Annotated in this window: 75 protein-coding genes (1 of these 75 only partly in view); 54 read left to right on the top strand and 21 right to left on the bottom strand. The window is 51.0% G+C overall.

The window, feature by feature from the left end:
* Window positions 1-535: the 5' portion of a LysR family transcriptional regulator gene (locus tag ACVXHP_RS16010; RefSeq protein WP_316128567.1), read on the bottom strand. It extends 398 nt beyond the left edge of the window; only the first 535 of its 933 coding nucleotides appear in the window; it begins with the start codon at window positions 533-535; the stop codon falls past the left edge of the window.
* Between the two features lie 16 nt (window positions 536-551).
* Window positions 552-2,453 (bottom strand): ABC transporter ATP-binding protein, encoded by a 1,902-nt coding sequence (locus ACVXHP_RS16005; protein ID WP_316128560.1) that lies wholly within the window; start codon window positions 2,451-2,453, stop codon window positions 552-554.
* A 132-nt stretch (window positions 2,454-2,585) separates the two neighbouring features.
* Here ACVXHP_RS16005 and kefG point away from each other — a divergent pair, with 132 nt between their 5' ends.
* The 4 genes from kefG (at window position 2,586) to slyD (ending at window position 5,852) form a co-directional block, all read left to right on the top strand.
* Window positions 2,586-3,137, top strand: a complete 552-nt coding sequence (kefG, locus tag ACVXHP_RS16000; protein WP_003023629.1) for a glutathione-regulated potassium-efflux system ancillary protein KefG — start codon at window positions 2,586-2,588, stop codon at window positions 3,135-3,137.
* Entirely contained in the window at window positions 3,137-4,942 is a 1,806-nt protein-coding gene (kefB, locus tag ACVXHP_RS15995) for a glutathione-regulated potassium-efflux system protein KefB (protein ID WP_262798551.1), read from the top strand. Before kefG ends, kefB begins: the two co-directional genes overlap by 1 nt.
* 9 nt (window positions 4,943-4,951) lie before the next feature.
* Window positions 4,952-5,152, top strand: coding sequence for a YheV family putative zinc ribbon protein (locus tag ACVXHP_RS15990; protein WP_005121675.1), 201 nt, complete (start codon window positions 4,952-4,954; stop codon window positions 5,150-5,152).
* 94 nt (window positions 5,153-5,246) lie between these two features.
* Window positions 5,247-5,852, top strand: a complete 606-nt coding sequence (gene slyD, locus ACVXHP_RS15985) for a peptidylprolyl isomerase (RefSeq protein WP_003023634.1) — start codon at window positions 5,247-5,249, stop codon at window positions 5,850-5,852.
* A 112-nt stretch (window positions 5,853-5,964) separates the two neighbouring features.
* Here slyD and ACVXHP_RS15980 read toward each other — a convergent pair whose 3' ends face one another.
* Window positions 5,965-6,183 (bottom strand): protein SlyX, encoded by a 219-nt coding sequence (locus tag ACVXHP_RS15980; RefSeq protein ID WP_038634770.1) that lies wholly within the window; start codon window positions 6,181-6,183, stop codon window positions 5,965-5,967.
* A gap of 232 nt (window positions 6,184-6,415) precedes the next feature.
* Between ACVXHP_RS15980 and fkpA the strand changes: the two genes are divergently transcribed.
* The 11 genes from fkpA (at window position 6,416) to bfr (ending at window position 14,622) form a co-directional block, all read left to right on the top strand.
* On the top strand, window positions 6,416-7,234 hold the full coding sequence (fkpA, locus tag ACVXHP_RS15975; RefSeq protein ID WP_042312080.1) for an FKBP-type peptidyl-prolyl cis-trans isomerase: 819 nt from the start codon (window positions 6,416-6,418) through the stop codon (window positions 7,232-7,234).
* A gap of 167 nt (window positions 7,235-7,401) precedes the next feature.
* Complete coding sequence (locus ACVXHP_RS15970; protein WP_003023643.1) at window positions 7,402-8,124, top strand: helix-turn-helix transcriptional regulator; 723 nt, start codon at window positions 7,402-7,404, stop codon at window positions 8,122-8,124.
* Window positions 8,124-8,510, top strand: a complete 387-nt coding sequence (tusD, locus tag ACVXHP_RS15965) for a sulfurtransferase complex subunit TusD (RefSeq protein ID WP_200008679.1) — start codon at window positions 8,124-8,126, stop codon at window positions 8,508-8,510. The genes ACVXHP_RS15970 and tusD overlap by 1 nt, the downstream gene beginning before the upstream one ends.
* A complete protein-coding gene (gene tusC, locus ACVXHP_RS15960; RefSeq protein WP_042312086.1) occupies window positions 8,510-8,869 on the top strand; it encodes a sulfurtransferase complex subunit TusC in 360 nt (119 codons plus the stop codon). Before tusD ends, tusC begins: the two co-directional genes overlap by 1 nt.
* A gap of 7 nt (window positions 8,870-8,876) precedes the next feature.
* On the top strand, window positions 8,877-9,164 hold the full coding sequence (gene tusB, locus ACVXHP_RS15955; protein WP_038634759.1) for a sulfurtransferase complex subunit TusB: 288 nt from the start codon (window positions 8,877-8,879) through the stop codon (window positions 9,162-9,164).
* Window positions 9,165-9,289: 125 nt separating this feature from the next.
* Window positions 9,290-9,664, top strand: a complete 375-nt coding sequence (rpsL, locus tag ACVXHP_RS15950; RefSeq protein ID WP_003023654.1) for a 30S ribosomal protein S12 — start codon at window positions 9,290-9,292, stop codon at window positions 9,662-9,664.
* Window positions 9,665-9,759: 95 nt separating this feature from the next.
* Window positions 9,760-10,230 (top strand): 30S ribosomal protein S7, encoded by a 471-nt coding sequence (gene rpsG, locus ACVXHP_RS15945; protein WP_003023657.1) that lies wholly within the window; start codon window positions 9,760-9,762, stop codon window positions 10,228-10,230.
* Between the two features lie 96 nt (window positions 10,231-10,326).
* Complete coding sequence (fusA, locus tag ACVXHP_RS15940; RefSeq protein WP_003023659.1) at window positions 10,327-12,441, top strand: elongation factor G; 2,115 nt, start codon at window positions 10,327-10,329, stop codon at window positions 12,439-12,441.
* A gap of 69 nt (window positions 12,442-12,510) precedes the next feature.
* Entirely contained in the window at window positions 12,511-13,695 is a 1,185-nt protein-coding gene (gene tuf, locus ACVXHP_RS15935; RefSeq protein ID WP_003031109.1) for an elongation factor Tu, read from the top strand.
* A 184-nt stretch (window positions 13,696-13,879) separates the two neighbouring features.
* On the top strand, window positions 13,880-14,074 hold the full coding sequence (gene bfd, locus ACVXHP_RS15930; RefSeq protein ID WP_006687360.1) for a bacterioferritin-associated ferredoxin: 195 nt from the start codon (window positions 13,880-13,882) through the stop codon (window positions 14,072-14,074).
* Window positions 14,075-14,145: 71 nt separating this feature from the next.
* Complete coding sequence (bfr, locus tag ACVXHP_RS15925) at window positions 14,146-14,622, top strand: bacterioferritin (RefSeq protein ID WP_316130525.1); 477 nt, start codon at window positions 14,146-14,148, stop codon at window positions 14,620-14,622.
* A gap of 34 nt (window positions 14,623-14,656) precedes the next feature.
* On the opposite strand, the gene ACVXHP_RS15920 is transcribed toward bfr, so the two are convergent.
* Genes ACVXHP_RS15920 through gspC form a run of 12 tightly spaced genes read right to left on the bottom strand, consistent with a single transcriptional unit; the run spans window position 14,657 to window position 25,323 of the window.
* Window positions 14,657-15,442: a prepilin peptidase gene (locus tag ACVXHP_RS15920; protein ID WP_316130524.1), complete on the bottom strand. Its 786-nt coding sequence runs from the start codon at window positions 15,440-15,442 to the stop codon at window positions 14,657-14,659.
* The gene (gspM, locus tag ACVXHP_RS15915) at window positions 15,429-15,917 is read right to left on the bottom strand and encodes a type II secretion system protein GspM (RefSeq protein WP_316130523.1); all 489 of its coding nucleotides are present in this window, start codon (window positions 15,915-15,917) and stop codon (window positions 15,429-15,431) included. Before gspM ends, ACVXHP_RS15920 begins: the two co-directional genes overlap by 14 nt.
* Entirely contained in the window at window positions 15,910-17,034 is a 1,125-nt protein-coding gene (gspL, locus tag ACVXHP_RS15910) for a type II secretion system protein GspL (RefSeq protein ID WP_447571802.1), read from the bottom strand. Before gspL ends, gspM begins: the two co-directional genes overlap by 8 nt.
* Window positions 17,035-17,046: 12 nt before the next feature.
* Window positions 17,047-18,012, bottom strand: coding sequence for a type II secretion system minor pseudopilin GspK (gene gspK / locus ACVXHP_RS15905; protein ID WP_447571801.1), 966 nt, complete (start codon window positions 18,010-18,012; stop codon window positions 17,047-17,049).
* Window positions 18,009-18,590, bottom strand: a complete 582-nt coding sequence (locus tag ACVXHP_RS15900) for a PulJ/GspJ family protein (RefSeq protein ID WP_316130520.1) — start codon at window positions 18,588-18,590, stop codon at window positions 18,009-18,011. Before ACVXHP_RS15900 ends, gspK begins: the two co-directional genes overlap by 4 nt.
* The gene (gene gspI, locus ACVXHP_RS15895; protein WP_447571800.1) at window positions 18,587-18,955 is read right to left on the bottom strand and encodes a type II secretion system minor pseudopilin GspI; all 369 of its coding nucleotides are present in this window, start codon (window positions 18,953-18,955) and stop codon (window positions 18,587-18,589) included. The genes ACVXHP_RS15900 and gspI overlap by 4 nt, the downstream gene beginning before the upstream one ends.
* Window positions 18,952-19,452, bottom strand: coding sequence for a type II secretion system minor pseudopilin GspH (gene gspH, locus ACVXHP_RS15890; protein ID WP_316130518.1), 501 nt, complete (start codon window positions 19,450-19,452; stop codon window positions 18,952-18,954). Before gspH ends, gspI begins: the two co-directional genes overlap by 4 nt.
* Before the next feature lie 2 nt (window positions 19,453-19,454).
* Complete coding sequence (gene gspG / locus ACVXHP_RS15885) at window positions 19,455-19,898, bottom strand: type II secretion system major pseudopilin GspG (RefSeq protein ID WP_316130517.1); 444 nt, start codon at window positions 19,896-19,898, stop codon at window positions 19,455-19,457.
* Between the two features lie 9 nt (window positions 19,899-19,907).
* On the bottom strand, window positions 19,908-21,107 hold the full coding sequence (gene gspF, locus ACVXHP_RS15880; protein ID WP_316130515.1) for a type II secretion system inner membrane protein GspF: 1,200 nt from the start codon (window positions 21,105-21,107) through the stop codon (window positions 19,908-19,910).
* Window positions 21,104-22,579, bottom strand: a complete 1,476-nt coding sequence (gene gspE / locus ACVXHP_RS15875) for a type II secretion system ATPase GspE (protein ID WP_447571799.1) — start codon at window positions 22,577-22,579, stop codon at window positions 21,104-21,106. The genes gspF and gspE overlap by 4 nt, the downstream gene beginning before the upstream one ends.
* Window positions 22,576-24,516: a type II secretion system secretin GspD gene (gene gspD / locus ACVXHP_RS15870; protein WP_447571798.1), complete on the bottom strand. Its 1,941-nt coding sequence runs from the start codon at window positions 24,514-24,516 to the stop codon at window positions 22,576-22,578. Before gspD ends, gspE begins: the two co-directional genes overlap by 4 nt.
* A complete protein-coding gene (gene gspC / locus ACVXHP_RS15865) occupies window positions 24,517-25,323 on the bottom strand; it encodes a type II secretion system protein GspC (RefSeq protein WP_447571797.1) in 807 nt (268 codons plus the stop codon).
* 160 nt (window positions 25,324-25,483) lie between these two features.
* Between gspC and ACVXHP_RS15860 the strand changes: the two genes are divergently transcribed.
* From ACVXHP_RS15860 to arfA, 33 genes are all read left to right on the top strand, one after another.
* A complete protein-coding gene (locus ACVXHP_RS15860) occupies window positions 25,484-26,956 on the top strand; it encodes a peptidoglycan-binding domain-containing protein (RefSeq protein WP_447571796.1) in 1,473 nt (490 codons plus the stop codon).
* 176 nt (window positions 26,957-27,132) lie between these two features.
* The gene (locus ACVXHP_RS15855; protein WP_316130511.1) at window positions 27,133-27,357 is read left to right on the top strand and encodes a hypothetical protein; all 225 of its coding nucleotides are present in this window, start codon (window positions 27,133-27,135) and stop codon (window positions 27,355-27,357) included.
* A 245-nt stretch (window positions 27,358-27,602) separates the two neighbouring features.
* Window positions 27,603-27,914 (top strand): 30S ribosomal protein S10, encoded by a 312-nt coding sequence (gene rpsJ / locus ACVXHP_RS15850; protein ID WP_001181005.1) that lies wholly within the window; start codon window positions 27,603-27,605, stop codon window positions 27,912-27,914.
* A 32-nt stretch (window positions 27,915-27,946) separates the two neighbouring features.
* Window positions 27,947-28,576 (top strand): 50S ribosomal protein L3, encoded by a 630-nt coding sequence (gene rplC, locus ACVXHP_RS15845; RefSeq protein ID WP_003031117.1) that lies wholly within the window; start codon window positions 27,947-27,949, stop codon window positions 28,574-28,576.
* A gap of 10 nt (window positions 28,577-28,586) precedes the next feature.
* A complete protein-coding gene (gene rplD, locus ACVXHP_RS15840) occupies window positions 28,587-29,192 on the top strand; it encodes a 50S ribosomal protein L4 (protein WP_003031119.1) in 606 nt (201 codons plus the stop codon).
* Window positions 29,189-29,491 (top strand): 50S ribosomal protein L23, encoded by a 303-nt coding sequence (rplW, locus tag ACVXHP_RS15835; protein ID WP_000617546.1) that lies wholly within the window; start codon window positions 29,189-29,191, stop codon window positions 29,489-29,491. The genes rplD and rplW overlap by 4 nt, the downstream gene beginning before the upstream one ends.
* Window positions 29,492-29,508: 17 nt before the next feature.
* Complete coding sequence (rplB, locus tag ACVXHP_RS15830; protein WP_000301869.1) at window positions 29,509-30,330, top strand: 50S ribosomal protein L2; 822 nt, start codon at window positions 29,509-29,511, stop codon at window positions 30,328-30,330.
* A gap of 16 nt (window positions 30,331-30,346) precedes the next feature.
* Entirely contained in the window at window positions 30,347-30,625 is a 279-nt protein-coding gene (gene rpsS, locus ACVXHP_RS15825) for a 30S ribosomal protein S19 (RefSeq protein WP_001138115.1), read from the top strand.
* 14 nt (window positions 30,626-30,639) lie between these two features.
* Window positions 30,640-30,972, top strand: a complete 333-nt coding sequence (gene rplV / locus ACVXHP_RS15820; RefSeq protein ID WP_000448832.1) for a 50S ribosomal protein L22 — start codon at window positions 30,640-30,642, stop codon at window positions 30,970-30,972.
* Between the two features lie 17 nt (window positions 30,973-30,989).
* Window positions 30,990-31,691: a 30S ribosomal protein S3 gene (gene rpsC / locus ACVXHP_RS15815; protein ID WP_000529945.1), complete on the top strand. Its 702-nt coding sequence runs from the start codon at window positions 30,990-30,992 to the stop codon at window positions 31,689-31,691.
* 12 nt (window positions 31,692-31,703) lie between these two features.
* The gene (rplP, locus tag ACVXHP_RS15810) at window positions 31,704-32,114 is read left to right on the top strand and encodes a 50S ribosomal protein L16 (protein WP_000941208.1); all 411 of its coding nucleotides are present in this window, start codon (window positions 31,704-31,706) and stop codon (window positions 32,112-32,114) included.
* Window positions 32,114-32,305: a 50S ribosomal protein L29 gene (gene rpmC / locus ACVXHP_RS15805; RefSeq protein ID WP_000644742.1), complete on the top strand. Its 192-nt coding sequence runs from the start codon at window positions 32,114-32,116 to the stop codon at window positions 32,303-32,305. Before rplP ends, rpmC begins: the two co-directional genes overlap by 1 nt.
* A complete protein-coding gene (gene rpsQ / locus ACVXHP_RS15800) occupies window positions 32,305-32,559 on the top strand; it encodes a 30S ribosomal protein S17 (RefSeq protein ID WP_003031120.1) in 255 nt (84 codons plus the stop codon). The genes rpmC and rpsQ overlap by 1 nt, the downstream gene beginning before the upstream one ends.
* A 163-nt stretch (window positions 32,560-32,722) precedes the next feature.
* Window positions 32,723-33,094: a 50S ribosomal protein L14 gene (gene rplN / locus ACVXHP_RS15795; RefSeq protein WP_000613954.1), complete on the top strand. Its 372-nt coding sequence runs from the start codon at window positions 32,723-32,725 to the stop codon at window positions 33,092-33,094.
* Between the two features lie 10 nt (window positions 33,095-33,104).
* Window positions 33,105-33,419: a 50S ribosomal protein L24 gene (gene rplX / locus ACVXHP_RS15790; RefSeq protein WP_003031122.1), complete on the top strand. Its 315-nt coding sequence runs from the start codon at window positions 33,105-33,107 to the stop codon at window positions 33,417-33,419.
* Between the two features lie 14 nt (window positions 33,420-33,433).
* Window positions 33,434-33,973, top strand: coding sequence for a 50S ribosomal protein L5 (gene rplE, locus ACVXHP_RS15785; protein WP_003031123.1), 540 nt, complete (start codon window positions 33,434-33,436; stop codon window positions 33,971-33,973).
* Window positions 33,974-33,987: 14 nt separating this feature from the next.
* Window positions 33,988-34,293 carry a 30S ribosomal protein S14 gene (rpsN, locus tag ACVXHP_RS15780; RefSeq protein ID WP_003031125.1) on the top strand — a complete coding sequence of 102 codons (306 nt, stop codon included), beginning with the start codon at window positions 33,988-33,990 and terminating at the stop codon, window positions 34,291-34,293.
* 30 nt (window positions 34,294-34,323) lie between these two features.
* The gene (gene rpsH / locus ACVXHP_RS15775; protein ID WP_003031127.1) at window positions 34,324-34,716 is read left to right on the top strand and encodes a 30S ribosomal protein S8; all 393 of its coding nucleotides are present in this window, start codon (window positions 34,324-34,326) and stop codon (window positions 34,714-34,716) included.
* A gap of 12 nt (window positions 34,717-34,728) precedes the next feature.
* Window positions 34,729-35,262: a 50S ribosomal protein L6 gene (gene rplF / locus ACVXHP_RS15770; protein ID WP_006687355.1), complete on the top strand. Its 534-nt coding sequence runs from the start codon at window positions 34,729-34,731 to the stop codon at window positions 35,260-35,262.
* A gap of 9 nt (window positions 35,263-35,271) precedes the next feature.
* Window positions 35,272-35,625: a 50S ribosomal protein L18 gene (gene rplR / locus ACVXHP_RS15765; protein ID WP_000358956.1), complete on the top strand. Its 354-nt coding sequence runs from the start codon at window positions 35,272-35,274 to the stop codon at window positions 35,623-35,625.
* Window positions 35,626-35,639: 14 nt separating this feature from the next.
* Window positions 35,640-36,143, top strand: coding sequence for a 30S ribosomal protein S5 (rpsE, locus tag ACVXHP_RS15760; protein ID WP_003031131.1), 504 nt, complete (start codon window positions 35,640-35,642; stop codon window positions 36,141-36,143).
* A 3-nt stretch (window positions 36,144-36,146) separates the two neighbouring features.
* Window positions 36,147-36,326, top strand: coding sequence for a 50S ribosomal protein L30 (gene rpmD, locus ACVXHP_RS15755; protein WP_001140434.1), 180 nt, complete (start codon window positions 36,147-36,149; stop codon window positions 36,324-36,326).
* 3 nt (window positions 36,327-36,329) lie between these two features.
* Window positions 36,330-36,764, top strand: coding sequence for a 50S ribosomal protein L15 (gene rplO, locus ACVXHP_RS15750; protein WP_003031132.1), 435 nt, complete (start codon window positions 36,330-36,332; stop codon window positions 36,762-36,764).
* 7 nt (window positions 36,765-36,771) lie between these two features.
* A complete protein-coding gene (secY, locus tag ACVXHP_RS15745; RefSeq protein WP_001118864.1) occupies window positions 36,772-38,103 on the top strand; it encodes a preprotein translocase subunit SecY in 1,332 nt (443 codons plus the stop codon).
* A 30-nt stretch (window positions 38,104-38,133) separates the two neighbouring features.
* The gene (gene rpmJ, locus ACVXHP_RS15740; protein WP_000868187.1) at window positions 38,134-38,250 is read left to right on the top strand and encodes a 50S ribosomal protein L36; all 117 of its coding nucleotides are present in this window, start codon (window positions 38,134-38,136) and stop codon (window positions 38,248-38,250) included.
* A 146-nt stretch (window positions 38,251-38,396) separates the two neighbouring features.
* The gene (rpsM, locus tag ACVXHP_RS15735) at window positions 38,397-38,753 is read left to right on the top strand and encodes a 30S ribosomal protein S13 (RefSeq protein WP_003031135.1); all 357 of its coding nucleotides are present in this window, start codon (window positions 38,397-38,399) and stop codon (window positions 38,751-38,753) included.
* Between the two features lie 16 nt (window positions 38,754-38,769).
* Window positions 38,770-39,159, top strand: coding sequence for a 30S ribosomal protein S11 (gene rpsK, locus ACVXHP_RS15730; RefSeq protein ID WP_003031137.1), 390 nt, complete (start codon window positions 38,770-38,772; stop codon window positions 39,157-39,159).
* Between the two features lie 33 nt (window positions 39,160-39,192).
* The gene (rpsD, locus tag ACVXHP_RS15725; RefSeq protein ID WP_003031138.1) at window positions 39,193-39,813 is read left to right on the top strand and encodes a 30S ribosomal protein S4; all 621 of its coding nucleotides are present in this window, start codon (window positions 39,193-39,195) and stop codon (window positions 39,811-39,813) included.
* A gap of 25 nt (window positions 39,814-39,838) precedes the next feature.
* Window positions 39,839-40,828, top strand: coding sequence for a DNA-directed RNA polymerase subunit alpha (locus tag ACVXHP_RS15720; protein ID WP_003031139.1), 990 nt, complete (start codon window positions 39,839-39,841; stop codon window positions 40,826-40,828).
* A 40-nt stretch (window positions 40,829-40,868) separates the two neighbouring features.
* A complete protein-coding gene (rplQ, locus tag ACVXHP_RS15715) occupies window positions 40,869-41,252 on the top strand; it encodes a 50S ribosomal protein L17 (protein ID WP_001216370.1) in 384 nt (127 codons plus the stop codon).
* Between the two features lie 107 nt (window positions 41,253-41,359).
* Window positions 41,360-41,728: a DnaJ family domain-containing protein gene (locus tag ACVXHP_RS15710; protein WP_038634662.1), complete on the top strand. Its 369-nt coding sequence runs from the start codon at window positions 41,360-41,362 to the stop codon at window positions 41,726-41,728.
* 10 nt (window positions 41,729-41,738) lie between these two features.
* Entirely contained in the window at window positions 41,739-42,164 is a 426-nt protein-coding gene (zntR, locus tag ACVXHP_RS15705; RefSeq protein WP_042312097.1) for a Zn(2+)-responsive transcriptional regulator, read from the top strand.
* A gap of 60 nt (window positions 42,165-42,224) precedes the next feature.
* On the top strand, window positions 42,225-42,443 hold the full coding sequence (gene arfA / locus ACVXHP_RS15700) for an alternative ribosome-rescue factor ArfA (RefSeq protein WP_200009553.1): 219 nt from the start codon (window positions 42,225-42,227) through the stop codon (window positions 42,441-42,443).
* Here arfA and mscL read toward each other — a convergent pair.
* The 5 genes from mscL to def form a co-directional block, all read right to left on the bottom strand.
* A complete protein-coding gene (gene mscL, locus ACVXHP_RS15695) occupies window positions 42,440-42,853 on the bottom strand; it encodes a large-conductance mechanosensitive channel protein MscL (RefSeq protein ID WP_003031152.1) in 414 nt (137 codons plus the stop codon). The genes arfA and mscL overlap by 4 nt on opposite strands.
* Before the next feature lie 141 nt (window positions 42,854-42,994).
* Window positions 42,995-44,371: a Trk system potassium transporter TrkA gene (gene trkA / locus ACVXHP_RS15690; RefSeq protein ID WP_447571795.1), complete on the bottom strand. Its 1,377-nt coding sequence runs from the start codon at window positions 44,369-44,371 to the stop codon at window positions 42,995-42,997.
* Between the two features lie 21 nt (window positions 44,372-44,392).
* On the bottom strand, window positions 44,393-45,682 hold the full coding sequence (gene rsmB / locus ACVXHP_RS15685; RefSeq protein ID WP_316130706.1) for a 16S rRNA (cytosine(967)-C(5))-methyltransferase RsmB: 1,290 nt from the start codon (window positions 45,680-45,682) through the stop codon (window positions 44,393-44,395).
* Window positions 45,683-45,733: 51 nt separating this feature from the next.
* Window positions 45,734-46,681, bottom strand: coding sequence for a methionyl-tRNA formyltransferase (gene fmt, locus ACVXHP_RS15680; RefSeq protein WP_042312102.1), 948 nt, complete (start codon window positions 46,679-46,681; stop codon window positions 45,734-45,736).
* 14 nt (window positions 46,682-46,695) lie between these two features.
* Complete coding sequence (def, locus tag ACVXHP_RS15675; RefSeq protein ID WP_038634641.1) at window positions 46,696-47,205, bottom strand: peptide deformylase; 510 nt, start codon at window positions 47,203-47,205, stop codon at window positions 46,696-46,698.
* 129 nt (window positions 47,206-47,334) lie between these two features.
* On the opposite strand from def, the gene dprA reads away from it, so the two are divergent.
* From dprA to ACVXHP_RS15645, 6 genes are read left to right on the top strand one after another with little or no spacing between them, the layout of a single operon-like run.
* Window positions 47,335-48,459 (top strand): DNA-protecting protein DprA, encoded by a 1,125-nt coding sequence (gene dprA / locus ACVXHP_RS15670; RefSeq protein WP_447571794.1) that lies wholly within the window; start codon window positions 47,335-47,337, stop codon window positions 48,457-48,459.
* The gene (smg, locus tag ACVXHP_RS15665) at window positions 48,431-48,904 is read left to right on the top strand and encodes a DUF494 family protein Smg (protein WP_038634635.1); all 474 of its coding nucleotides are present in this window, start codon (window positions 48,431-48,433) and stop codon (window positions 48,902-48,904) included. Before dprA ends, smg begins: the two co-directional genes overlap by 29 nt.
* Window positions 48,905-48,930: 26 nt before the next feature.
* The gene (locus ACVXHP_RS15660; protein WP_079940097.1) at window positions 48,931-49,473 is read left to right on the top strand and encodes a DNA topoisomerase family protein; all 543 of its coding nucleotides are present in this window, start codon (window positions 48,931-48,933) and stop codon (window positions 49,471-49,473) included.
* Window positions 49,474-49,477: 4 nt separating this feature from the next.
* Complete coding sequence (gene tsaC / locus ACVXHP_RS15655; protein WP_200009548.1) at window positions 49,478-50,050, top strand: L-threonylcarbamoyladenylate synthase type 1 TsaC; 573 nt, start codon at window positions 49,478-49,480, stop codon at window positions 50,048-50,050.
* 1 nt (window position 50,051) lies between these two features.
* Window positions 50,052-50,873, top strand: coding sequence for a shikimate dehydrogenase (gene aroE / locus ACVXHP_RS15650; protein WP_447571793.1), 822 nt, complete (start codon window positions 50,052-50,054; stop codon window positions 50,871-50,873).
* Entirely contained in the window at window positions 50,870-51,127 is a 258-nt protein-coding gene (locus ACVXHP_RS15645) for a DUF1488 family protein (RefSeq protein WP_042312114.1), read from the top strand. Before aroE ends, ACVXHP_RS15645 begins: the two co-directional genes overlap by 4 nt.
* Here the strand turns inward: ACVXHP_RS15645 and ACVXHP_RS15640 are convergent.
* Window positions 51,103-51,657 (bottom strand): gamma carbonic anhydrase family protein, encoded by a 555-nt coding sequence (locus tag ACVXHP_RS15640; protein WP_447571792.1) that lies wholly within the window; start codon window positions 51,655-51,657, stop codon window positions 51,103-51,105. The genes ACVXHP_RS15645 and ACVXHP_RS15640 overlap by 25 nt on opposite strands.
* Window positions 51,658-51,954: the final 297 nt, after the last annotated feature.

Here is a 51,954-nt window from a genome sequence, read left to right as displayed (position 1 = left end):
CAAGGTAGATATCGTCGTGGAACAGCGGCAGCACTTCCAGGCTGTTGCGGTCGATTTCGCTTTCTGAAATGGAGATGAGGATGGCGTCCAGCACACCATCTTCCAGCATCTTCAGCAGCGCTTCGTTGGAGCCCATGGTGAGATCCAGCTCCAGGTCAGGTCGGCGCAGCTTCATGCCCATAATCAGGTGCGGCACCGTCTCCAGCGTCAGTGAGTATAGCGTGCCAACCCGCAGGCGGCCCTGGCCGACGCCCGCCGTTTTGCGGGCCTCTTCCAGCCCGCGTTCCATCAGTTGGGTGACTTCCTGGCAGTACTCCAGTAGCGTCCACGCCGCCGGTTGGGCAATCAGATTGCGGCCTTTGTGGACGAACAGCGGGCAGCGGACGTTCTCTTCCAGGGTGTGCAGCGCCCGATGCACGCTAACGCCGCTGATGTTCAGCGCCTCGGCGGTACGGGCGATGTTGCCCTTCTCCATAAAGGTCATGAAGATGCTCAGCTTGCGGAAGGTTATGTCGTTGGTCGTCAGCTGATTCATCATCGTCTTCCCAAAGTTAGTCGGCCAGCATCTGTTCGAGTTGTTCCTGCGCATCCAGCCAGGCCATTTCACACTCTTCCAGCCCGGATTTGGCGTTCGCTTGCTGTTGCAAACAGGCCGTGAGTTCGGCTTTGCGACTTTGATCGTACAGTTCGCTATCACCGAGTTTCTCTTCCGCCTGCGCCAACTGCGCCTGTAGTTTCTCCATCTCTTTTTCCAGACGGATGATCTCTTTGCGTAGCGGCTGCGTCAGGGTGCGGAGTTCAGCTTCGCGACGCTTCTGATCCTTACGCGCCTGGGCGCTGTTCACGCTCTCCTTCGCCGGTTCGTCGCTCTGGTTTTCCTGTTTCTGCACATCGCTCAGCCACTGCTGATAATCTTCCAGATCGCCGTCAAACGGCTCGACTTTCTTATCGTGTACCAGATAGAGGTCGTCGGTGGTGGAGCGAATCAGATGACGGTCGTGCGAAACCACAACCAGCGCGCCTTCGAAGTCGATCAGCGCTTCGGTCAGCGCCTGACGCATATCCAAATCCAGGTGGTTGGTCGGTTCATCGAGCAGCAGCAGGTTCGGGCGCTGCCAGACGATCAATGCCAGCACCAGACGCGCCTTTTCACCGCCGGAGAAGCGGCGAGTCTCTTCGCTGACTTTATCGCCCTGGAAGCCGAATCCGCCGAGGTAGTCGCGCAGTTTCTGCTCCAGCTCCTGCGGCGCCATGCGCGCCAGATGCTGGATGGGCGATTCATCGGCACGTAAAAACTCCAGCTGATGCTGCGCGAAGTAACCCAGTTTAATGCCTTTCGCGAGACCGATTTCACCGCTAATGGGGGCCAGTTCGCCCGCCAGCAGCTTAATCAGCGTCGATTTACCCGCGCCGTTACGACCGAGCAGGCCGATGCGTGAACCCGGCACCAGATTCAGTTTGATCGAATCGAGAATGACGCGATCGCCATAGCCCGCGCTGACCTTTTCCATCTTCAGCAGCGGGTTTGGCAGGCTTTCCGGTTGACGGAAGCTGAAGTGGAACGGGTTGTCCACGTGCGCCGGGGCAATGAGCTCCATGCGTTCCAGCATTTTGATACGGCTCTGCGCCTGCTTCGCTTTGGTTGCTTTAGCGCGGAAACGATCGATATAGCTTTGCAGGTGCGCCACACGCTCCTGCTGACTTTCGTACATCGCTTGTTGCTGCGCGAGGCGGGTCGCTCGTTGGATTTCAAACGCGCTGTAGTTGCCGGTGTATTCGAACATCGTTTGCTGTTCGATATGAATAATTTTATCTACCACCGGATCGAGGAAGTCGCGGTCGTGGGAAATCAGAATCAGCGTACCCTGATAGCTTTTCAGCCATCTTTCCAGCCAGATCACCGCGTCAAGATCGAGGTGGTTGGTCGGTTCATCAAGCAGCAGCAGGTCGGAACGGCAAATCAGCGCCTGGGCCAGGTTAAGACGCATACGCCAGCCGCCGGAAAAATCGCTGACCGGACGTTCAAGCTGTTCGTTGGAGAAGCCGAGGCCATGCAGCAGGCTTGCCGCGCGTGAGCGTACGGTCCAGGCGTCAATGGCATCCAACTTGCCGTGGACGGTGGCAATAGCGTGTCCATCGTTACGTTCGTTGGCATCGTTCAACTGCGCTTCCAACTGACGATACTCGCGGTCGCCGTCAATCACGTACTCCAGTGCGGGCTGTGGCAACGCTGGCGTTTCCTGATTAACCCAGGCGAGCTGCCAGTTTCCTGGATAGGTAAATCCTCCGGCGTCGGCGCTGAGTTCATTTTTCAGCAATGCCAGCAGAGTAGATTTACCGCAGCCATTTTTGCCCACCAGACCAACTTTCTGCCCTGGATTAATGGTGGCCGTGGCATTGTCCAGCAAGACGCGCACGCCGCGACGAATTTGTAACGATGAGAAAACAATCATAAGGCGCCGTATGTTCAGACTATGTTAATTTATCATTATGATAATGTAATGTGTGGGCCGTTTGCCGCACCGAGGCGCCATGGTAGCCCAAAACGTCGAAAATAGACAAAAGACAAAACCGGGAGGGGGATGATGTTCCAGCCAGCGAAAGTCTTGCTGCTGTATGCCCATCCGGAATCTCAGGACTCGGTCGCGAACCGGGTTCTGCTTAAACCGGCCATGCAGCTCAGTAATGTTACCGTGCACGATCTTTACGCGCACTATCCTGATTTTTTTATCGACATTCCGCATGAGCAGGCGCTGCTGCGTGAGCATGATGTGATTGTTTTTCAACATCCTCTCTACACCTATAGCTGCCCGGCGCTGTTAAAGGAGTGGCTTGACCGTGTATTGAGCCGCGGATTTGCCAGCGGTCCCGGAGGGAATCAACTGGCGGGAAAGTACTGGCGAAGCGTCATCACCACCGGTGAGCCGGAAAGCGCGTACCGTTATGACGCGCTGAACCGTTATCCAATGAGTGATGTACTGCGCCCTTTTGAGCTAACGGCCGGTATGTGTCGCATGCACTGGATGAGCCCAATCATCGTTTACTGGGCAAGGCGGCAAACGAAGCAGGAGCTGGACAGCCATGCTAAAGCGTACGGTGACTGGCTGGCGAATCCGATTCCTGTGGGAGGCCGCTGATGGAAGGTTCTGATTTATTGACAGCGGGAGTGTTGTTCCTCTTCGCGGCGGTCGCTGCGGTGCCGCTGGCATCGCGGCTGGGTATTGGTCCGGTATTAGGATACTTGCTGGCGGGGATCGCTATCGGCCCGTGGGGATTAGGATTCATTAGCGATGTGGATGAAATCCTGCACTTTTCCGAACTGGGCGTCGTCTTTTTGATGTTCATCATTGGGCTGGAACTTAACCCGGCCAAGTTATGGCAATTGCGGCGTTCAATTTTTGGCGTCGGCGCCGCGCAGGTGATGTTGAGCGCAGTGGCGCTGGCTGGCTTGCTGATGCTCACCGCGTTCTCCTGGCAAGCGGCAGTGGTCGGCGGCATTGGTCTGGCGATGTCATCGACCGCCATGGCGCTACAGTTGATGCGCGAAAAAGGCATGAACCGCAGCGAATCCGGGCAACTGGGTTTTTCGGTGCTGCTGTTCCAGGATTTGGCAGTGATCCCCGCTCTGGCGCTGGTTCCACTGCTGGCGGGATCTGCCGATGAGCATTTTGACTGGATTAAAGTCGGGATGAAGGTGCTGGCTTTCGCCGGCATGTTAATTGGCGGACGCTATTTGCTGCGCCCTGTTTTCCGCTTCATTGCGGGTTCTGGCGTGCGGGAAGTGTTTACCGCCGCCACGCTGCTGCTGGTACTGGGTTCCGCGCTATTTATGGATGCGCTGGGATTGTCGATGGCGCTGGGAACGTTTATCGCGGGCGTACTGCTGGCGGAAAGCGAATACCGACATGAGCTGGAAACGGCAATCGATCCCTTTAAGGGCCTGTTGCTCGGACTGTTTTTTATCTCCGTAGGGATGTCGCTCAATCTCGGCGTACTCTATACCCATATTCTGTGGGTAGCGGCGAGCGTAATCGTGCTGGTGGTCGTAAAAATGCTGGTGTTGTATGTGCTGGCGCGACTGAATGGCATGAGAAGCTCTGAACGAATGCAGTTTGCCGGCGTGTTAAGCCAGGGCGGTGAATTCGCTTTCGTGCTGTTTTCAACGGCATCCTCGCAACGGCTGTTTCAGGGCGACCAAATGGCGCTACTGCTGGTGACCGTCACATTGTCGATGATGACCACGCCGTTGGTGATGAAGCTGATTGATAAATGGCTTTCCCGCCAGTTTAACGGCCCGGATGAAGAAGATGAAAAACCCTGGGTGGAGGATGATAAACCGCAGGTCATTGTCGTGGGATTTGGGCGTTTTGGTCAGGTTATCGGCCGCTTACTGATGGCCAATAAAATGCGTATTACCGTCCTGGAGCGAGATATCAGCGCGGTGAATCTGATGCGCAAATATGGCTATAAGGTCTATTACGGTGATGCCACCCAGGTGGATCTGCTGCGTTCCGCGGGGGCAGAGGCGGCACAATCCATCGTCATTACCTGTAATGAACCCGAAGACACCATGAAACTGGTGGAACTTTGCCAACAGTACTTTCCGCATTTGCATATTCTTGCGCGAGCGCGCGGACGTGTAGAGGCGCATGAGTTATTACAGGCTGGTGTGACGCAGTTTTCCCGCGAAACCTTCTCCAGTGCGCTGGAGCTGGGGCGTAAAACGCTGGTTACGTTGGGCATGCATCCGCACCAGGCTCAGCGTGCTCAGTTGCATTTTCGGCGGCTCGATATGCGCATGTTGCGTGAACTGATCCCCATGCATACCGACACGGTACAAATTTCGCGAGCCAGGGAAGCCCGGCGTGAACTGGAGGAGATCTTCCAGCGTGAGATGCAGCAAGAGCGACGTCAGTTGGATGGCTGGGATGAATTTGAGTAGAGGATAACTATGGCAATTCGTAAACGTTTTATTGCAGGCGCAAAATGTCCGTCCTGCCAGGCACAGGATTCGCTGGCGATGTGGCGCGAAAATAATATCGATATTGTTGAGTGTGTTAAGTGCGGTCATCAGATGCGTGAAGCCGATAAAGAGGCACGCGAACACGTTCGCAAAGAAGAGCAAGTGATCGGGATTTTTCATCCGGACTAGCGATATGGCGCAGCTTTTTTTAAGCTAGAGGGTACACGGGTGCAGAATTCCGCTACAATCTGCGCCACTATTCTTTCCATGCTCAGGAGATATCATGAAAGTAGCAAAGGACCTGGTGGTCAGCCTGGCCTATCAGGTACGTACAGAAGACGGTGTGTTGGTTGATGAGTCTCCGGTGAGTGCACCGCTGGACTACCTGCATGGTCACGGTTCCCTGATTTCTGGCCTGGAAACAGCGCTGGACGGTCATGAAGTTGGCGACAAATTCGACGTTGCTGTTGGCGCAAACGACGCGTACGGTCAGTACGACGAAAACCTGGTGCAGCGCGTTCCTAAAGACGTCTTCATGGGCGTTGACGAACTGCAGGTTGGCATGCGTTTCCTGGCTGAAACTGACCAGGGTCCAGTACCGGTAGAAATTACCGAAGTGGAAGACGACCACGTTGTGGTTGACGGTAACCACATGCTGGCTGGCCAGAACCTGAAATTCAACGTAGAAGTTGTTGCGATTCGTGAAGCTACCGAAGAAGAGCTGGCTCATGGCCACGTTCACGGTGCGCACGGTCACGACCACGATCATGACCACGGTCACGATGGTTGCTGCGGTGGTCACGGCCACGACCATGGTCACGAGCACGGTGGCGAAGGCTGCTGCGGCGGTGGCGGTAAAGGTAACGGCGGCGGCTGCGGTTGCCACTAATCGGTATGATTGCCTGATGGCGCTACGCTTATCAGGTTTACCGTAGGCCGGATAAGACGTTCACGTCGTCATCGGGCACAAAAAAGCGGGAATATCCCGCTTTTTTTACGTCTTAATAATGTGGCGGCGGGGTCTCTTCGGATTGCGACGCGATGTGGGACGGCTGTGTGGCTTTCAGCTTCTCAGTCAGCAGACGCAGATGATCGCGTAGTTTAGCCATTTCCAGTTCATGCGCTGTTACCGTCACGTTGAGCTCTTCAATGGTGATTTCCTGAAATGCCAGGCGGCTTTCCAGCTCGGCCAGGCGAGTTTCCAATGTTGTATCCTGCATGATTCACCTCTTTCTTTTTTCTCCGGCAGATCGCGGACTGCGGCGAATTCTACTTAACTTTGCCTGTTTGCACAGCACTCAATCTTCAGCAACGAAACTAATTTAAACAAAAAGAGTCTGAAAAGTGGTGATAATAGGGCGTGCCTGTATGTTGATTTGTTCTGCAACGCTTTATAGTACATTTTTATGTTAGATAACCCTGGGGTGAGATGCCCCGGCCCTGGAGATATGGATGAAATCACTGTTTAAAGTAACGCTGCTGGCGACCACAATGGCTGTTGCTCTGCATGCCCCGATCACCTTCGCTGCTGATGCTGCGAAACCAGCCGCTACTGCTGACAGCAAAGCAGCATTCAAGAATGACGACCAAAAAGCCGCTTACGCGCTGGGCGCGTCCCTGGGTCGTTATATGGAAAACTCCCTGAAAGAGCAGGAAAAGCTGGGTATCAAACTGGATAAAGATCAGCTGATCGCTGGCGTTCAGGATGCGTTTGCTGACAAGAGCAAACTGTCCGACCAGGAAATCGAACAAACTCTGCAGGCGTTTGAAGCGCGTGTGAAGAGCTCCGCTCAGGCGAAAATGGAAAAAGACGCGGCTGACAATGAAGCCAAAGGTAAAGTTTACCGCGAGAAATTTGCTAAAGAGAAGGGCGTTAAAACCTCTTCTACTGGCCTGATCTACAAAGTAGAGAAAGAAGGTACTGGCGCTGCGCCGAAAGACAGCGATACCGTAGTTGTAAACTACAAAGGTACGCTGATTGATGGTAAAGAGTTTGACAACTCCTACACCCGTGGCGAGCCGCTCTCTTTCCGTCTTGATGGTGTTATCCCAGGCTGGACTGAAGGCCTGAAAAACATCAAGAAAGGCGGTAAAATTCAGCTGGTTATCCCACCGGATCTGGCTTACGGCAAAACCGGCGTTCCGGGTATTCCGGCCAACTCCACGCTGGTCTTTGATGTAGAACTGTTAGACATCAAACCGGCACCGAAAGCCGAGGCGCAGCCAGATGCTGCACCGGCCGATAAAGCTGCAGACAGCAGCAAAAAGTAAGCGAACAGTAACCGCCGCCCACAGGGCGGCGGTTTTTTATTATCGACAGGATATAATTAATACTGGAAAGCGCCTTGTGCGCTGTATTACTTTAGATGCCCCTATAATAGTGATGAGCCTGCCCTGACAACATAACGACAGGCTCCTGAAAAGGAGTGCTTTTTTTCATGTCCAGGTCGCTTTTAACCAACGAAACCAGTGAGCTAGATTTACTGGATCAACGTCCTTTCGATCAAACTGACTTCGATATCCTTAAATCCTATGAAGCGGTTGTGGACGGGTTGGCGATGCTCATTGGTTCCCATTGTGAAATCGTATTGCACTCTTTGCAGGATTTGAAATGCTCGGCTATCCGCATTGCGAACGGTGAACACACGGGCCGTAAAATTGGCTCACCGATAACCGACCTTGCTTTGCGTATGCTGCATGATATGACGGGTGCGGATAGCAGCGTGTCGAAGTGTTACTTCACACGTGCGAAAAGCGGTGTCTTGATGAAGTCGGTGACGATTGCCATTCGTAACCGAGAGCATCGCGTGATTGGTCTGCTGTGCATCAACATGAACCTTGATGTGCCATTCTCGCAGATAATGAATACCTTTATCCCACCGGAAACCCCGGAAGTGGGTTCTGCCGTGAACTTTGCTTCTTCAGTAGAAGATCTGGTCACCCAGACGCTGGAATTCACGATCGAAGAAGTGAATGCCGATCGCAATGTATCCAACAATGCGAAAAACCGCCAGATTGTCCTGAATCTGTATGAGAAAGGTATCTTCGACATTAAAGATGCGATTAACCAGGTCGCCGATCGGTTGAATATCTCCAAGCACACGGTCTACCTCTATATTCGCCAGTTCAAAAGCGGCGATTTCCAGGGGCAAGACAAGTAATGCGCTTTACCATCATGGTAACGGGACCTGCTTATGGTACACAGCAGGCGAGTAGCGCGTTGCAATTTGCCCACGCGCTACTTAAAGAAGGGCATGAGTTATGCAGCGTCTTTTTCTATCGTGAAGGTGTGTATAACGCTAACTTCCTGACTTCGCCCGCCAGCGATGAGTATGATCTGGTACGGGCCTGGCAACAGTTGAACCAACAACATGGCGTGACGCTAAATATCTGCGTTGCAGCGGCGTTGCGTCGTGGTGTTGTTGATGAGGCTGAAGCAAAGCGGCTTGGACTGGCAGGTGCTAATCTACAATCAGGTTTCAATCTCAGCGGGCTGGGCTCGCTGGCTGAGGCGTCCTTGACCTGCGATCGCGTGGTGCAGTTTTAATGAAACGTGTTGCTTTTGTCTTTTCTACCGTGCCGCACGGCAGCGCATCCGGCCGTGAAGGGTTAGATGCATTACTGGCGACATCTGCGCTCACGGAAGATCTCGGCGTGTTTTTTATCGGCGATGGCGTCTTCCAAATCCTCCAGGGTCAACAACCGGACGTCGTTCTGGCACGAGACTATATCGCAACGTTTAAGCTGTTGGGGTTGTACGATATCGATCAATGTTGGCTTTGCGCCGCCTCATTACGTGAGCGGGGTCTTCAGCAGGGTGTTAATTTTGTGGTTGATGCCACGGCGCTGGAACCTGAAGATTTACGCCGTGAGCTAGGCAATTATGACGTCATTTTAAGGTTTTGAGACTCTCATGCTGCACACACTACACCGCTCCGCATGGCTTACCGATTTCTCCTCTCTTCTTCGCCTGATTGAAAAAGACGATGAACTTTTATTGCTCCAGGATGGCGTGACTGCCGCAATAGAAGGAAGCCGTTTCCTTGAAAGTCTGCAAAATGCCTCCATTAAGGTCTCTGTACTGGAAGAAGACATTAAAGCTCGCGGGTTAGATGGTCAAATTTCAGACAGTGTCGTCAGGGTTAGCTATACTGACTTCGTCAGACTTACGGTGAAGCATCCCAACCAGATGTCCTGGTAATTGTGGGATCGTTGTATATTTCTTGACACCTTTTCGACACCGACCTAAAATTCTGCGTCCTCATATTGTATGAGGTCGTTTTATTACGTGTTTACGAAGCAAAAGCTAAAACCAGGAGCTATTTAATGGCAACAGTTAACCAGCTGGTACGCAAACCACGTGCACGCAAAGTTGCAAAAAGCAACGTGCCTGCGCTGGAAGCATGCCCGCAGAAACGTGGCGTATGTACTCGTGTATATACTACCACCCCTAAAAAACCGAACTCCGCACTGCGTAAAGTTTGCCGTGTTCGTTTGACTAACGGTTTTGAAGTGACTTCCTACATCGGTGGTGAAGGTCACAACCTGCAGGAGCACTCCGTGATCCTGATCCGTGGCGGTCGTGTAAAAGACCTCCCGGGTGTTCGTTACCACACCGTTCGTGGTGCGCTTGACTGCTCCGGCGTTAAAGACCGTAAGCAATCACGCTCCAAGTATGGCGTGAAACGTCCTAAGGCTTAATGGTTCTCCGTTAAGTAAGGCCAAACGTTTTATATTAATGTCAAACTAAACTCTTAGAGTTTTGGACAATCCTGAATTAACAACGGAGTATTTCCATGCCACGTCGTCGCGTCATTGGTCAGCGTAAAATTCTGCCGGATCCGAAGTTCGGATCAGAACTGCTGGCTAAATTTGTAAATATCCTGATGGTAGATGGTAAAAAATCTACTGCCGAAACTATCGTATACAGCGCGCTGGAGACCCTGGCTCAGCGTTCTGGTAAAAACGAACTGGAAGCTTTCGAAGTAGCTCTCGAAAACGTGCGCCCGACTGTCGAAGTTAAGTCTCGCCGCGTTGGTGGTTCTACTTATCAGGTACCAGTTGAAGTCCGTCCGGTCCGTCGTAATGCCCTGGCAATGCGTTGGATCGTTGAAGCTGCTCGTAAACGCGGTGATAAATCCATGGCTCTGCGCCTGGCGAACGAACTTTCTGATGCTGCAGAAAACAAAGGTACTGCAGTTAAGAAACGTGAAGACGTTCACCGTATGGCAGAAGCCAACAAGGCGTTCGCACACTACCGTTGGTAATCCCTTCGGAGTTTTAGTCACCAGGCGGGCGCTTCTAGTAAGCAGCCCGCTTTGGGCTACTTAAATTGAACGCCTAAAAGATAAACGAGGAATCAAATGGCTCGTACAACACCCATCGCGCGCTACCGTAACATCGGTATCAGTGCGCACATCGACGCCGGTAAAACCACTACTACCGAACGTATTCTGTTCTACACCGGTGTAAACCATAAAATCGGTGAAGTTCATGACGGCGCAGCCACCATGGACTGGATGGAGCAGGAGCAGGAGCGTGGTATTACTATCACCTCCGCAGCGACTACTGCATTCTGGTCTGGTATGGCTAAGCAGTATGAACCGCATCGCGTAAACATCATCGACACCCCGGGGCACGTTGACTTCACTATCGAAGTAGAACGTTCCATGCGTGTGCTTGATGGTGCAGTAATGGTTTACTGCGCAGTTGGTGGTGTTCAGCCTCAGTCTGAAACCGTATGGCGTCAGGCAAACAAATATAAAGTTCCGCGCATTGCGTTCGTTAACAAAATGGACCGTATGGGTGCGAACTTCCTGAAAGTTGTTGGTCAGATCAAAACCCGTCTGGGCGCGAACCCTGTTCCGCTGCAGCTGGCGATTGGCGCTGAAGAAGCGTTCACCGGTGTTGTTGACCTGGTGAAAATGAAAGCCATCAACTGGAACGAAGAAGATGCAGGCGTAACCTTCACTTATGAAGATATCCCGGCTGACATGCAGGAACTGGCTGAAGAATGGCACCAGAACCTGATCGAGTCCGCTGCAGAAGCTTCAGAAGAGCTGATGGAGAAATACCTGGGTGGTGAAGAACTGACTGAAGAAGAGATCAAAAAAGCTCTGCGTCAGCGCGTTCTGAACAACGAAATCATCCTGGTAACCTGTGGTTCTGCGTTTAAGAACAAAGGTGTTCAGGCGATGCTGGATGCGGTAATTGATTACCTGCCATCCCCAGTCGACGTACCTGCGATCAACGGTATTCTGGACGACGGTAAAGATACTCCGGCTGAGCGTCACGCTAGCGATGATGAGCCGTTTGCGGCTCTGGCATTCAAAATCGCTACCGACCCGTTCGTGGGTAACCTGACCTTCTTCCGCGTGTACTCTGGTGTGGTTAACTCCGGTGACACCATCCTGAACTCCGTGAAAACTGCACGTGAGCGTTTTGGCCGTATCGTTCAGATGCACGCCAACAAACGTGAAGAGATCAAAGAAGTTCGCGCGGGCGATATCGCTGCTGCAATCGGTCTGAAAGACGTGACCACTGGTGACACTCTGTGTGACCCGGATCACCCGATCATTCTGGAACGTATGGAATTCCCTGAGCCGGTAATCTCCATCGCGGTAGAACCGAAAACCAAAGCTGACCAGGAAAAAATGGGTCTGGCTCTGGGCCGTCTGGCTAAAGAAGACCCGTCTTTCCGCGTATGGACTGACGAAGAATCTAACCAGACTATTATCGCTGGTATGGGTGAACTGCACCTCGACATCATCGTTGACCGTATGAAGCGTGAATTCAACGTTGAAGCGAACGTCGGTAAACCTCAGGTTGCTTACCGCGAAGCGATTCGCGCGAAAGTTACCGATATCGAAGGTAAACACGCTAAGCAGTCTGGTGGTCGCGGTCAGTACGGTCATGTTGTTATCGACATGTACCCGCTGGAGCCGGGTTCAAACCCGAAAGGCTACGAGTTCATCAACGACATCAAAGGTGGTGTAATTCCTGGCGAATACATCCCGGCCGTTGATAAAGGCATCCAGGAACAGCTGAAATCTGGCCCGCTGGCAGGTTACCCGGTTGTTGATCTGGGCGTGCGTCTGCACTTCGGTTCTTACCATGACGTTGACTCCTCTGAGCTGGCGTTTAAACTGGCCGCTTCTATCGCCTTCAAAGATGGCTTTAAGAAAGCGAAACCAGTTCTGCTTGAGCCTATCATGAAGGTTGAAGTAGAGACTCCGGAAGAGAACACCGGTGACGTTATCGGTGACTTGAGCCGCCGTCGTGGTATGCTTCGTGGACAGGAATCCAACGTCACTGGCGTTGTTATCCATGCTGAAGTTCCGCTGTCTGAAATGTTCGGATATGCAACCCAGCTGCGTTCTCTGACCAAAGGCCGTGCTTCTTACTCCATGGAGTTCCTGAAGTACGACGATGCGCCGAACAACGTTGCTCAGGCCGTTATTGAAGCCCGTGGTAAATAAGCCACAGGATTAAAACCTAAGTCCCGTGCTCTCTCCATAGGGGAGAGCACTATAGTAAGGAATATAGCCGTGTCTAAAGAAAAATTTGAACGTACAAAACCGCACGTTAACGTCGGCACCATCGGCCACGTTGACCACGGTAAAACTACCCTGACCGCTGCAATCACCACCGTACTGGCTAAAACCTACGGCGGTGCTGCTCGTGCATTCGACCAGATCGATAACGCGCCGGAAGAAAAAGCTCGTGGTATCACCATCAACACTTCTCACGTTGAATATGACACCCCGACTCGCCACTACGCACACGTAGACTGCCCGGGCCACGCCGACTATGTTAAAAACATGATCACCGGTGCTGCGCAGATGGACGGCGCGATCCTGGTTGTTGCTGCGACTGACGGCCCGATGCCGCAGACTCGTGAGCACATCCTGCTGGGTCGTCAGGTAGGCGTTCCGTACATCATCGTGTTCCTGAACAAATGCGACATGGTTGATGACGAAGAGCTGCTGGAACTGGTAGAAATGGAAGTTCGTGAACTTCTGTCTCAGTACGATTTCCCGGGCGACGACACTCCGATCGTTCGTGGTTCTGCTCTGAAAGCGCTGGAAGGCGAAGCAGAGTGGGAAGCGAAAATCATCGAACTGGCTGGCTTCCTGGATTCTTACATCCCGGAACCAGAGCGTGCGATTGACAAGCCGTTCCTGCTGCCTATCGAAGACGTATTCTCCATCTCCGGTCGTGGTACCGTTGTTACCGGTCGTGTAGAGCGCGGTATCATCAAAGTTGGTGAAGAAGTTGAAATCGTTGGTATCAAAGAGACTGCTAAGTCTACCTGTACTGGCGTTGAAATGTTCCGCAAACTGCTGGACGAAGGCCGTGCTGGTGAGAACGTTGGTGTTCTGCTGCGTGGTATCAAACGTGAAGAAATCGAACGTGGTCAGGTACTGGCTAAGCCGGGTTCTATCAAGCCGCACACCAAGTTCGAATCTGAAGTGTACATCCTGTCCAAAGATGAAGGCGGCCGTCATACTCCGTTCTTCAAAGGCTACCGTCCGCAGTTCTACTTCCGTACTACTGACGTGACTGGTACCATCGAACTGCCGGAAGGCGTAGAGATGGTAATGCCGGGCGACAACATCAAAATGGTTGTTACCCTGATCCACCCGATCGCGATGGACGACGGTCTGCGTTTCGCAATCCGTGAAGGCGGCCGTACTGTAGGTGCGGGCGTTGTTGCTAAAGTAATGAGCTAATTATTGATTAATTAGCTTTGAGCTTAAAAGGGCGCTTCGGCGCCCTTTTTGCTGCCTGCTGTTTTGTTGCTGTCATATTTATTCGCATTTTTTATTCATTCTCCCGCCGCGTAAATAGCGTTGTGCTATTGTAATCATAACTATTCTCATTTACACTTTGCGCAGAAATTGAACGGGAGCGATCATGTACGTTTGTTTGTGTAATGCGATAAGTGATAAAAAAATTCGTCAGGCTGTTCGCCAGTTTCAACCTCAGTCCTTTCAGCAATTACGTAAATTTATTCCTGTGGGAAATCAATGTGGTAAGTGCATTCGCGCTGCCCGTGAAGTCATGCAGGATGAATTAACTCAAATGCCAGAATTTAAAGAGATCGCCTAAGTCACACTCTTTTTTTTGACATCCCGGTAGCCCCATCTACGCTCTAAGAGTGGAAGCGGAGGGACTATAAAATGAAAGGTGATGTTAAAATCATAAATTATCTCAATAAACTATTGGGAAATGAGCTTGTCGCAATCAACCAATACTTTCTCCACGCGAGAATGTTCAAAAACTGGGGGCTGATGCGCCTCAATGATGTCGAGTACCATGAATCTATAGACGAGATGAAACACGCCGATAAATACATCGAGCGTATTTTATTCTTAGAAGGGATCCCAAACCTACAGGATCTTGGCAAGTTAGGCATAGGCGAAGACGTTGAAGAGATGCTGCAATCCGATCTTCGACTCGAACTGGATGGCGCGAAAGACTTACGGGAAGCCATTGCCTATGCTGATAGCGTTCATGACTACGTCAGCCGGGACATGATGATTGAGATCCTGACTGAAGAAGAAGGGCATATTGACTGGCTCGAAACGGAGCTGGACCTGATTACTAAACTCGGGATCCAGAACTATCTTCAGACGCAAATCCGCGAAAAAAATTAAAGCTCTTAAGGAAGGACGTCGGTCCTTCCTGTATCTACGATCCGGACATCCAGCAGAAGTATCCCCATCCACTCAAGGCCAGTGCGGGCCCAAAGGGGATGATGGAGACCCTGCGTCGGGCACGAAGCATCGCCAGCAAGCCGTAAATGATGCCTGCAATGGCTGCGATGTACAAAATATAGGGCAGACTTTGCCAGCCGCTCCAGGCTCCGGTCGCCGCGAAAAGTTTGAAATCGCCATAACCAATCCCCTCTTTTCTATACGCTAACCTGACTATTTGGTTAACCAACCAGAGTGTGGCATATCCTGCGACTGCGCCGAGTATGGCATCGTGACAGTCGATGAATCCGGTGCAAGCATTGAAGACCAGACCGCACCATATCAGCGGCAGGGTGAGTTTATCGGGTAATAGCAAATGGCGTAAATCGATAATACACAAGGCCAGCGCAAACCAGAAATAGAGGAACAGTGCCAGAGCCAATCCGATATCATTAGGGTGGAGCAGGTAACAAAGTGGAGCGATAATGGCGCAAATTAGCTCCGACAGCAGATAACGAAGTGAAACCGTTTTTCCGCAATAGCGGCACCTCCCACGTAGCCAGAGCCAGCTCAACAATGGGATATTGTCGAACCAGCGCAAAGGTTGTCGGCAGTGACAGCAGTGTGACCCGGGAAACCATAAGTTCAGCGTAGTGCCAGCTTTAGCTGGATTTTCTTCATGCGTAATCATCAACGGTAGACGATAAGTGAGCATTCCCATCGTACTTCCTGCAATCAGGCCGATCGCCACAAAGAACATACCTGTTTCAGCGCTTATCATTAGCGGTCGCCTTTAACGTCATTTTGTTCAGTGTAATATTGCCGGCACTGGCTGGACTGGCGTGAAATTCGAGAATCTCAACGCCCAGGCTATGCTCTCTTTGCAGGCGATTGAGCCACTCAGCAAAGGCTCCAGCGTTAATACTGTCAGCGGTAACGTCCAGTCCGCCACTCTGGTTTTGCGTGAGCGTGATGGTGAGCCCCGATTGTTCAGCCTCCTTTTTAATCACATTGGCGACTGGCGCTGAGGGTGAACGTTGCGGTAGCACCCCCCGGATTCGGGCCTGTTTATCCAGCCAGATCAGGTCCTGTTGCAGCTTATCGCAGCGGGCCTGGAGGACATCCACGGTGCGGCTGAGGGGAAGATATAACCCGCACCCGTAAAATGTGGCGACACAGAGGAAGAACAGCATAATAGCGACTCGCCGTTCGGTTGGGTTTTTCTGTTGTAGCCACTCCCTGATACGTTTATTCATAGCGTAATGTCCACAGTCCCTGATCTTGCTTCTCAATCTGTAAGGGCAGCCCCGTTGCGTTGGCGGTGATAAACTGCTCAATCTGATTTTTATCGCTGGCATACATAAAAATCTGCAGAGATTTGCGTTGTTGATCGTAATTTATGCCTTTCAGCGCCAGTTGCGGAAAACTGTCCATCCCTTTTTGCAGGCGCTGCAGGAGAATGGCAGGGGCGGGAAAGCGCTGTTGCAACTGTTTTGGCAGATACGTTCGCAGATTTGCGCTGTGCCTGTTTTCGGGAATATAGCTGTGCCAATTCTGGGTAAGAGCGGTCGTCAATTGTTGCTCAAGCCAGTGTAATTGGGTGTAGAGGAGTATTTGCGAGATCAGCGGCATTATAGTCAGCGCCAGCACACATCCCAACGCCAGACGTTTAAGGCGCATGGTTCCTGGTTGGGAAACCATGGGCAAACGTAGATGACCGTGTAGCAGGTTGATTGTTGTCGCCGGGGTGTATACCGACAGAATGGACTGCTCCGGGTAGGTATTACCTCGGGTATTCGAGTCTGGCAGGCTACCGTAACAGGTCAGGTGCTTCGGCGCGTAGTGAGCAAGCAGATGAGTGAGCCAGTGTTCATTAAGTCGCGAACCGCGGCCTGCATGAGGGCGTACTAACCAACCCTCTTCATCTTTTAGCACCGTCCATCCCTCGTCTGTTATTGGCAGGCACAGGGCATCCAGTGTGGCGTGGGTGATTTTTATCCCTGCGGTAGTGAACGGTAGAAGTTGAGCTTCAAGCTGACATGGCTCAATGCCAGCGACCCATACATCGCTGTCCTGCTGCTGGATAATTGTCCAGTGCAGGGCAGTTGATGATTCATCCAGCGTTTCATCGGCCAGCCATTGTAACTTTTGTGGTGTTAACACATATCCTGATGAGGGGATCTCCAGCTTTCTGAAGATGGCCATCTCCACGGGCAAAAGAAGATGGGTCTGCTGAATAGCCGGTTGGCGCGGCAGTGCGGACAGCGACTCTCCTGCGGGGATTCGCTGTATTTCGCCGCAGCCGCGCTCATCATGAATTGACCATTCCAGCGAGCCTGAGATGGGATGTATTACCAACGTCGAGAATGCCATTAAAATTCCTTTTTATTCCTCTTCGCCAGCGGTTAACTGGCGCAGGTAAGTCCTGAGTGTTTTGTTTTTCTCGTTATAAAAGAGCCAGCTATTCATGCCGATGCTGAGATCGCCCTGATGGACCGTGGCGCTGATACGGTAATACTGGCTGCTAACGGCAAGCATCTTTTTGAGTGAATCCACTAATTCTTTCGTCGCGGAATAGTCTTGCTGCGCCTGATATATAAACGCGTCGACGGTCGCCCAGCCGTCCGTTGGTCGTTTACGTAATAACGTTTTTGCGTCGTTATCACTAATTTCATTCAGGAAAAGCGCTGACAGCAGTGGAGCATCCTGCTCCGTTAGGGTATTGATATTGATGGATATCACGTTGCTAAATTGCGCACAGATAAATGGCGACAGATTCTGAAAAATTGTCTCCGTCATGCCGTGTACCTGACGTACCTCGCTGGCGCTCAGCAATAGCTGGTTGGCGGCAAGTCCTTTGTCTTCACTTCGCTGATAATACTCATCCTCTGCGCCGTGCACACGTTTGGTACTATCGTCGTCGATGTAATCTGCCAACGACTGGATAATCTCTTCCGCCTGTGCACCTTCGACGTTGTTTTTTTCCAGTAATGCGGAGAATACCTGAATTACATAGGGCGCTGTGGCGAGCGGTTCCGTTGGCGCGTTGAGCAGCGCGTTAAGATTAAAGCAATGTTGCTGGTCTTCTGCTCGCCAGAAAACCGTTGTATCTTCACTAAGCTCAGTGCTTCCATCCGACCCCTTTCCTGGGGTGAGCAACTCGGATTGCAGGCCAGCAGCGGCCTGCGCTTCTGCATAAAGCAGGGCGAATTTTGCCTGCAGACTGGCGTTGACCCGACGGCTTCTTTGCAACTGCGTCTGAAAGCTGAGGGTTAATTCGGCCGCCAGTGCGGCCATTAGCGCCAGGATTAATAATGTGATCAGTAATGCCGAACCGCGTTCATTTTTCATTTTGCCGCTCCGGCGGTTTCGCTGGCCTGCTGACGCGTAGGGAACCAGTCCGGCAAAACGTAATCACGACGTACTTGTTCGCTGGACTTGAACTCAAGTATTACTCTTGCTTGCGCAGGGATGCTGCCATCCTCTGAATTCTGTATTCTGGCCGTGAAGTGGGTAACACCTTCCAGCATTGGCCTCGGCGCTCGTTCTTCTTTGCTGTCCGGTGCGGTGCGGACTGCACGGAATAAAACGCCGTCCTGCAGATACCAGTGGACGGTAATCAGCCTGGATTGCGGCCGTGTCGCCGCGTCGATGCCCAACGACTGCGTGCTGAAGATCATACCGTCAGTTTCAGACTGGAAGACCTGGTTGGTCTGGCGGTTTTTTCTGGGTACCAGTTGCATTAAATCATTGCCAAGTAGCAGATCCGTTCGTTGTAGCGCATTGAATTTTTGCGTCAGGTTTTGTGCCCGTTGATACTGTTCCATTGCCTGGGAAAAAACGCTGGCGGCCAGAAAACTCAGGGTTGAAAGAATCACGATGGCGAGCATTACCTCCAGCAGAGTAAACCCGCACTGAGCACGCTTCACTTACTACCCTCCTGATCTTGCTCTACAGGAGACCATCCTGAAAGGGATGAGATCCGGCCATCCGGTTGGGTCACGACAACCTGTTGCTGCCGAATTTGCGAGACGTCGGACGTCGTGGCGGTCATTTGCCAGCTAAGGCTGAGCGCATTTTGTCGATCGGTCCCTTTGTCCGTGCTCAACTGACTTTCACGAGCATTAATGAGCGTATTATCCGCGCTCCATAACGCCAGCGTTTCCTGTTGCATGGTCTGAATGGCCGTAAGCTGCCACTGCATGCTTGTTATCAGCGCCAAAATCGCGGTGGCGAATATCGTCATGGCTAATAAAACTTCCAGCAGCAGCATGCCGCTTTGCTTAGCGTTCATTTTTTCTTTCCACTAAGCGTGATGATTAAAGGTAGGCTGCCCGTGCTTTGTATGTCGATAAGTCTGACATTGTCTTCATCCCTGAAGCTCAGCGTAAAAGGCGTTATCTCGCCATCGGGCGTGATAAAGACTTGCGGCAGATTGGCATCAGGTGCCGGGATGATGATTGGCTTACGCGAGCTTTGCCAGTCTCCCGCCAGTCGTAACGCCTCATGGTGCGCTACCTCTTGCCATGTCTTGCCGCCAGTGGCCGTTTTTTTTAACTGCCAGAGGGACCAGCCCTCACGTGTTATTCTCAGGCCTATAGCGGATTTTTCCAGTAGCGCCCAGTCGGCGGCATACTCAACTTGCTGACGGAACGCTTCAGCCTGTTGAGAGAGCCTTCCCGTGGCGCTCAGGCGCGAGTTTTGCGAAGCGATAACGCCTGCCGCCATCATGGCGATGATGACGATCACCAGCAAAACTTCCAGCAATGTGAATCCCTGTTGCTGTTTCATGTTCAGCGTGATTTTTTATCGTTATCCCAGTTATTGATATCATCCGCCGTGCCAGCTTCGCCGTCGGGGCCGGCAGAGGTGATATCGACTGCGCCATGCTCGCCAGGGCTAATAAGTATGTAGTCATTACCCCAAGGGTCGTTCGGGAGTCGGCGAATATAGCCATCCGTACTGTAGTTTTCAGCCAGTGGCGCCAGCGTTGGAGCGGTGACTAAGGCTTCCATTCCCTGTTCAGTCGTGGGATATCGGTGGTTGTCCAGTTTGTACATATCCAGCGCATTCTCAAGCGCGACGATATCGGTGACGGCTTTCTGGCGATCGGCGCGATCTTTATTGCCCATCAGGTTCGGTACCACCAGGCTTGCCAGAACACCGAGAATGACAATCACCACCATCAGTTCCATCAGCGTAAAGCCACGCTGTTTATTGTTTATTGGCTTTTCCATAGACCTTCCTTAGTTCATTAATGTATTGAGTTGCAGAATAGGTTGCATGACTGACACCACGATAAAGAGGACAATCATGGCCATGATGACAATCAGAGAGGGTTCAAAAATCGCCAGCGCCAGGGCAATCCGGTTTTGCAAATGGTTTTCCTGATTGTCCGTTGCTCGCTGCATCAACTCGCCCAGTTCGCCGCTTTTTTCACCTGATGCGATCATGTACAGCATCATGGTCGGAAAAATGGCAGTTTGCGCTAACGAGCGGTGAATACTGTTACCCTGGCGTACGCTCTCCGCTGCTTCACTGAGCCTTTGGCGGATAGCGAGGTTACCGACGCCCTCCGCAGAGAGCGTCATCCCCTGTAAAAGCGGTACGCCGCTGTTGTTCAGTATGCTCAGGGCGCGCAAATAGCGGGCGCTGTTAATCGCACAGACCAGAGAGGTGGTAAACGTAAACGTCATCAGGAAGCGATGAAAACGCAGGCGGTTTCCCTTACGCCGTAGCCAGTATGAAAATATGATGAATAACGCCACGATGAGGAGAAAAATTCCCGGACCAAAGGTGGACAGGAAATGACTGATGGCCAACAGAATGCGCGTTGTCAGCGGTAATTCATGCTTGAGATGGATGAATTGCGCCGTCACTTTGGGCACTACGGTGGTCAGCAGAATGGTGACAACGAGGATCGCGACGGTGGTCAGTAGTGTTGGATAAATCAGCGCTTGCGTCAGTTTGCTGCGCATTCGCTGGCGGGTGTCATTAAAATCAGCTAATCGCTCCAGAACGGCACCCAGCTGTCCGACGGTTTCTCCGGCCTTAACCAGGGTGCAGAATACGGAATCAAACAGATGAGGATGGCTCTGCATTGCGCTGGATAACGATTGCCCCTCGAGGACTGCCAGACGCAGTTCATTAATGATAGCAGACAGGTTTTTATTTTCTTTTTGTTGCTGAATGATCGCCAGGGCCTCGTCCAGCGGTAAAGCTGCCGAAATCAGCGTCGCCAGTTGGCGGGTGAAGAGGGTTAAGTCGCTGTGGCTGAGTCGGGGGCCAAAAAGAGGGATCGAGAACGACTTTTGCTGTGGTTTGATGACGAGCGGCAGCAGCCCTTGGGTACGTAAGAACGTCACCACTTCACGTTCGCTATTGGCTTCAACGATGCCTTTAGCGGGCTTTCCTTGCAGATCGGTTGCTTGCCAGGAAAATTTCATTGTTCAGTCTCCAGCGGCTGCTCCCTCTCTGCGGTGACCCGCAGAATTTCCTCCAGTGACGTAAGCCCCTCTACGGCAACGCGCAGGCCATTAGCCAGCAGGTTTCTGTGCCGTTGACCCTGTAGCAGCTCCAGACGTTGCTCATTGAACTCACCATGAATGGCGGCGCGAATTTCCGGGCCGACAGTCAGTATTTCGTGTATCGCCAGACGTCCCTGATAACCACTCTGTCGGCAGGCTGGACAACCGTTGGCTTGCCACATCTGAGGCGCGGATATATCGTGCGTATCCAGCAGCTGCTGTTCCTGCGGGGTTATGAGGCGGGTAGATTTACATTCATTGCACAGACATCTGACCAGACGCTGGGCGATGACGCCGACCAGCGAGGAAGACAGCAGGAAAGATTCAATGCCCATATCGCGCAGACGTGTGATTGCGCCGCTGGCGCTGTTGGTGTGTAGCGTGGAGAGGACGAGATGGCCGGTTAATGACGCCTGTACTGCAATTTGGGCGGTTTCAGCGTCGCGGATCTCGCCGACCATCACAACGTCCGGATCCTGGCGTAAGATAGCACGCAGTCCACGGGCAAACGACATATCCACGCGGCTGTTGACCTGGGTCTGGCCGACGCCTTCCAGCTCGTATTCAATAGGGTCTTCAACGGTCAGGATATTGCGCTCAGGATGATTCAGCGCTGACAGAATGGCATAGAGTGTGGTGCTTTTACCGGAGCCCGTTGGCCCGGTGACCAGAATAATGCCGTGCGGCAGGGTGATGAGTTGCTTAAGCGCCTGCGCGTCATCGCGTGACATATCAAGTTTATCGATCGACAGGCGCAAACTGCTCTTATCCAGCAGACGCAGCACTACCCGCTCACCGTGCTGTGAAGGCAGGGTCGAGACGCGAACATCAACGTTGCGATTACCAATTTTTAAGGTGATACGACCATCCTGCGGGAGGCGTTTTTCAGCGATATCCAGCCTGGCCATTACCTTAATGCGAGAGATTAGCAACGTGGCCAGCTTCTTGTTTGGCTGCACGACGGGACGCAATACACCATCCACGCGAAAACGAATGCTCATCGTTTTTTCGAAGATCTCAATATGGATATCTGAGGCGTGTTCTTTGATAGCCTCGTTTAATACCGCGTTAATCAAGCGAATAACCGGCGCATCGGACTGCTCGTTGAGCAGATCTTCGTTGGTCGGTATCTCTTCTGAAAGCGCGTTGAGATCGTCGACATTATTCATCCCTTCGGCAATCAGTTGTGCTGTGCCGCTGTCCTGCTGGAAGATTAGCTCCAGCTGTTCATCAAACTGTTGTGGGGAAAGACGACGAAAGGTACAGTCCGCTGTCGTTAATATCGCTGCATCAAGCAAATGATCAAGCGGCGTGTTGTCAGCGTAGATGACTTCGCCGTTGTGGATCGCTACGCCGCGTTGTTGTGCTTTTAGCCAGATTCGCTGTTTCATTTTGATGAGTTATCCAGCGAATCAATGTTATCAACGCCGATCAGCAGCTTACTGCTCTTCTCTGCGCGTTCTTTTTGCATCGTCTTGAAACGTGTATATTTTTCCTGCGATAAGGAATGGTATACATCGTCATCCCGAATGATCGTTGGGCGAATAAAGACCATCAGATTACGTTTGCTTTTTTCATTATCGGTGTAGCGAAACAGTTGCCCGACCAATGGAATATCGCCGAGGAACGGAACTTTTTCGATTGTTTCTTTACTGGAGTCGTCCATTAATCCCCCCAGTACGACCGTTTCGCCACTTTTTACCAGCACCGCGTTCTGGATGGTGCGGGTATTGAAGGTTGGCCCGAGATCAGACGAGTTTGCTGAGGAATCAACGCTCGACACCTCCTGTTCAATCTCCATCAATACCGAGTCACCCTCGTTGATTTGCGGCGTAACCTTCAGCTTGGTTCCCACTGTTTTACGTTCAACGGTACTGTAAATATTATCACCGGAGGTGGTTTGGGAACCGGATAGCACTGGCACATCCTGGCCGACGTTAAACGACGCTTCTTTATTATCAAGTGTGACAATACTAGGGGTGGATAATATGTCATTTTTACTGTCTGAACTGATTGCCGTCAGCAGCACACCCCAGTCGCCGCTGAAGAAACCTGCTGCAAGACCATTAAACTCGCTGAACAGGTCGTAGGCTGGGTTATCACTGGTGATGCCTCCCTGCTTTTTAAACTCCCTGACGCCTTGTGCGGCGTTGAAGATTGGCAGGCCGGTATTGGTAAACTGGGTTGCGCCGACGTTTTTATTGGCCCACTGCACGCCAAGATTCAAACCTTTGCCATCCTGGACTTCGACAATAATGGCTTCGACCAGTACTTGAGCGCGACGAATATCCAGTTTTTCAATTACTGGAGCCAGTTGCTGGAGTTGGCTTTGGTTGGCGGTGATGACCAGCGAATTGGTCTGTTCGTCTGCGCTGATAGATATATCGTTATTACTGCTGCTGGAGGTGTTGCCACCCGATTTTGTTGCGGACCCGCTCTCATCTTTTAGTTTCTGCGAAACTCCCGTCAGGACTTCAACTAGCTTGTCTGCTTTGGCATATTTCAGATACCAGACGCGCGTATTACCCTGTCCTTGCTCCTGCGTATCGAGATGCGAAGCGAGCTGCATGATTTTTGCACGGGCTCGATCCGAACCACTCACAATCAAGGTATTGCTGCGCTTGTCGGCGACAATTCGTGTTTGCAACGTAGCTGGTTTAGCATCTTTGCCGTTCTCGCGCGACAGTTCGGTGAGCACTTCGGCGAGATCGACGGCAGAAGCATATTTTAGCGAAATGATCTGGTTTTTTTCTGCACCCATACTGTCCACTCGCTTTGCCACCTCAAGCAGGCGATTAACGGTGGCGGCTTTCCCGGTTAGGATTAGCACGTTAGATGCTTCGTAGTGGACAACGTTTCCAGTATTGCTAGCGTCTAGCATCTGACGCAACAGCGGGGCCAGCGCGCGAGCCGGTACGTTATTTAGCGATACCACGCGGGTGATCAGTTCATCGCCCTTGCCGGGCTGTGCGTCACTGGAGAGCCGGCCCGGCACCATTTTAATTTTGTCAGAACGCACGACTTTGAGAATGCCGTTGTCAAGTGTGACGAGGGAAAAACCATATAAATCAAGCACGCTAAGGAAAAACTGGTAGTATTCCTCTTCGGTGAAAGAGTCAGTGCTTCTGACCGAGATGGTCGCGCTGACATCAGGGGCAAGGAGAATGGTTTTACCGATATTCTGCCCAACAATATCAACAAATGTCTTAATATCCGCGCCGTTAAAGTTGGCGGTATAATCAGCCGGCATCGCCGGCGCGCTGGCGGTTGCCAGTAGCAGCATTAATGAAACCCCGGCCAGACGGCAACGGGGGAAGAGTCCATTCATTTAGTTTTCCTTAACATCCTTGAACTGATTTACTGAAACATTAACTAAACGGGGAAGCGAGTTGCGCACCACGGTGAACTGCGCCATTTGCAGACGACTCAGCGCTTCCTGCGCCTGATTAAGATCGGCTTGCTGCGTTAATGAGAGGTTATTAATACGCACGGCAATGTCACCGGGCAGCAGCTCGGTTCCAGTGAATGAATGTGTTTTATCTCGGGGTAAAAGACGTAACCCGCGTAGTGTGTTTTTTTCCTGAACGGTGCTGGTTGCGATAAAGTCCGCCAACGCAAACTGCTGGTGGGTACTGGCGTCCTCTTTTTTGTCCTGCGGCCTCGAAGAGGGTAATTCCTCGAGGAGCGTCAGCCGGACTTCCTGTCCCTGATGGTCAAACGTCACCTGATTTTTATCGATAGCGGTAATACGCGAGTCAGGAGAGGAGTTGAGGGGCTGGTTAAGCGTATAACTGGCTTGCTGTCCTCCCTCTTTGACAATCGCGCGGGAGGCAGATTTATTGGTGCTAACAATAATTCCGCTTAACTTGATTCCTGACAACGCGTCGACAGTATGCTGACGACGGGCTGGCTGCGTTGTGGCACCCAATGGTTGAGCAGATAACTTCAGGGGCGGCAATTCCTGACGTTGTGGATTATCTGCTTTTATTTTATATACATAGTTTTTATTTTTACTCCAATTAATATAGGTGGAGTAAATAAAATAAAAAGAGATAATAGCGCTAATAAATATAACGATAATAAATAGAATACGGCCTGCTAGCACGTTTTTCAGAAAATATTTAGGTGTTAACATAAGTATCGGATTAAATATGGTTAGAATATTCGAATGTAATTGTTTTATTTGCTAATGGAATGAATAATATGATCGTCGCAACACGATGACAAGTTGTTTGTATTTGGTGTGGTTAACTTAGGAATAATGACATTATTCATTTAGACGAGCATGATAAATCATGGATGATTTCGCTTATATTCATACAGAAAGAGAATGTATTCTTATTCGTTATATGATTGCCGAATTGCAGCGTGAACGATGGGCTGTGCTACATGGGGAGAAATCATCTGGGAAAACCGTGTTGGCTTACGGTATTGCTGAACGATTCCCAGGGCGGACAATTATTCTAAACCCTATCAACACGAATGGCTACCGGTGGGATTGGACGCTTGTTTATGATAATCAGCCAAACAATAATTTGGTTGGATGTATTTTCCCTGTGACATCACTCTGGTCCGAGCTATGTTCGACGGTAATAACGAATACCGCTGAATCCTTGCTGATTATTCTTGAAAATGCGCACGGGATAAAACACGGGCTTGCAGAGTTCATCCAGCAAGGTAAAGCACAAATACCAGGGGTGCATATTCTCACTGTAGGGATGTTTACCTCTCGACAACGACGAAAATTACACTATAGACACCCATCATGGGTGACCATTCCCGCTCCCGGCATTGACGAAGCCCGGCAGGTGATTGCCCACCATGCTGGTATTGATCTCACTGCGATTAATCAGCTTCCATCCCATTTTATACGCAGAATTATGCGGAGCACTCGCGGAGAACGGCGATTATTGGCACGGGCAGGATGGTGTATTCGTCAGGCGCTACAAGCAGAAGATATCGACGTTGGCCGATTCAGCCGAAAACAGCGCAAATGGGTGCTGCGTTGCTTACCGACGCCTCGCCGGCGAGTTCTCACCGCATCTGCACTTATTCTTATTGCCGGAACATGTTGGTTTGCAGGATGGAAAAACGGGGCGCTCTTATCCCCTTTATTGCCGGAATTGCCGCGTAATATTTTTGCTGACAGGACCGGGATCCTCCCAAAGTCTGTGGATCTTGGCGATAAAATAATGACAGTCAATGACGCCACTCAATTGCTGTTCGAGGTTTGGGGTTATGAAACCGATAAAAAAGAAGCATGGTGCGATCAGGCATGGCGAGGCGATTTAATGTGCGAATCTGGTGTGACTACGTTAGATCAATTGAAAAATCAGGGACTACCCTGGATTGCTCAACTGCAGGTGGCAGATAAAAAGATCCCCGTGGTCGTCATCGGTTTCAGAGATGAAAATGTGATCGCCCTGGCAGGGAAAAGGACCTGGCATCTCAGGCTGGCGTGGTTCTCTACGGTTTGGAATGGCAATTATACAATCATGAGGAAAACGACGCCGGAAGGGAAAACCTCGATTACGAAAAAAAGTAGCGTCGAAGATATTATCTGGCTTGATGCCATGCTTAGCCGAGTACTTAACGTTGAAGCCGATGAATCGGGAGAATGGTCGGCATTGTTGGTGGAGAAAATTCGTCAGTTTCAGGTACAAAATGGACTGACTGCTGATGGTATCGCCGGACAACTTTCGCTTATTAAACTATGGCAGGCGTTGGATGAAAGCCCCAAACTTATTGTGGAAGGAGAAGGGCATTAATGTTTCAGTTATATTGCCGGGGTCAACAACTATCCGCAGTATGTGAACCTCGCTGCTGGTGGCACTTTGCCCGCGTCATTGGAGGGTATGGGCTGTGTAGTTGCAGCTGGTTTCTCTTCGCTGCGTTCTGGGTGGTTATGGGGAGTTATTTCCAATCCCAACGGGCACCAGTTCAGATGGCGGAATTAGCTAACCCTAATTATGTGCTTTCGCAGGAGCATTATCTTTATAAGAAAATCCCTCTTCCGGCGGTAGTAGAAACGGAAGAAGAGACTGATGAGCAGAATGAGGCCCATGAGGAGAGCGTAGTTGACAGGCAGAATCCAGCACCTGAAGACGCCACGGATCATGCCGATTTAAAGGCTCGGGTAAAGCAGGCAATGGCTGAAATAGAACAATAAGCATGCGCAGAAGCGATCTGGTTATTATCAACACAGTTCGCTTGCAATGCTCCACTGAATGCGTATAATGCGCGGGCTTGTCTAATATTGACAGCGGTTCGATATGAGCCACCGGTACTGCGAAAGCAATACCAGACAATGTTCCCAATCGGGGAACTCTGTAAGAACGGTTACACTCTCCCATCAATCGTAATGGGTTTGAGGAGTAACTATTTCGTCTATAAAATAATTGGAGCTCTGGTCTCATGCAGAACCAAAGAATCCGTATCCGTTTGAAAGCGTTTGATCATCGTCTGATCGATCAATCAACCGCGGAAATCGTCGAGACTGCCAAGCGCACTGGTGCGCAGGTTCGTGGTCCGATCCCGCTGCCGACCCGCAAAGAGCGTTTCACCGTTCTGATCTCCCCGCACGTTAACAAAGACGCGCGTGATCAGTACGAGATCCGTACTCACAAGCGTCTGGTTGACATCGTTGAGCCAACTGAAAAAACCGTTGATGCTCTGATGCGTCTGGACCTGGCTGCCGGTGTAGACGTGCAGATCAGCCTGGGTTAATCAGGTCATCGAGCGATTGAGAGGTTGATACAATGATTGGTTTAGTCGGTAAAAAAGTGGGTATGACCCGCATCTTCACTGAAGATGGCGTCTCTATCCCAGTAACCGTTATCGAAGTTGAAGCAAACCGCGTTACTCAGGTTAAAGATCTGGCTAACGACGGCTACCGCGCTGTTCAGGTTACCACCGGTGCTAAAAAAGCTAACCGTGTAACTAAGCCGGAAGCTGGCCACTTTGCTAAAGCTGGCGTAGAAGCTGGCCGCGGCCTGTGGGAGTTCCGTCTGGCAGATGGTGAAGAATACACCGTTGGTCAGAACATTAGCGTTGAACTGTTTGCTGACGTTAAAAAAGTTGACGTAACCGGTACCTCTAAAGGTAAAGGTTTCGCTGGTACCGTTAAGCGCTGGAACTTCCGTACCCAGGACGCTACTCACGGTAACTCCTTGTCTCACCGCGTTCCGGGTTCTATCGGTCAGAACCAGACTCCGGGCAAAGTGTTCAAAGGCAAGAAAATGGCAGGTCAACTGGGCAACGAACGTGTAACCGTTCAGAGCCTGGACGTAGTACGTGTTGACGCTGAGCGCAACCTGCTGCTGGTTAAAGGTGGTGTTCCGGGTGCGACCGGTTGCGACCTGATCGTTAAACCAGCTGTGAAGGCGTAAGGGGATAGCAATGGAATTAGTATTGAAAGACGCGCAGAGCGCGCTGACTGTTTCCGAAACTACCTTCGGTCGTGATTTCAACGAAGCGCTGGTTCACCAGGTTGTTGTTGCTTATGCAGCTGGTGCTCGTCAGGGTACTCGTGCTCAGAAGACTCGTGCTGAAGTAACTGGTTCAGGCAAAAAGCCGTGGCGCCAGAAAGGTACCGGCCGTGCGCGTTCAGGTTCTATCAAGAGCCCGATCTGGCGTTCAGGTGGCGTGACCTTCGCTGCTCGTCCACAGGACCACAGTCAAAAAGTTAACAAAAAGATGTACCGCGGCGCGCTGAAAAGCATTCTGTCCGAACTGGTACGTCAGGATCGTCTGATCGTTGTCGAATCATTCTCTGTAGAAGCGCCTAAAACTAAGCTGCTGGCACAGAAACTGAAAGACATGGCTCTGGAAGATGTGCTGATCATCACCGGTGAGCTGGACGAAAACCTGTTCCTGGCTGCGCGCAACCTGCACAAGGTTGACGTACGCGATGCAACTGGTATCGACCCGGTTAGCCTGATCGCCTTCGACAAAGTCGTAATGACTGCTGATGCTGTTAAGCAAGTTGAGGAGATGCTGGCATGATTCGTGAAGAACGTCTGCTGAAGGTGCTTCGCGCACCGCACGTTTCTGAAAAAGCGTCTACTGCGATGGAAAAAACTAACACCATCGTTCTCAAAGTTGCTAAAGACGCGACCAAAGCAGAAATCAAAGCTGCTGTGCAGAAACTGTTTGAAGTCGAAGTCGAAGTCGTTAACACCCTGGTAGTTAAAGGGAAAGTTAAACGTCACGGACAGCGTATCGGTCGTCGTAGCGACTGGAAAAAAGCTTACGTCACCCTGAAGGAAGGCCAGAATCTGGACTTCGTCGGCGGCGCTGAGTAAGTCGGAGGAGTAATACAATGGCAGTTGTTAAATGTAAACCGACATCTCCGGGTCGTCGCCACGTTGTTAAAGTGGTCAACCCAGAGCTGCACAAGGGCAAACCTTTTGCTCCGCTGGTTGAAAAAAACAGCAAATCCGGTGGTCGTAACAACAATGGCCGTATCACCACTCGTCACATCGGTGGTGGTCACAAGCAGGCTTATCGTATTGTTGACTTCAAACGCAACAAAGACGGTATCCCAGCAGTTGTTGAACGTCTTGAGTACGATCCGAACCGCTCCGCGAACATCGCGCTGGTTCTGTACAAAGACGGTGAACGCCGTTACATCCTGGCCCCTAAAGGCCTGAAAGCTGGCGACCAGATTCAATCTGGCGTTGATGCTGCAATCAAAGCAGGTAACACCCTGCCGATGCGCAATATCCCGGTTGGTTCTACCGTTCATAACGTAGAAATGAAACCAGGTAAAGGCGGTCAGCTGGCACGTTCCGCTGGTACTTACGTTCAGATCGTTGCTCGTGATGGTGCTTATGTCACCCTGCGTCTGCGTTCTGGTGAAATGCGTAAAGTCGAAGCAGACTGCCGTGCAACTCTGGGCGAAGTTGGCAATGCTGAGCATATGCTGCGCGTTCTGGGTAAAGCAGGTGCTGCACGCTGGCGTGGTGTTCGTCCTACCGTTCGTGGTACTGCGATGAACCCAGTCGATCACCCACATGGTGGTGGTGAAGGTCGTAACTTTGGTAAGCACCCGGTAACCCCGTGGGGCGTTCAGACCAAAGGTAAGAAGACCCGCAGCAACAAGCGTACTGATAAATTCATCGTACGTCGCCGTAGCAAATAATTTTAGAGGATAAGCCATGCCACGTTCTCTCAAGAAAGGTCCTTTTATTGACCTGCACTTGCTGAAGAAGGTAGAGAAAGCGGTGGAAAGCGGAGACAAGAAGCCCCTGCGCACTTGGTCCCGTCGTTCAACGATCTTTCCTAACATGATCGGTTTGACCATCGCTGTCCATAATGGTCGTCAGCACGTTCCGGTATTTGTTTCCGACGAAATGGTCGGTCACAAACTGGGTGAATTCGCACCGACTCGTACTTATCGCGGCCACGCTGCTGATAAAAAAGCGAAGAAGAAATAAGGTAGGAGGAAGAGATGGAAACTTTAGCTCAACATCGCCATGCTCGTTCTTCTGCTCAGAAGGTTCGCCTTGTTGCAGACCTGATTCGCGGTAAGAAAGTGTCGCAGGCTCTGGATATTCTGACCTACACCAATAAGAAAGCGGCTGTATTGGTTAAGAAAGTCCTGGAATCTGCCATTGCTAACGCTGAACACAACGATGGCGCTGACATTGACGATCTGAAAGTTACGAAAATTTTCGTAGACGAAGGCCCGAGCATGAAGCGCATTATGCCGCGTGCAAAAGGTCGTGCAGATCGCATCCTGAAGCGCACCAGCCACATTACTGTGGTTGTGTCCGATCGCTGAGACTCTGGAGACTAGCAATGGGTCAGAAAGTACATCCTAATGGTATTCGCCTGGGTATTGTAAAACCATGGAACTCAACCTGGTTTGCGAACACCAAAGAATTCGCTGACAACCTGGACAGCGATTTTAAAGTACGTCAGTACCTGACTAAGGAACTGGCTAAAGCGTCTGTATCTCGTATCGTTATCGAGCGTCCGGCTAAGAGCATCCGTGTGACCATTCACACTGCTCGCCCGGGTATCGTTATCGGTAAGAAAGGCGAAGACGTAGAAAAACTGCGCAAAGTCGTAGCTGATATTGCTGGCGTTCCTGCCCAGATCAATATCGCCGAAGTGCGTAAGCCTGAACTGGACGCAAAATTGGTTGCTGACAGCATCACTTCTCAGCTGGAACGTCGCGTTATGTTCCGTCGTGCTATGAAGCGTGCTGTACAGAACGCAATGCGTCTGGGCGCTAAAGGTATTAAAGTTGAAGTTAGCGGCCGTCTGGGCGGCGCGGAAATCGCACGTACCGAATGGTACCGCGAAGGTCGCGTACCGCTGCACACTCTGCGTGCTGACATCGACTACAACACCTCTGAAGCGCACACCACTTACGGTGTAATCGGCGTTAAAGTGTGGATCTTCAAAGGCGAGATCCTGGGTGGTATGGCTGCTGTTGAACAACCGGAAAAACCGGCTGCGCAACCTAAAAAGCAGCAGCGTAAAGGCCGTAAATAAGGAGCGTCGCTGATGTTACAACCAAAGCGTACAAAATTCCGTAAAATGCACAAAGGCCGTAACCGCGGTCTGGCTGCTGGCGCGGATGTTAGCTTCGGCAGCTTCGGTCTGAAAGCTGTTGGCCGTGGTCGTCTGACTGCCCGTCAGATCGAAGCAGCACGTCGTGCTATGACCCGTGCAGTTAAGCGTCAAGGTAAGATCTGGATCCGTGTATTCCCGGACAAACCGATCACTGAAAAGCCGCTGGCAGTGCGTATGGGTAAAGGTAAAGGTAACGTGGAGTATTGGGTTGCCTTGATTCAGCCGGGTAAAGTCCTGTATGAAATGGACGGCGTACCGGAAGAGCTGGCCCGTGAAGCATTCAAGCTGGCAGCAGCGAAACTGCCGATTAAAACCACCTTTGTAACTAAGACGGTGATGTAATGAAAGCAAAAGAGCTGCGTGAGAAGAGTGTTGAAGAGCTGAACACCGAGCTGCTGAATCTGCTGCGTGAGCAGTTCAACCTGCGTATGCAGGCTGCAAGTGGCCAGCTGCAACAGTCTCACCTGTTGAAGCAAGTGCGTCGTGATGTCGCACGCGTTAAGACTTTACTGACTGAGAAGGCGGGTGCGTAATGACCGATAAAATCCGTACTCTGCAAGGTCGCGTTGTTAGCGATAAAATGGAGAAATCCATCGTTGTTGCTATCGAACGTTTTGTGAAACACCCGATCTACGGTAAATTCATTAAGCGTACGACCAAACTGCACGTACATGACGAGAACAACGAATGCGGTACTGGTGACGTGGTTGAAATCCGCGAATGCCGTCCGCTGTCCAAGACTAAGTCCTGGACGCTGGTTCGCGTTGTAGAGAAAGCCGTTCTGTAATACAGTAGGCATTCTCAACGAATAAACGGCTCAGCGATGAGCCGTTTATTTTTTCTACCCATATCGTTTGAGCGGTGTTATAATGCCGCGCCCCCGATATGGGGCTTTTTTAACGACCTGATTTTCGGGTCTCAGTAGTAGTTGACATTAGCGGAGCACTAAAATGATCCAAGAACAGACTATGCTGAACGTCGCCGACAACTCCGGTGCACGTCGCGTAATGTGTATCAAGGTTCTGGGTGGCTCGCACCGTCGCTACGCAGGCGTCGGCGATATCATCAAGATCACCATCAAGGAAGCAATTCCGCGTGGTAAGGTCAAAAAAGGTGATGTGCTGAAGGCGGTAGTGGTGCGCACCAAGAAGGGTGTTCGTCGCCCGGACGGTTCTGTCATTCGCTTCGATGGTAATGCATGCGTTATTTTAAACAATAACAGCGAGCAACCTATCGGTACGCGTATTTTTGGGCCGGTAACTCGTGAACTTCGTAACGAGAAGTTCATGAAAATTATCTCTCTGGCACCAGAAGTACTCTAAGGAGCGAATCATGGCAGCGAAGATCCGTCGTGATGACGAAGTTATCGTGTTAACCGGTAAAGATAAAGGTAAACGCGGTAAAGTTAAGAATGTCCTGTCTTCCGGCAAGGTCATTGTTGAAGGTATCAACCTGGTTAAGAAACATCAGAAGCCGGTTCCGGCCCTGAACCAACCAGGCGGCATTGTAGAGAAAGAAGCAGCTATTCAGATCTCTAACCTTGCTATCTTCAACGCGGCAACCGGCAAGGCTGACCGTGTAGGCTTTAGATTCGAAGACGGCAAAAAAGTCCGTTTCTTCAAATCTAACAGCGAAACTATCAAGTAATTTGGAGTAGTACGATGGCGAAACTGCATGATTACTACAAAGACGAAGTAGTCGCTAAACTCATGACTGAGTTTAACTACAATTCTGTCATGCAAGTCCCTCGGGTCGAGAAGATCACCCTGAACATGGGTGTTGGTGAAGCGATCGCTGACAAGAAACTGCTGGATAACGCAGCAGCTGACCTGACAGCAATCTCCGGTCAAAAACCGCTGATCACCAAAGCACGCAAATCAGTTGCAGGCTTCAAAATCCGTCAGGGCTATCCGATCGGCTGTAAAGTAACTCTGCGTGGCGAACGCATGTGGGAGTTCTTTGAGCGTCTGATCACTATTGCTGTTCCACGTATCCGTGACTTCCGTGGCCTGTCCGCTAAGTCATTCGATGGTCGTGGTAACTACAGCATGGGTGTCCGTGAGCAGATCATCTTCCCAGAAATCGACTACGATAAAGTCGACCGCGTGCGTGGTTTGGATATTACCATTACCACTACTGCGAAATCTGACGAAGAAGGCCGTGCTCTGCTGGCTGCCTTTGACTTCCCGTTCCGCAAGTAAGGTAGGGTTACTGAATGGCTAAGCAATCAATGAAAGCACGCGAAGTAAAGCGCGTAGCTTTAGCTGATAAGTACTTCGCAAAACGCGCTGAACTGAAAGCTATTATCTCTGATGTGAACGCGACCGACGAAGATCGTTGGAACGCAGTTCTGAAGCTGCAGTCTCTGCCGCGTGATTCCAGCCCGTCCCGTCAGCGTAACCGCTGCCGTCAAACAGGTCGTCCGCATGGCTATGTGGGCAAGTTCGGGTTGAGCCGTATCAAACTGCGTGAAGCCGCTATGCGCGGTGAAGTACCAGGCTTGAAAAAGGCTAGCTGGTAATTACCAATTGAATCACGGGAGTAAAGACAGATGAGCATGCAAGATCCGATCGCGGATATGCTGACCCGTATCCGTAACGGTCAGGCCGCGAATAAAGCTGCGGTCACCATGCCTTCCTCCAAGCTGAAAGTGGCAATTGCCAACGTGCTGAAGGAAGAAGGTTTTATTGAAGATTTTAAAGTTGAAGGCGACACCAAGCCGGAACTGGAACTTACTCTTAAGTATTTCCAGGGTAAAGCTGTTGTAGAAAGCATTCAGCGTGTCAGTCGCCCAGGTCTGCGCATTTATAAGCGTAAAGACGAGCTGCCGAAGGTTATGGCTGGCATGGGTATCGCAGTTGTTTCTACCTCTAAAGGTGTTATGACTGATCGTGCAGCGCGCCAGGCTGGTCTTGGTGGCGAAATTATCTGCTACGTAGCCTAATCGGAGGAAAAAATGTCTCGTGTTGCTAAAGCACCGGTCGTTATTCCTGCCGGCGTTGATGTAAAAATCAACGGTCAGGTTATTACGATCAAAGGTAAAAACGGCGAGCTGACTCGTACTCTCAACGATGCTGTTGCAGTAAATCATGCAGATAATGCACTGACCTTCGGTCCGCGTGATGGTTACGCAGATGGATGGGCTCAGGCTGGTACCGCGCGTGCCCTGCTGAATGCAATGGTTGTCGGTGTTACCGAAGGCTTCACTAAGAAGCTGCAGCTGGTTGGTGTAGGTTATCGTGCAGCGGTCAAAGGGAATGTAGTAAACCTGGCTTTAGGTTTCTCTCATCCAGTTGATCATCAGCTGCCGGCAGGTATCACTGCAGAATGTCCGACTCAGACTGAAATCGTGCTGAAAGGCGCTGATAAACAGCTGATCGGTCAGGTTGCGGCAGATCTGCGCGCCTACCGTCGTCCTGAGCCTTACAAAGGCAAGGGTGTTCGTTACGCCGACGAAGTCGTGCGTACCAAAGAGGCTAAGAAGAAGTAAGGTAACACTATGGATAAGAAATCTGCTCGTATCCGTCGTGCGACCCGCGCACGCCGCAAGCTCAAAGAGCTGGGCGCAACTCGCCTGGTGGTACATCGTACCCCGCGTCATATTTACGCACAGGTAATTGCACCGAACGGTTCTGAAGTTCTGGTAGCTGCTTCTACTGTAGAAAAAGCTATCGCTGAACAACTGAAGTACACCGGTAACAAAGACGCTGCAGCAGCTGTGGGTAAAGCTGTCGCCGAACGCGCTCTGGAAAAAGGCATCAAAGATGTGTCCTTTGACCGTTCCGGGTTCCAATATCATGGTCGTGTCCAGGCACTGGCAGATGCTGCCCGTGAAGCTGGCCTTCAGTTCTAAGGTAGAGGTGTAAGATGGCTCACATCGAAAAACAAGCTGGCGAACTGCAGGAAAAGCTGATCGCGGTAAACCGCGTATCTAAAACCGTTAAAGGTGGTCGTATTTTCTCCTTCACAGCTCTGACTGTAGTTGGCGATGGTAACGGTCGCGTTGGTTTTGGTTACGGTAAAGCGCGTGAAGTTCCAGCAGCGATCCAGAAAGCGATGGAAAAAGCCCGTCGCAATATGATTAACGTCGCGCTGAACCACGGCACCCTGCAGCACCCGGTTAAGGGTACTCACACGGGTTCTCGTGTATTCATGCAGCCGGCTTCCGAAGGTACCGGTATCATCGCCGGTGGTGCAATGCGCGCCGTTCTGGAAGTCGCTGGAGTTCGTAACGTTCTGGCTAAAGCGTATGGTTCCACCAACCCGATTAACGTGGTTCGTGCAACTATCGACGGTCTGGAAAATATGAAATCTCCGGAAATGGTCGCTGCCAAGCGTGGTAAATCCGTTGAAGAAATTCTGGGGAAATAAACCATGGCAAAGACTATTAAAATTACTCAAACCCGCAGTGCAATCGGTCGTCTGCCGAAACACAAGGCAACGCTGCTTGGCCTGGGTCTGCGTCGTATTGGTCACACCGTAGAGCGCGAGGATACTCCTGCTGTTCGTGGTATGGTCAACGCGGTTTCCTTCATGGTTAAAGTTGAGGAGTAAGAGATGCGTTTAAATACTCTGTCTCCGGCCGAAGGCTCTAAAAAAGCGGCTCGCCGCCTGGGTCGTGGTATCGGTTCTGGCCTCGGTAAAACCGGTGGTCGTGGTCACAAAGGTCAGAAGTCTCGTTCTGGCGGTGGCGTACGTCGCGGTTTCGAGGGTGGCCAGATGCCTCTGTACCGTCGTCTGCCGAAATTCGGCTTCACTTCACGTAAAGCAGCGATTACAGCCGAAGTTCGTCTGTCTGACCTGGCTAAAGTTGAAGGCGGTGTTGTAGACCTGAACACGCTGAAAGCAGCTAACATTATCGGTATCCAGATCGAGTTCGCGAAAGTGATCCTGGCTGGTGAAGTCACTACTCCGGTAACTGTTCGTGGCCTGCGTGTTACTAAAGGCGCTCGTGCTGCTATCGAAGCTGCTGGCGGTAAAATCGAGGAATAAGTAGCAGATGGCTAAACAACCGGGATTAGATTTTCAAAGTGCCAAAGGTGGCTTAGGCGAGCTGAAACGCAGACTGCTGTTTGTAATCGGTGCGCTTATTGTGTTCCGTATTGGCTCTTTCATTCCGATCCCTGGTATTGATGCCGCTGTACTTGCCAAACTGCTTGAGCAACAGCGAGGCACCATCATTGAAATGTTTAACATGTTCTCTGGTGGTGCTCTCAGCCGTGCTTCTATCTTTGCTCTGGGGATCATGCCGTATATCTCGGCGTCGATCATTATCCAGCTGCTGACGGTGGTTCACCCAACGCTGGCAGAAATTAAGAAAGAAGGGGAGTCTGGTCGTCGTAAGATCAGCCAGTACACCCGCTACGGTACTCTGGTGCTGGCAATATTCCAGTCGATCGGTATTGCTACCGGTCTGCCGAATATGCCTGGTATGCAGGGCCTGGTAATGAATCCAGGCTTTGCATTCTATTTCACCGCTGTTGTAAGTCTGGTTACAGGGACTATGTTCCTGATGTGGTTGGGCGAACAGATTACTGAACGTGGTATCGGCAACGGTATCTCAATCATTATCTTCGCCGGTATTGTTGCGGGACTCCCGCCAGCCATTGCCCATACTATCGAGCAAGCGCGTCAAGGCGACCTGCACTTCCTCGTGTTGCTGTTGGTTGCAGTATTAGTATTTGCAGTGACGTTCTTTGTTGTATTTGTTGAGCGTGGTCAACGCCGTATTGTGGTAAACTACGCGAAACGTCAGCAAGGTCGTCGTGTCTATGCTGCACAGAGCACACATTTACCGCTGAAAGTGAATATGGCGGGGGTAATCCCGGCAATCTTCGCTTCCAGTATTATTCTGTTCCCGGCGACCATCGCGTCATGGTTCGGGGGCGGGACTGGTTGGAACTGGCTGACAACAATTTCGCTGTATTTGCAGCCTGGGCAACCGCTTTATGTGTTACTCTATGCGTCTGCAATCATATTCTTCTGTTTCTTCTACACGGCGTTGGTTTTCAACCCGCGTGAAACAGCAGATAACCTGAAGAAGTCCGGTGCATTTGTACCAGGAATTCGTCCGGGAGAGCAAACGGCGAAGTATATCGATAAAGTAATGACCCGCCTGACTTTAGTTGGCGCGCTCTACATTACCTTTATCTGCCTGATCCCGGAGTTCATGCGTGATGCAATGAAAGTACCGTTCTACTTCGGTGGGACCTCACTGCTTATCGTTGTTGTCGTGATTATGGACTTTATGGCTCAAGTGCAAACTCTGATGATGTCAAGTCAGTACGAGTCTGCATTGAAGAAGGCGAATCTGAAAGGCTACGGCCGTTAACAGTCGCCCGAGAAGTTACGGAGAGTAAAAATGAAAGTTCGTGCTTCCGTCAAGAAATTATGCCGTAACTGCAAAATCGTTAAGCGTGATGGTGTCATCCGTGTGATTTGCAGTGCCGAGCCGAAGCATAAACAGCGCCAAGGCTGATTTATTCGCATATTTTTCTTGCAAAGTTGGGTTGAGCTGGCTAGATTAGCCAGCCAATCTTTTGTATGTCTGTGCGTTTCCATTTGAGTATCCTGAAAACGGGCTTTTCAGCATGGTGCGTACATATTAAATAGTAGGAGTGCATAGTGGCCCGTATAGCAGGCATTAACATTCCTGATCAGAAACATGCTGTGATCGCATTAACTTCGATCTACGGCGTCGGCAAGACCCGTTCTAAAGCCATTCTGGCTGCAGCGGGTATCGCTGAAGATGTTAAGATCAGTGAGCTGTCTGAAGAACAAATCGACACGCTGCGTGACGAAGTTGCCAAATTTGTCGTTGAAGGTGATCTGCGCCGTGAAGTTAGCATGAGCATCAAGCGCCTTATGGACCTTGGTTGCTATCGCGGTTTGCGTCATCGTCGTGGTCTCCCGGTTCGCGGTCAGCGTACCAAGACCAACGCACGTACCCGTAAGGGTCCGCGCAAACCGATCAAGAAATAATCGGGGTGATTGAATAATGGCAAAGGCACCAATTCGTGCACGTAAACGTGTAAGAAAACAAGTCTCTGACGGCGTGGCTCATATCCATGCTTCTTTTAACAACACCATCGTTACCATTACTGATCGTCAGGGTAACGCACTGGGTTGGGCAACAGCCGGTGGTTCCGGTTTCCGTGGTTCTCGCAAATCCACTCCGTTTGCAGCTCAGGTTGCAGCAGAGCGTTGCGCTGAAGCCGTAAAAGAATACGGTATCAAGAATCTGGAAGTTATGGTCAAAGGACCGGGTCCAGGTCGCGAATCTACTGTTCGTGCTCTGAACGCCGCTGGTTTCCGCATCACTAATATTACTGATGTGACTCCGATCCCTCATAACGGTTGTCGTCCGCCGAAAAAACGTCGCGTATAACGCTGTCGTTTCTAGGATTGTTGGAGAAAGAAAATGGCAAGATATTTGGGTCCTAAGCTCAAGCTGAGCCGTCGTGAGGGCACTGACTTATTCCTTAAGTCTGGCGTTCGCGCGATCGATACCAAGTGTAAAATTGAACAAGCTCCTGGCCAGCACGGTGCGCGTAAACCGCGTCTGTCTGACTATGGTGTGCAGTTGCGTGAAAAGCAAAAAGTTCGCCGTATCTATGGTGTGCTGGAGCGTCAGTTCCGTAACTACTACAAAGAAGCAGCACGTCTGAAAGGCAACACCGGTGAAAACCTGTTGGGTCTGCTGGAAGGTCGTCTGGACAACGTTGTATACCGTATGGGCTTCGGTGCCACTCGTGCAGAAGCACGTCAGCTGGTCAGCCATAAAGCAATTATGGTAAACGGTCGTGTTGTTAACATCGCTTCTTATCAGGTTAGTCCGAATGACGTTGTTAGCATTCGTGAGAAAGCGAAGAAGCAGTCTCGCGTGAAAGCCGCTCTGGAGCTGGCTGAGCAGCGTGAAAAGCCAACCTGGCTGGAAGTTGATGCTGGCAAGATGGAAGGTACGTTCAAGCGTAAGCCGGAGCGTTCTGATCTGTCTGCGGACATTAACGAACACCTGATCGTCGAGCTTTACTCCAAGTAAAGCTTAGTACCAAAGAGAGGACACAATGCAGGGTTCTGTGACAGAGTTTCTAAAACCGCGCCTGGTAGATATCGAGCAAGTGAGTTCGACGCACGCCAAGGTGACCCTTGAGCCTTTAGAGCGTGGCTTTGGCCATACTTTGGGTAACGCACTGCGCCGTATTCTGCTCTCATCGATGCCGGGTTGCGCGGTGACCGAGGTTGAGATTGATGGTGTACTACATGAGTACAGCACCAAAGAAGGCGTTCAGGAAGATATCCTGGAAATCCTGCTCAACCTGAAAGGGCTGGCGGTGAGAGTTCAGGGTAAAGATGACGTTATTCTTACCTTGAATAAATCTGGCATTGGCCCTGTGACTGCAGCCGACATTACCCATGATGGTGATGTCGAAATCGTCAAGCCACAGCACGTGATCTGCCACCTGACCGATGAGAACGCATCTATTAGTATGCGCATCAAAGTTCAGCGCGGTCGTGGTTATGTGCCGGCTTCTACCCGAATTCATTCGGAAGAAGATGAGCGCCCAATCGGCCGTCTGCTGGTCGACGCATGCTACAGCCCTGTAGAGCGTATTGCCTACAATGTTGAAGCAGCGCGTGTAGAACAGCGTACCGACCTGGACAAGCTGGTCATCGAAATGGAAACCAACGGCACAATCGATCCTGAAGAGGCGATTCGTCGTGCGGCAACCATTCTGGCTGAACAACTGGAAGCTTTTGTTGACTTACGTGATGTACGTCAGCCGGAAGTTAAAGAAGAGAAACCAGAATTCGATCCGATCCTGCTGCGCCCTGTTGACGATCTGGAATTGACTGTCCGCTCTGCTAACTGCCTCAAAGCAGAAGCTATCCACTATATCGGTGATCTGGTACAGCGTACTGAGGTTGAGCTTCTTAAGACGCCTAACCTTGGTAAAAAATCTCTTACTGAGATTAAAGACGTGCTGGCTTCCCGTGGACTGTCTCTGGGCATGCGCCTGGAAAACTGGCCACCGGCAAGCATCGCTGACGAGTAACCGGATCACAGGTTAAGGTTTTACTGAGAAGGATAAGGTCATGCGCCATCGTAAGAGTGGTCGTCAACTGAACCGCAACAGCAGCCATCGCCAGGCTATGTTCCGCAATATGGCAGGTTCACTGGTTCGTCATGAAATCATCAAGACGACTCTGCCGAAAGCGAAAGAGCTGCGTCGCGTAGTTGAGCCGCTGATTACTCTTGCCAAGACTGATAGCGTAGCTAATCGTCGTCTGGCATTCGCCCGTACTCGTGATAACGAGATCGTGGCAAAACTGTTTAACGAACTGGGCCCGCGTTTCGCGAGCCGCGCCGGTGGTTACACTCGCATTCTGAAGTGTGGTTTCCGTGCAGGCGACAACGCGCCGATGGCATACATCGAGCTGGTTGATCGTTCAGAGAAAACAGAAGCTGCTGCAGAGTAATCTGTAGTAACGTAAAAAAACCCGCCTCGGCGGGTTTTTTTATATCCGCCCTATCCCCACTTATCTACAATATCTGTACTCTTTTTGTTCATCCCCTGGAGCGTTATATGTGGTTACTGGACCAGTGGGCGGAGCGCCATATTATTGCTGCACAGTCTAAAGGCGAGTTTGATGATTTACCTGGTACAGGCGAACCGCTTACCCTTGACGATGATTCCCATATTCCGCCTGAACTTCGGGCCGGATATCGTTTATTAAAAAATGCAGGTTGCCTTCCACCTGAGCTTGAGCAGCGCAGAGAGGCAATCCAGCTGCTTGAAATACTCGCGGGGATCCGCAAAGATGATCCCAGTTATCAGGAAGTCAGTCGTCGGTTGTCGCTACTGGAGCTAAAACTTCGACAAGCTGGACTTAGCACCGAGTTTTTACACGGCGAATACGCAGATAAGCTGCTACAGAAGATCAACGACAAATAGCGGAGAGAGCATGTACCGAATTGGTGAATTAGCGAAGCTGGCTGACGTGACGCCGGATACTATCCGTTACTATGAAAAGCAGCAGATGATGGAGCATGAAGTACGTACAGAAGGCGGGTTTCGTCTCTACACGGAAAGCGATCTTCAGCGTCTTAAATTTATTCGTTATGCCCGTCAGCTTGGTTTTACACTGGAGTCGATTCGCGAGCTGCTTTCGATCCGCATAGATCCAGAGCACCATACTTGCCAGGAATCAAAAGGGATTGTTCAGGAAAGATTACAAGAGGTCGAAGCGCGCATAGCGGAGCTTCAGGCGATGCAACGATCGTTACAGCGATTAAATGATGCATGCTGTGGTAAAGCACATAGCAGTGTGTACTGTTCTATTCTTGAAGCACTTGAACAAGGCGCCAGTGGGACAATATCAGACCGTTGATTTTTTGCACGGTCAGGTCTACACTCCCGGCGTAAATTACCCCCACAAACTGGAGAGAGTATGAGCCGTTATCAGCATACCAAAGGACAGATAAAGGACAACGCCATTGAGGCGCTTCTGCATGATCCACTGTTCAGACAGCGCGTTGAGAAAAATAAGAAAGGGAAGGGAAGTTATCTACGTAAAGGTAAACATGGCAATCGGGGAAACTGGGAGGCCAGTGGCAAGAAAGTGAAGCACTTTTTTACCACTGGCCTTTTTGTTTCAATGAACGCTTAAGAGCGGTTGTTCTGTTCTTTCAGCAGGTCACGAATTTCACTTAGTAATACTTCTTCTTTAGATGGTGCAGGGGGCGCCGCTGGCTCTTCAGCTTTTTTACGATTCAATTTATTGATCAGTTTGATTGCCATAAAGATAGCAAACGCAACAATAATGAAATCGAAGACATTCTGAATGAATACGCCGTAATGCATGACTACCGCCGGGATGTCTCCCTGCGCATCACGTAACGTTAAAGCAAACTGTTTAAAATCAATCCCACCAATTAACAACCCCAGTGGCGGCATGATGATATCGGCAACCAGTGATGAAACGATCTTACCAAATGCCGCACCAATAATGACACCCACCGCCAAATCGACAACATTCCCGCGCATCGCGAATTCGCGAAACTCTTTAATAATGCTCATTTTATTCTCCCTATGCAGCTGACGTTTATAAGTTTAACAAATGTTTAGGCAATTTCCATTTATGTATTGCGGAAAGGAAAAATTATTAGGCCCTGATAAATAAAGGGAAATAAAAAGGGCGCCATATTAGCGCCCAAATTATTACAGGAAGAAGGGGCTTGGCTGGAATAAGCGCTCGACGTCGGTAATAAACTTTTTATCTGTCAGGAACATAATAACGTGATCGCCCTGTTCAATACGCAGGTTGTCATTGGCAATCATCACATCATTACCCCGTACAACAGCGCCAATAATGGTGCCAGGCGGAAGTTTAATTTCATCAATCGAGCGACCTACCACCCGAGATGTTGTCTCATCACCGTGTGCAACGGCTTCAATGGCTTCCGCTACGCCGCGGCGTAGTGATGAAACACCAACAATATCAGCTTTACGCACATGGCTCAGGAGTGCGGAGATGGTCGCCTGCTGCGGTGAAATCGCAATATCGATCACGCTGCCCTGTACCAGATCGACGTACGCTCTGCGTTGGATCAGCACCATCACTTTTTTGGCGCCCATTCGTTTAGCCAGCATCGCCGACATGATGTTAGCTTCATCGTCGTTGGTCACCGCGATGAACAGATCAACCTGATCGATATGTTCTTCCGCCAGCAGCTCTTGATCCGAAGCATCGCCAAAAAAGACGATTGTATTTTGCAGTTTCTCTGCAAGCTCCGATGCGCGCTGCTGATTACGCTCGATCAGTTTGACGCTGTAATCTTTTTCCAGACGCCGCGCCAGCCCCGCGCCGATATTACCGCCACCGACTAACATAATGCGTTTGTAGGGCTTTTCCAGACGCTGTAGCTCGCTCATGACGGCGCGAATGTGCTGTGATGCCGCGATAAAGAAAACTTCATCACCCGCTTCAACGATGGTAGAGCCCTGCGGGCGAATTGGCCTGTCATGACGGAATATCGCCGCAACGCGGGTATCGATATGCGGCATGTGATCGCGCATTGTGGACAACGCATTACCGATTAGCGGTCCGCCGTAATACGCTTTCACGACAGCCAGACTGACTTTTCCCTCGGCAAAATTCACAACCTGCAATGCGCCCGGATATTCAATCAGGCGATAAATGCTATCGATGACCAGTTGCTCAGGCGCAATCAGATGATCGATAGGGACAGCCTCGGATTGGAATAGCTTGTCCGCATCGCGAACGTAATCCGGTGAACGAATACGGGCGATACGGTTAGGCGTATTAAACAGGGAATAAGCTACCTGGCAGGCAACCATATTTGTTTCATCTGAGCTGGTTACGGCAACCAGCATATCGGCATCGTCGGCACCAGCCTCACGCAATACACGGGGATGTGAACCATGTCCTTGCACGACGCGGAGATCGAACTTGTCCTGCAAGCTGCGCAGACGCTCACCATTGGTATCGACTACCGTGATATCGTTGTTCTCTCCGACCAGGTTTTCCGCCAGCGTACCGCCAACTTGTCCTGCGCCAAGAATGATAATTTTCATCAGTCGCGACCCGTTATCTCATCACTTTTTGATTAGCTTAGCGTAAAAGAAGCCATCGCCATCTTCTGCACCCGGTAAATTCTGACGTCCCGGCTGCTCTGGCGTACCGGTTTCGCTTAACACCGCATCCGGTGTGCGTGCAAGGAACGCGGCGATCTGCTGTTGGTTTTCTTCTGGCAGAATAGAACAGGTTGCATAGACTAGCGTGCCGCCAGGCTTAAGGTGTGTCCAGGTCGCGTTGAGGATCTCGGCCTGCAACTGAGCGAGTTCGGCAATGTCACGATCGCGACGCAGCCATTTGATATCCGGATGGCGACGAATCACACCAGTAGCAGAACATGGAGCGTCCAGCAAAATTCGGTCAAATTGTTGATCACCGCACCACTGCTGTGGATAGCGACCATCACCCTGCTTCACGGTTGCTTTCATACCCAGGCGTTTCAGGTTGTCATACACGCGAGACAGGCGTTTATCATCGACATCAACAGCCATCACGTTCGCTTCTGGCGCGACCTCCAGAATGTGGGTAGTCTTGCCGCCGGGAGCGCAGCATAAATCAAGGATCTGCTCTCCGTTTTGTGGCTGTAGATAGCTGACACAGCCCTGGGCAGAGGCATCCTGCACGGTCACCCACCCTTCGTCAAAACCAGGCAGGGCGTGTACAGGAGCCGGCGTTTCCAGACGGACCGCATCCGGGTAATCCGGATGTGGGAAACCGGTTAATCCTGCTTCGGCGAGGAGGTCCAGCCAGGCGTTGCGCGTATGGTGGTTGCGATTAACACGGAGCCACATAGGCGGACGTTGGTTATTAGCCTCAAGGATGGCTTCCCACTGCTGCGGGTAAGCGGCTTTAATGCGTTTTACCAGCCAGGAGGGGTGTAAGAAACGTAGATCGCTTTGTGCGAACTCGGCCAGCAGTTCATCCTGGCGGCGCTGAAACTGGCGCAACACGCCGTTGATAAGTCCTTTCAACTGTGGACGCTTGATCACCACCGCGCCTTCTACGGTTTCTGCCAGCGCAGCATGGGGTGGGATACGGGTGTGCAGCAGTTGGTAGAAGCCCACCATGATCAGGTAGTGAACGGTGCGCTGTTTGCCCGTCATCGGACGTTCCATCAGTTGCTGGATCATCCACTCCAGTTGCGAGAGTGTGCGCAATACGCCGAAGCAAAGCTCTTGCAACAGCGCTTTATCTTTATCGGCAACTTTTTGCTGCATGGCGGGCAGCACATTGCTTAATGATTGCCCCTTTTCGACAACCTGCTCGACGGCCTGGGCCGCCATACTGCGTAAATTAAGATGTTTTTTCATAAGTGCAAAAATAAAAATGCCCGGTCACACCGGGCTTAAAGAGATGAACCGTCAGGCCAGACGGTTTCCGGGCACAAACCACTCCCGGCGCGAATTAAGCAGATCCTGCGCACTCATGGCTTTTTTGCCGGCGGGCTGCAAAGAGACGAGATTCAGGATGCCGTCGCCTGTTGCAACCTGGATACCCTGACGGGTCGCTTCCAGAATTGTGCCTGGTTCAGCGTTAGCGGGCGTATCGATAACCGTCGCCTGCCAAATTTTTACTGGTTGTTCGTCGATGACGATGTAACTCATTGGCCACGGGTTAAAGGCGCGGATGCAGCGCTCCAACTGAGCGGCCGAAAGTGACCAGTCGATACGGGCCTCTTCTTTACTGAGTTTCTCTGCATGCGTAACCAGTGATTCATCTTGTACAACGGGTTTTATCGTGCCAGCAGCCAGCTGTTTTAGCGTTTCAATCAGCCCCTGGGGCCCCAGGTCTGCCAGCTTGTCGTATAACGAACCGCTTGTATCTTCTGCCGTAATTGGGCAGGAGAGCTTAAGCAGCATATCACCGGTGTCGAGACCAACATCCATTTGCATGATGGTAACACCCGTTTCGCTATCGCCAGCCCACAGTGAACGTTGAATCGGTGCTGCGCCACGCCAGCGTGGGAGCAGGGAACCGTGAACGTTGATACAACCCAGGCGCGGCATTTCCAACACGGCTTTTGGCAGAATCAGTCCATATGCCACTACCACCATCACGTCTGCGTGTAAATCAGCAACCAACTGTTGGTTTTCCTGAGGGCGAAGAGAGACGGGCTGGAAAACCGGTATCCCTTTTTCTTCTGCCAACACTTTTACCGGGCTGGGCATCAGCTTTTTACCGCGTCCCGCGGGGCGGTCCGGTTGGGTAAACACGCCAACGACGTTATGTCCAGAAGACAACAGCGCGTCAAGGTGACGCGCTGCAAAGTCAGGTGTACCCGCAAAAATAATACGTAGTGAGTCTGACACGTTGATTCTTGTCCTTAAGCTCGGGCGTTCAGGCGGTCGAGTTTTTCAACTTTCTGACGAATACGTTGTTGCTTCAACGGAGACAGATAATCGATAAACAGTTTACCGACCAGGTGATCCATTTCATGTTGAATGCAGATAGCGAGCAGGCCATCGGCTTCCAGTTCAAAAGATTTACCGTCGCGATTGAGCGCACGAATTTTTACTTTCTCAGCGCGTGGTACTAACGCACGCTGTTCGGGGATAGACAGGCAACCTTCTTCAATGCCGGTTTCGCCATCTTTCTCCAGCAGCTCCGGGTTGATTAAAACCAACTGCTCATCGCGATTTTCAGAGACATCAATGACAATGATGCGCTGATGGATGTCGACCTGTGTTGCGGCCAGACCGATACCCTCTTCCGCGTACATCGTTTCGAACATATCATCAACGATACGCTGAATTTCTGCATTCACTTCTTCAACCGGTTTTGCGACTTTGCGAAGGCGCTCGTCCGGAATATGTAACACTTGCAAAACTGACATAGTTATCCAGAGTTGTGTTCAGGAGTTGAAAAGATTATTACCTCTATTCTAGACAAAACCCCCTCTGATTGACAGCATCAGTGACCAATCGCAAAGATTGCCAGGACTGCTTGTGGCAGGGGAACAGGGATGACCCAACTTGAAATTTGGCTACGTTTAGCGCAAGTGAATGAACTGTATGGTGATGAGATGGTGCGCCTTGCCCACTGGCTCAATGCCCAACCATATATTAACAACACGATACTCCAGCATGCAGGATTATCTTCCCGCCAGGCCATGCGCTTTTTAACCTTTTCAGAACAGTTGCTGGAAAAAACGCTGTGCTGGTTGAAGCAGCCGAATCACCATTTAGTGGTTGCCGACAGCGAGCATTATCCGCCCCAGTTGCGCGCGATTGAAGATTATCCTGGGCTACTTTTCGTTGCCGGTATTCCCGCATGCCTGCATTCATTTCAGGTGGCCGTCGTCGGCAGTCGTCAGCATTCATGGTATGGCGAACGTTGGGGGCGATTATTTTGCGAAAAGCTTGCCGCGTTTGGGGTGACGATAACCAGTGGGCTGGCCCGGGGAATTGATGGCGTAGCGCATAATGCGGCGATAAACCGACAAGGTACGAGTATTGCGGTGCTGGGAAATGGGCTTGAAACCATTCATCCACGGCAGCATGTCCGTCTTGCTGAACGTCTGATTGAGTCCGGAGGCGCATTGGTGTCTGAGTTCCCATTAGATACGCTCCCGTTGCCGCGCAATTTTCCCCGACGAAATCGTATTATCAGTGGTCTAAGTAAAGGTGTCCTGGTCGTTGAAGCCGCGCAGCGTAGCGGTTCATTGGTCACGGCACGCTGTGCGCTGGAACAAGGGCGGGAGGTTTTTGCTTTACCTGGACCGATTGGGAGTCCGGGAAGTGAAGGTCCACATTGGCTTATTCAGCAGGGAGCCACCCTTGTGACCGCACCAGAGGAAATTCTGGAAAATTTGCAATATGGGCTGCAATGGTTGCCAGATGAACCTGAAAAATCAATTTATTCGCCAGATCACGAAGAGGTGGCATTGCCATTTCCTGAGCTCCTGGCTAACGTAGGAGATGAGGTAACACCTGTTGACGTCGTCGCTGAACGTGCCGGCCAACCTGTGCCAGAGGTAGTGGCTCAACTACTCGAACTGGAGTTAGCAGGATGGATCGCAGCTGTACCCGGCGGCTATGTCCGATTGAGGAGGGCATGCCATGTTCGACGTACTAATGTATTTGTTTGAGACATATATCCATAACGAAGCTGAGCTGCGTGTGGATCAGGACAAACTGGAACGGGATCTTACCGACGCTGGTTTTGATCGTGAAGACATCTACAACGCGTTACTGTGGCTGGAAAAGCTTGCTGATTATCAGGATGGCCTTGCCGAACCTATGCAGCTAGCGTCTGACCCTCTTTCTCTGCGTATTTATACTGCAGAAGAATGTGAACGGCTGGATGCGAGCTGTCGCGGATTCTTGCTATTCCTGGAACAGATTCAGGTGCTAAACCTCGAAACGCGAGAAATGGTCATTGAGCGCGTACTCGCGTTGGATACGGCAGAGTTTGATCTGGAAGACCTGAAGTGGGTGATCCTGATGGTGCTATTCAACATTCCGGGTTGTGAAAATGCCTATCAACAAATGGAAGAATTACTCTTTGAAGTGAATGAAGGTATGCTGCATTAATCAATCTTCATTCAGTATGAGTTGTTATGGCTAAATCAGCACTGTTTACGGTGCGTAAAAACGAGCCCTGCCCACAATGCGGGGCCGAACTGGTTATTCGCTCCGGGAAACACGGTCCGTTTCTCGGTTGTTCACACTATCCAGAATGCGATTATATCCGTCCGCTGAAATCATCGGCGGACGGGCATATTGTCAAAGTTCTGGAGGGTAAGTTTTGCCCTGCATGTGGCGCAGAGTTGGTGTTGCGACAGGGGCGATTCGGGATGTTTATCGGATGCAGTGACTATCCAGCATGCGATCACACCGAGCTTATCGACAAGCCTGATGAAACAGCAATCGTCTGTCCTCAATGCCAGACCGGTCACCTGGTCCAGCGGCGTTCCCGTTATGGCAAAACTTTTTACTCCTGCGATCGCTATCCGGAGTGCCAGTTTGTCATTAACTTCAAACCGTTAGCCGGAGAGTGTCCAGAGTGCCATTATCCGCTACTCATCGAAAAGAAAACCGCGCAGGGTGTGAAGCATTTCTGTGCCAGTAAACAATGTGGAAAGCCGATTTCGGCGGAATAAAAAAGTGAATAATAACCTGCCCACAGGCCCTATCGCTGCTGCAATAGAGGTACTGAACCAAGAGAAAGTCATCGCCTATCCAACAGAAGCTGTATTTGGTGTCGGCTGCGATCCCGACAGCGAAACGGCAGTTAGCCGTTTGTTGGAACTAAAACAACGTCCGGTCGAGAAAGGCTTAATTTTGATTGCGGCCAACTTTGAGCAACTTAAGTCCTATATTGACGATAGCTCGCTTACTGATGCTCAACGTGAGGCTATCTTCGCTCGCTGGCCGGGGCCCGTCACCTTCGTTTTCCCGGCGCTTGCGACTACACCTCGTTGGTTGACTGGTCGTTTTGATTCGCTGGCCGTGCGTGTCACCGATCATCCGCTGGTGGTTGCACTGTGCCAGGCTTATGGCAAACCTATCGTCTCCACCAGTGCTAATTTGAGTGGCTTACCGCCTTGCCGAACGGTAGAGGAAGTCCGCGCACAGTTCGGTACAGACTTTCCCGTTGTTGAAGGAGAGACCGGAGGGCGTTTGAATCCTTCGGAGATCCGTGATGCACTGACGGGTGAACAGTTTCGACAGGGGTAATATGAAAGAAGCCTATGCTGTTTTTGGTAATCCGATAGCGCACAGTAAATCACCTTTTATTCATCAGCAATTTGCAGAGCAGTTGAAGATTGATTACGCCTATGGACGTGTACTGGCGCCGATCAATGACTTTGTGAATTCGCTGAACGCCTTTTTTGCTGAGGGGGGTAAGGGGGCAAATGTCACCGTTCCTTTTAAAGAAGAGGCGTTTGCGCGTGCCGATGAATTAACAGATCGGGCATCGCTAGCTGGTGCAGTCAACACCCTTAAACGGCTGGAGGATGGTCGTTTGCTGGGAGATAACACGGATGGTATCGGTTTATTAAGCGATCTTGAGCGTTTATCTTTCATTCGTCCCGGCTCGCGAATTCTGCTGATTGGTGCGGGCGGTGCATCCCGTGGGGTATTGCTACCTCTTCTTTCTATGGATTGTGCGGTGACCATTGTTAATCGTACGGCCTCCCGCGCTGAAGAACTGGCACAGCTCTTCTCTCATACCGGTAGCGTGCAGGCGGTGGGAATGGACGAACTTGATAATCACAGCTTTGATCTGATTATTAACGCGACGTCCAGCGGTATTAACGGTGAGGTCCCGTCTATTCCGGCATCTCTTATCCATCCCTCCGTCTACTGCTACGACATGTTTTATCAGAAAGGGAATACGCCGTTCCTTTCCTGGTGTGAAAAGCATGGAGCGAAACAGTATGCCGATGGTCTGGGGATGCTGGTGGGACAAGCTGCACATGCCGTTTTACTCTGGCATGGCGTTTTACCCCAGATTGAGCCGGTCATTAAAAGCATGCAACAGGAATTGTCGGCATGAATCAGGCGATCCAGTTTCCCGATCGAGAAGAATGGCGGACGGATGTGAATGCCATTGTTTTCCCTGCAATGGTTCATGGCATGCAGTTAACATGCGCCATATCGGGAAAGATGTTGGCGTCCCGCTTTGGCGGCGAGACGCCTGAACAGTGGCTGGAAATCTTTCGAGTACATCGCTGGGACCTGGAGGAAGAGGCCGAAGCATTGATCCAGGACCAGCAGGAAGACGCTCAGGGTTGGGTGTGGCTACTCTGACTTAAATACTCATCTTTCCACTTAACATAGTTGTTAGCTGAGTATTGCAAGCCTGCTTTCTCTTCATCGCTCAATGGACGGATCTGCTTAACCGGGCTTCCCAGGTACAGATATCCACTCTCCAGGCGTTTGTTTTGCGGAACCAGGCTTCCCGCCCCAATCATAACGTCGTCTTCAACAACGACACCGTCCAACAGAATTGATCCCATGCCGACTAATACGCGGTTGCCAATGATACAACCGTGCAGCATGACTTTATGACCAACTGTCACATCTTCACCTACGATTAGCGGATTGCCCTGCGGATTAGATGTAGATTTATGTGTGACATGTAGAACGCTGCCGTCCTGAATGTTTGTACGCGCACCGATTTGCACGTAGTTCACGTCGCCACGGATCGCGACCAGTGGCCAAATTCCGACATCATCAGCTAAACGGGCATCACCAATGACGACGCTACTGGTGTCGATCATCACGCGTTCTCCGATCTGTGGGAAAAGATCCTTATAAGGGCGCAGTACATCAGACATGTTTACCTCAGCGAAAATAGAGCGGTAATGAAGACTTTGGTTGGATTATCGAGACTGTGCAAGTGATTTATCTATCAAAAATCAGCCAAATTGCGCAGGAATGTAGCGAAAGGGGTGAAAAACAAGCATTCAGCAAAAAAGATCCAAAAAACACTTGTGCTAAAAAATGGGATCCCTATAATGCGCCTCCATCGACACGGCGGATGTGAATCACTTCACGCAAACAGCCCGGTCGGTTGAAGAGAAAAACCTGAAAATGAGGGTTGACTCTGAAAGAGGAAAGCGTAATATACGCCA

This window comes from Citrobacter freundii complex sp. 2025EL-00176 (assembly GCF_053309355.1).
The sequence above is the reverse complement of the archived record's forward strand: the minus strand, read 5'-3'. Positions and strand labels throughout refer to the sequence as shown.

Coding starts and splice junctions, on each gene's coding strand:
- rplP (WP_000941208.1), top strand. CDS start 31,704: ATGTTACAACCAAAGCGTACAAAATTCCGTAAAATGCACAAAGGCCGT.
- gspF (WP_316130515.1), bottom strand. CDS start 21,107: ATGAAATTTTCCTGGCAAGCAACCGATCTGCAAGGAAAGCCCGCTAAA.
- bfd (WP_006687360.1), top strand. CDS start 13,880: ATGTACGTTTGTTTGTGTAATGCGATAAGTGATAAAAAAATTCGTCAG.
- secY (WP_001118864.1), top strand. CDS start 36,772: ATGGCTAAACAACCGGGATTAGATTTTCAAAGTGCCAAAGGTGGCTTA.
- tusB (WP_038634759.1), top strand. CDS start 8,877: ATGCTGCACACACTACACCGCTCCGCATGGCTTACCGATTTCTCCTCT.
- rpsE (WP_003031131.1), top strand. CDS start 35,640: ATGGCTCACATCGAAAAACAAGCTGGCGAACTGCAGGAAAAGCTGATC.
- rplQ (WP_001216370.1), top strand. CDS start 40,869: ATGCGCCATCGTAAGAGTGGTCGTCAACTGAACCGCAACAGCAGCCAT.
- rpsK (WP_003031137.1), top strand. CDS start 38,770: ATGGCAAAGGCACCAATTCGTGCACGTAAACGTGTAAGAAAACAAGTC.
- tusC (WP_042312086.1), top strand. CDS start 8,510: ATGAAACGTGTTGCTTTTGTCTTTTCTACCGTGCCGCACGGCAGCGCA.
- kefG (WP_003023629.1), top strand. CDS start 2,586: ATGTTCCAGCCAGCGAAAGTCTTGCTGCTGTATGCCCATCCGGAATCT.
- rpsQ (WP_003031120.1), top strand. CDS start 32,305: ATGACCGATAAAATCCGTACTCTGCAAGGTCGCGTTGTTAGCGATAAA.
- rpsN (WP_003031125.1), top strand. CDS start 33,988: ATGGCTAAGCAATCAATGAAAGCACGCGAAGTAAAGCGCGTAGCTTTA.
- rpsG (WP_003023657.1), top strand. CDS start 9,760: ATGCCACGTCGTCGCGTCATTGGTCAGCGTAAAATTCTGCCGGATCCG.
- rpsC (WP_000529945.1), top strand. CDS start 30,990: ATGGGTCAGAAAGTACATCCTAATGGTATTCGCCTGGGTATTGTAAAA.
- arfA (WP_200009553.1), top strand. CDS start 42,225: ATGAGCCGTTATCAGCATACCAAAGGACAGATAAAGGACAACGCCATT.
- ACVXHP_RS15660 (WP_079940097.1), top strand. CDS start 48,931: ATGGCTAAATCAGCACTGTTTACGGTGCGTAAAAACGAGCCCTGCCCA.
- kefB (WP_262798551.1), top strand. CDS start 3,137: ATGGAAGGTTCTGATTTATTGACAGCGGGAGTGTTGTTCCTCTTCGCG.
- ACVXHP_RS15920 (WP_316130524.1), bottom strand. CDS start 15,442: ATGATAAGCGCTGAAACAGGTATGTTCTTTGTGGCGATCGGCCTGATT.
- tusD (WP_200008679.1), top strand. CDS start 8,124: ATGCGCTTTACCATCATGGTAACGGGACCTGCTTATGGTACACAGCAG.
- ACVXHP_RS15860 (WP_447571796.1), top strand. CDS start 25,484: ATGGATGATTTCGCTTATATTCATACAGAAAGAGAATGTATTCTTATT.
- smg (WP_038634635.1), top strand. CDS start 48,431: ATGTTCGACGTACTAATGTATTTGTTTGAGACATATATCCATAACGAA.
- rpsS (WP_001138115.1), top strand. CDS start 30,347: ATGCCACGTTCTCTCAAGAAAGGTCCTTTTATTGACCTGCACTTGCTG.
- gspI (WP_447571800.1), bottom strand. CDS start 18,955: ATGAACGCTAAGCAAAGCGGCATGCTGCTGCTGGAAGTTTTATTAGCC.
- rplX (WP_003031122.1), top strand. CDS start 33,105: ATGGCAGCGAAGATCCGTCGTGATGACGAAGTTATCGTGTTAACCGGT.
- rplO (WP_003031132.1), top strand. CDS start 36,330: ATGCGTTTAAATACTCTGTCTCCGGCCGAAGGCTCTAAAAAAGCGGCT.
- rplN (WP_000613954.1), top strand. CDS start 32,723: ATGATCCAAGAACAGACTATGCTGAACGTCGCCGACAACTCCGGTGCA.
- rpmD (WP_001140434.1), top strand. CDS start 36,147: ATGGCAAAGACTATTAAAATTACTCAAACCCGCAGTGCAATCGGTCGT.
- rplE (WP_003031123.1), top strand. CDS start 33,434: ATGGCGAAACTGCATGATTACTACAAAGACGAAGTAGTCGCTAAACTC.
- zntR (WP_042312097.1), top strand. CDS start 41,739: ATGTACCGAATTGGTGAATTAGCGAAGCTGGCTGACGTGACGCCGGAT.
- dprA (WP_447571794.1), top strand. CDS start 47,335: ATGACCCAACTTGAAATTTGGCTACGTTTAGCGCAAGTGAATGAACTG.
- gspG (WP_316130517.1), bottom strand. CDS start 19,898: ATGGAAAAGCCAATAAACAATAAACAGCGTGGCTTTACGCTGATGGAA.
- ACVXHP_RS15980 (WP_038634770.1), bottom strand. CDS start 6,183: ATGCAGGATACAACATTGGAAACTCGCCTGGCCGAGCTGGAAAGCCGC.
- rsmB (WP_316130706.1), bottom strand. CDS start 45,682: ATGAAAAAACATCTTAATTTACGCAGTATGGCGGCCCAGGCCGTCGAG.
- rplR (WP_000358956.1), top strand. CDS start 35,272: ATGGATAAGAAATCTGCTCGTATCCGTCGTGCGACCCGCGCACGCCGC.
- bfr (WP_316130525.1), top strand. CDS start 14,146: ATGAAAGGTGATGTTAAAATCATAAATTATCTCAATAAACTATTGGGA.
- fusA (WP_003023659.1), top strand. CDS start 10,327: ATGGCTCGTACAACACCCATCGCGCGCTACCGTAACATCGGTATCAGT.
- rplV (WP_000448832.1), top strand. CDS start 30,640: ATGGAAACTTTAGCTCAACATCGCCATGCTCGTTCTTCTGCTCAGAAG.
- rpsJ (WP_001181005.1), top strand. CDS start 27,603: ATGCAGAACCAAAGAATCCGTATCCGTTTGAAAGCGTTTGATCATCGT.
- ACVXHP_RS16005 (WP_316128560.1), bottom strand. CDS start 2,453: ATGATTGTTTTCTCATCGTTACAAATTCGTCGCGGCGTGCGCGTCTTG.
- ACVXHP_RS15970 (WP_003023643.1), top strand. CDS start 7,402: ATGTCCAGGTCGCTTTTAACCAACGAAACCAGTGAGCTAGATTTACTG.
- ACVXHP_RS15710 (WP_038634662.1), top strand. CDS start 41,360: ATGTGGTTACTGGACCAGTGGGCGGAGCGCCATATTATTGCTGCACAG.
- gspE (WP_447571799.1), bottom strand. CDS start 22,579: ATGAAACAGCGAATCTGGCTAAAAGCACAACAACGCGGCGTAGCGATC.
- gspK (WP_447571801.1), bottom strand. CDS start 18,012: ATGAAAAATGAACGCGGTTCGGCATTACTGATCACATTATTAATCCTG.
- rpmC (WP_000644742.1), top strand. CDS start 32,114: ATGAAAGCAAAAGAGCTGCGTGAGAAGAGTGTTGAAGAGCTGAACACC.
- gspM (WP_316130523.1), bottom strand. CDS start 15,917: ATGAATAAACGTATCAGGGAGTGGCTACAACAGAAAAACCCAACCGAA.
- rplW (WP_000617546.1), top strand. CDS start 29,189: ATGATTCGTGAAGAACGTCTGCTGAAGGTGCTTCGCGCACCGCACGTT.
- gspC (WP_447571797.1), bottom strand. CDS start 25,323: ATGTTAACACCTAAATATTTTCTGAAAAACGTGCTAGCAGGCCGTATT.
- rpsL (WP_003023654.1), top strand. CDS start 9,290: ATGGCAACAGTTAACCAGCTGGTACGCAAACCACGTGCACGCAAAGTT.
- ACVXHP_RS15645 (WP_042312114.1), top strand. CDS start 50,870: ATGAATCAGGCGATCCAGTTTCCCGATCGAGAAGAATGGCGGACGGAT.
- rpsH (WP_003031127.1), top strand. CDS start 34,324: ATGAGCATGCAAGATCCGATCGCGGATATGCTGACCCGTATCCGTAAC.
- ACVXHP_RS15720 (WP_003031139.1), top strand. CDS start 39,839: ATGCAGGGTTCTGTGACAGAGTTTCTAAAACCGCGCCTGGTAGATATC.
- ACVXHP_RS15990 (WP_005121675.1), top strand. CDS start 4,952: ATGGCAATTCGTAAACGTTTTATTGCAGGCGCAAAATGTCCGTCCTGC.
- gspH (WP_316130518.1), bottom strand. CDS start 19,452: ATGAAACAGCAACAGGGATTCACATTGCTGGAAGTTTTGCTGGTGATC.
- slyD (WP_003023634.1), top strand. CDS start 5,247: ATGAAAGTAGCAAAGGACCTGGTGGTCAGCCTGGCCTATCAGGTACGT.
- rplC (WP_003031117.1), top strand. CDS start 27,947: ATGATTGGTTTAGTCGGTAAAAAAGTGGGTATGACCCGCATCTTCACT.
- ACVXHP_RS15640 (WP_447571792.1), bottom strand. CDS start 51,657: ATGTCTGATGTACTGCGCCCTTATAAGGATCTTTTCCCACAGATCGGA.
- ACVXHP_RS15855 (WP_316130511.1), top strand. CDS start 27,133: ATGGCGGAATTAGCTAACCCTAATTATGTGCTTTCGCAGGAGCATTAT.
- mscL (WP_003031152.1), bottom strand. CDS start 42,853: ATGAGCATTATTAAAGAGTTTCGCGAATTCGCGATGCGCGGGAATGTT.
- gspD (WP_447571798.1), bottom strand. CDS start 24,516: ATGAATGGACTCTTCCCCCGTTGCCGTCTGGCCGGGGTTTCATTAATG.
- def (WP_038634641.1), bottom strand. CDS start 47,205: ATGTCAGTTTTGCAAGTGTTACATATTCCGGACGAGCGCCTTCGCAAA.
- rpsD (WP_003031138.1), top strand. CDS start 39,193: ATGGCAAGATATTTGGGTCCTAAGCTCAAGCTGAGCCGTCGTGAGGGC.
- rplB (WP_000301869.1), top strand. CDS start 29,509: ATGGCAGTTGTTAAATGTAAACCGACATCTCCGGGTCGTCGCCACGTT.
- rpmJ (WP_000868187.1), top strand. CDS start 38,134: ATGAAAGTTCGTGCTTCCGTCAAGAAATTATGCCGTAACTGCAAAATC.
- fkpA (WP_042312080.1), top strand. CDS start 6,416: ATGAAATCACTGTTTAAAGTAACGCTGCTGGCGACCACAATGGCTGTT.
- aroE (WP_447571793.1), top strand. CDS start 50,052: ATGAAAGAAGCCTATGCTGTTTTTGGTAATCCGATAGCGCACAGTAAA.
- gspL (WP_447571802.1), bottom strand. CDS start 17,034: ATGGCATTCTCGACGTTGGTAATACATCCCATCTCAGGCTCGCTGGAA.
- trkA (WP_447571795.1), bottom strand. CDS start 44,371: ATGAAAATTATCATTCTTGGCGCAGGACAAGTTGGCGGTACGCTGGCG.
- rplF (WP_006687355.1), top strand. CDS start 34,729: ATGTCTCGTGTTGCTAAAGCACCGGTCGTTATTCCTGCCGGCGTTGAT.
- rplD (WP_003031119.1), top strand. CDS start 28,587: ATGGAATTAGTATTGAAAGACGCGCAGAGCGCGCTGACTGTTTCCGAA.